Source organism: uncultured Tateyamaria sp., from assembly GCF_947494755.1.
In the GTDB taxonomy this organism is placed as follows: Bacteria; Pseudomonadota; Alphaproteobacteria; order Rhodobacterales; family Rhodobacteraceae; genus Tateyamaria.
Map to the genome: position 1 here is coordinate 1 of NZ_CANLVZ010000002.1, position 56,751 is coordinate 56,751.

The 56,751-nt window shown below is 63.3% G+C and carries 53 protein-coding genes and 1 riboswitch (1 of these 54 only partly in view); of the genes, 31 read left to right on the top strand and 22 right to left on the bottom strand.

Translation table 11 applies throughout. The features are described 5' to 3' along the window. Positions 1-291: 291 nt before the first annotated feature. Complete coding sequence (locus Q0908_RS02635) at positions 292-1,467, top strand: NAD(P)/FAD-dependent oxidoreductase (protein ID WP_299280888.1); 1,176 nt, start codon at positions 292-294, stop codon at positions 1,465-1,467. Here Q0908_RS02635 and Q0908_RS02640 read toward each other — a convergent pair. The 5 genes from Q0908_RS02640 to Q0908_RS02660 all read right to left on the bottom strand — a co-directional run bounded on the left by Q0908_RS02640 (position 1,464) and on the right by Q0908_RS02660 (position 8,809). Continuing rightward, positions 1,464-4,175: a DUF2339 domain-containing protein gene (locus tag Q0908_RS02640; protein ID WP_299280889.1), complete on the bottom strand. Its 2,712-nt coding sequence runs from the start codon at positions 4,173-4,175 to the stop codon at positions 1,464-1,466. The genes Q0908_RS02635 and Q0908_RS02640 overlap by 4 nt on opposite strands. A 126-nt stretch (positions 4,176-4,301) precedes the next feature. Continuing rightward, positions 4,302-5,918: an FAD-dependent oxidoreductase gene (locus Q0908_RS02645; protein WP_299280890.1), complete on the bottom strand. Its 1,617-nt coding sequence runs from the start codon at positions 5,916-5,918 to the stop codon at positions 4,302-4,304. Between the two features lie 28 nt (positions 5,919-5,946). Beyond that, the gene (locus Q0908_RS02650; protein ID WP_299280891.1) at positions 5,947-6,954 is read right to left on the bottom strand and encodes a YcjF family protein; all 1,008 of its coding nucleotides are present in this window, start codon (positions 6,952-6,954) and stop codon (positions 5,947-5,949) included. Next, positions 6,951-7,400: a GNAT family N-acetyltransferase gene (locus Q0908_RS02655; RefSeq protein WP_299280892.1), complete on the bottom strand. Its 450-nt coding sequence runs from the start codon at positions 7,398-7,400 to the stop codon at positions 6,951-6,953. Before Q0908_RS02655 ends, Q0908_RS02650 begins: the two co-directional genes overlap by 4 nt. Next, complete coding sequence (locus Q0908_RS02660) at positions 7,397-8,809, bottom strand: YcjX family protein (protein ID WP_299280893.1); 1,413 nt, start codon at positions 8,807-8,809, stop codon at positions 7,397-7,399. The genes Q0908_RS02655 and Q0908_RS02660 overlap by 4 nt, the downstream gene beginning before the upstream one ends. 182 nt (positions 8,810-8,991) lie before the next feature. Between Q0908_RS02660 and truA the strand changes: the two genes are divergently transcribed. Continuing rightward, positions 8,992-9,765, top strand: a complete 774-nt coding sequence (gene truA, locus Q0908_RS02665; protein ID WP_299280894.1) for a tRNA pseudouridine(38-40) synthase TruA — start codon at positions 8,992-8,994, stop codon at positions 9,763-9,765. Here the strand turns inward: truA and Q0908_RS02670 are convergent. The 4 genes from Q0908_RS02670 to Q0908_RS02685 form a co-directional block, all read right to left on the bottom strand. Continuing rightward, positions 9,762-10,262, bottom strand: a complete 501-nt coding sequence (locus tag Q0908_RS02670) for a hypothetical protein (RefSeq protein WP_299280895.1) — start codon at positions 10,260-10,262, stop codon at positions 9,762-9,764. The two genes, truA and Q0908_RS02670, sit on opposite strands and share 4 nt — an antisense overlap. After that, positions 10,262-11,893, bottom strand: a complete 1,632-nt coding sequence (locus tag Q0908_RS02675) for a hypothetical protein (RefSeq protein ID WP_299280896.1) — start codon at positions 11,891-11,893, stop codon at positions 10,262-10,264. The genes Q0908_RS02670 and Q0908_RS02675 overlap by 1 nt, the downstream gene beginning before the upstream one ends. 87 nt (positions 11,894-11,980) lie before the next feature. After that, positions 11,981-13,216: an acyl-CoA dehydrogenase family protein gene (locus tag Q0908_RS02680; RefSeq protein ID WP_299280897.1), complete on the bottom strand. Its 1,236-nt coding sequence runs from the start codon at positions 13,214-13,216 to the stop codon at positions 11,981-11,983. Between the two features lie 72 nt (positions 13,217-13,288). Continuing rightward, positions 13,289-14,119 carry a 3-keto-5-aminohexanoate cleavage protein gene (locus tag Q0908_RS02685; RefSeq protein WP_299281286.1) on the bottom strand — a complete coding sequence of 277 codons (831 nt, stop codon included), beginning with the start codon at positions 14,117-14,119 and terminating at the stop codon, positions 13,289-13,291. 220 nt (positions 14,120-14,339) lie between these two features. On the opposite strand from Q0908_RS02685, the gene Q0908_RS02690 reads away from it, so the two are divergent. From Q0908_RS02690 to Q0908_RS02705, 4 genes are read left to right on the top strand one after another with little or no spacing between them, the layout of a single operon-like run. Next, positions 14,340-15,767, top strand: coding sequence for a circularly permuted type 2 ATP-grasp protein (locus Q0908_RS02690; protein ID WP_299280898.1), 1,428 nt, complete (start codon positions 14,340-14,342; stop codon positions 15,765-15,767). Positions 15,768-15,771: 4 nt separating this feature from the next. Then, a complete protein-coding gene (locus Q0908_RS02695) occupies positions 15,772-16,713 on the top strand; it encodes an alpha-E domain-containing protein (RefSeq protein ID WP_299280899.1) in 942 nt (313 codons plus the stop codon). A gap of 5 nt (positions 16,714-16,718) precedes the next feature. Further along, entirely contained in the window at positions 16,719-17,519 is an 801-nt protein-coding gene (locus Q0908_RS02700; protein ID WP_299280900.1) for a transglutaminase family protein, read from the top strand. 60 nt (positions 17,520-17,579) lie between these two features. After that, positions 17,580-18,329, top strand: a complete 750-nt coding sequence (locus Q0908_RS02705) for a proteasome-type protease (protein WP_299280901.1) — start codon at positions 17,580-17,582, stop codon at positions 18,327-18,329. 76 nt (positions 18,330-18,405) lie between these two features. On the opposite strand, the gene Q0908_RS02710 is transcribed toward Q0908_RS02705, so the two are convergent. From Q0908_RS02710 to cobO, 4 genes are read right to left on the bottom strand one after another with little or no spacing between them, the layout of a single operon-like run. Beyond that, positions 18,406-18,798 (bottom strand): 5-carboxymethyl-2-hydroxymuconate Delta-isomerase, encoded by a 393-nt coding sequence (locus Q0908_RS02710; protein ID WP_299280902.1) that lies wholly within the window; start codon positions 18,796-18,798, stop codon positions 18,406-18,408. Between the two features lie 23 nt (positions 18,799-18,821). Beyond that, positions 18,822-20,267 (bottom strand): cobyric acid synthase, encoded by a 1,446-nt coding sequence (locus Q0908_RS02715; protein ID WP_299280903.1) that lies wholly within the window; start codon positions 20,265-20,267, stop codon positions 18,822-18,824. Beyond that, entirely contained in the window at positions 20,264-20,872 is a 609-nt protein-coding gene (locus Q0908_RS02720; RefSeq protein WP_299280904.1) for an HAD-IA family hydrolase, read from the bottom strand. Before Q0908_RS02720 ends, Q0908_RS02715 begins: the two co-directional genes overlap by 4 nt. After that, positions 20,873-21,481 carry a cob(I)yrinic acid a,c-diamide adenosyltransferase gene (gene cobO, locus Q0908_RS02725; protein WP_299280905.1) on the bottom strand — a complete coding sequence of 203 codons (609 nt, stop codon included), beginning with the start codon at positions 21,479-21,481 and terminating at the stop codon, positions 20,873-20,875. 94 nt (positions 21,482-21,575) lie between these two features. Further along, positions 21,576-21,794, top strand: a riboswitch (cobalamin riboswitch). Between the two features lie 87 nt (positions 21,795-21,881). Between cobO and Q0908_RS02730 the strand changes: the two genes are divergently transcribed. Genes Q0908_RS02730 through cobJ form a run of 7 tightly spaced genes read left to right on the top strand, consistent with a single transcriptional unit; the run spans position 21,882 to position 29,812 of the window. Next, the gene (locus Q0908_RS02730; RefSeq protein WP_299280906.1) at positions 21,882-22,256 is read left to right on the top strand and encodes a DUF1636 domain-containing protein; all 375 of its coding nucleotides are present in this window, start codon (positions 21,882-21,884) and stop codon (positions 22,254-22,256) included. A gap of 4 nt (positions 22,257-22,260) precedes the next feature. Beyond that, positions 22,261-23,316, top strand: a complete 1,056-nt coding sequence (cobW, locus tag Q0908_RS02735; protein ID WP_299280907.1) for a cobalamin biosynthesis protein CobW — start codon at positions 22,261-22,263, stop codon at positions 23,314-23,316. A 12-nt stretch (positions 23,317-23,328) separates the two neighbouring features. Continuing rightward, complete coding sequence (cobN, locus tag Q0908_RS02740; RefSeq protein ID WP_299280908.1) at positions 23,329-26,598, top strand: cobaltochelatase subunit CobN; 3,270 nt, start codon at positions 23,329-23,331, stop codon at positions 26,596-26,598. Then, complete coding sequence (locus tag Q0908_RS02745) at positions 26,595-27,719, top strand: cobalamin biosynthesis protein CobG (protein ID WP_299280909.1); 1,125 nt, start codon at positions 26,595-26,597, stop codon at positions 27,717-27,719. Before cobN ends, Q0908_RS02745 begins: the two co-directional genes overlap by 4 nt. Continuing rightward, positions 27,709-28,338 carry a precorrin-8X methylmutase gene (locus Q0908_RS02750; RefSeq protein WP_299280910.1) on the top strand — a complete coding sequence of 210 codons (630 nt, stop codon included), beginning with the start codon at positions 27,709-27,711 and terminating at the stop codon, positions 28,336-28,338. The genes Q0908_RS02745 and Q0908_RS02750 overlap by 11 nt, the downstream gene beginning before the upstream one ends. Further along, on the top strand, positions 28,335-29,063 hold the full coding sequence (locus Q0908_RS02755; protein WP_299280911.1) for a precorrin-2 C(20)-methyltransferase: 729 nt from the start codon (positions 28,335-28,337) through the stop codon (positions 29,061-29,063). The genes Q0908_RS02750 and Q0908_RS02755 overlap by 4 nt, the downstream gene beginning before the upstream one ends. Continuing rightward, entirely contained in the window at positions 29,060-29,812 is a 753-nt protein-coding gene (cobJ, locus tag Q0908_RS02760; RefSeq protein WP_299280912.1) for a precorrin-3B C(17)-methyltransferase, read from the top strand. Before Q0908_RS02755 ends, cobJ begins: the two co-directional genes overlap by 4 nt. Here cobJ and Q0908_RS02765 read toward each other — a convergent pair. Continuing rightward, positions 29,785-30,537: a cobalt-precorrin-6A reductase gene (locus tag Q0908_RS02765; protein WP_299280913.1), complete on the bottom strand. Its 753-nt coding sequence runs from the start codon at positions 30,535-30,537 to the stop codon at positions 29,785-29,787. The two genes, cobJ and Q0908_RS02765, sit on opposite strands and share 28 nt — an antisense overlap. Between Q0908_RS02765 and cbiE the strand changes: the two genes are divergently transcribed. The 12 genes from cbiE (at position 30,536) to ureC (ending at position 40,556) form a co-directional block, all read left to right on the top strand. Further along, the gene (gene cbiE, locus Q0908_RS02770) at positions 30,536-31,726 is read left to right on the top strand and encodes a precorrin-6y C5,15-methyltransferase (decarboxylating) subunit CbiE (RefSeq protein ID WP_299280914.1); all 1,191 of its coding nucleotides are present in this window, start codon (positions 30,536-30,538) and stop codon (positions 31,724-31,726) included. The genes Q0908_RS02765 and cbiE overlap by 2 nt on opposite strands. Continuing rightward, positions 31,723-32,091: a cobalamin biosynthesis protein gene (locus Q0908_RS02775; protein WP_299280915.1), complete on the top strand. Its 369-nt coding sequence runs from the start codon at positions 31,723-31,725 to the stop codon at positions 32,089-32,091. Before cbiE ends, Q0908_RS02775 begins: the two co-directional genes overlap by 4 nt. Further along, positions 32,088-32,882 carry a precorrin-4 C(11)-methyltransferase gene (cobM, locus tag Q0908_RS02780; protein ID WP_299280916.1) on the top strand — a complete coding sequence of 265 codons (795 nt, stop codon included), beginning with the start codon at positions 32,088-32,090 and terminating at the stop codon, positions 32,880-32,882. The genes Q0908_RS02775 and cobM overlap by 4 nt, the downstream gene beginning before the upstream one ends. Beyond that, positions 32,875-34,188 (top strand): cobyrinate a,c-diamide synthase, encoded by a 1,314-nt coding sequence (locus tag Q0908_RS02785; RefSeq protein ID WP_299280917.1) that lies wholly within the window; start codon positions 32,875-32,877, stop codon positions 34,186-34,188. The genes cobM and Q0908_RS02785 overlap by 8 nt, the downstream gene beginning before the upstream one ends. After that, on the top strand, positions 34,185-34,904 hold the full coding sequence (cobA, locus tag Q0908_RS02790; protein WP_299280918.1) for a uroporphyrinogen-III C-methyltransferase: 720 nt from the start codon (positions 34,185-34,187) through the stop codon (positions 34,902-34,904). Before Q0908_RS02785 ends, cobA begins: the two co-directional genes overlap by 4 nt. Before the next feature lie 39 nt (positions 34,905-34,943). Then, positions 34,944-35,681, top strand: a complete 738-nt coding sequence (cobF, locus tag Q0908_RS02795; RefSeq protein WP_299280919.1) for a precorrin-6A synthase (deacetylating) — start codon at positions 34,944-34,946, stop codon at positions 35,679-35,681. Between the two features lie 103 nt (positions 35,682-35,784). Next, the gene (locus Q0908_RS02800; RefSeq protein ID WP_299280920.1) at positions 35,785-36,636 is read left to right on the top strand and encodes an urease accessory protein UreD; all 852 of its coding nucleotides are present in this window, start codon (positions 35,785-35,787) and stop codon (positions 36,634-36,636) included. A 3-nt stretch (positions 36,637-36,639) separates the two neighbouring features. Beyond that, the gene (locus tag Q0908_RS02805; RefSeq protein WP_299280921.1) at positions 36,640-36,942 is read left to right on the top strand and encodes an urease subunit gamma; all 303 of its coding nucleotides are present in this window, start codon (positions 36,640-36,642) and stop codon (positions 36,940-36,942) included. A gap of 63 nt (positions 36,943-37,005) precedes the next feature. Beyond that, positions 37,006-37,311 (top strand): urease subunit beta, encoded by a 306-nt coding sequence (locus tag Q0908_RS02810; RefSeq protein ID WP_299280922.1) that lies wholly within the window; start codon positions 37,006-37,008, stop codon positions 37,309-37,311. Positions 37,312-37,344: 33 nt separating this feature from the next. After that, positions 37,345-38,166, top strand: a complete 822-nt coding sequence (locus tag Q0908_RS02815) for a cyclase family protein (protein WP_299280923.1) — start codon at positions 37,345-37,347, stop codon at positions 38,164-38,166. A 305-nt stretch (positions 38,167-38,471) separates the two neighbouring features. Further along, positions 38,472-38,792, top strand: a complete 321-nt coding sequence (locus tag Q0908_RS02820) for an antifreeze protein (RefSeq protein ID WP_299280924.1) — start codon at positions 38,472-38,474, stop codon at positions 38,790-38,792. A 3-nt stretch (positions 38,793-38,795) separates the two neighbouring features. Further along, positions 38,796-40,556, top strand: coding sequence for an urease subunit alpha (ureC, locus tag Q0908_RS02825; RefSeq protein WP_299280925.1), 1,761 nt, complete (start codon positions 38,796-38,798; stop codon positions 40,554-40,556). Between the two features lie 30 nt (positions 40,557-40,586). On the opposite strand, the gene Q0908_RS02830 is transcribed toward ureC, so the two are convergent. Next, a complete protein-coding gene (locus Q0908_RS02830; RefSeq protein WP_299280926.1) occupies positions 40,587-40,940 on the bottom strand; it encodes a hypothetical protein in 354 nt (117 codons plus the stop codon). Positions 40,941-41,009: 69 nt separating this feature from the next. On the opposite strand from Q0908_RS02830, the gene Q0908_RS02835 reads away from it, so the two are divergent. Genes Q0908_RS02835 through ureG form a run of 3 tightly spaced genes read left to right on the top strand, consistent with a single transcriptional unit; the run spans position 41,010 to position 42,714 of the window. Then, positions 41,010-41,465, top strand: coding sequence for an urease accessory protein UreE (locus tag Q0908_RS02835; RefSeq protein ID WP_299280927.1), 456 nt, complete (start codon positions 41,010-41,012; stop codon positions 41,463-41,465). After that, on the top strand, positions 41,462-42,091 hold the full coding sequence (locus tag Q0908_RS02840; protein ID WP_299280928.1) for an urease accessory protein UreF: 630 nt from the start codon (positions 41,462-41,464) through the stop codon (positions 42,089-42,091). The genes Q0908_RS02835 and Q0908_RS02840 overlap by 4 nt, the downstream gene beginning before the upstream one ends. Next, positions 42,088-42,714 (top strand): urease accessory protein UreG, encoded by a 627-nt coding sequence (gene ureG / locus Q0908_RS02845; protein ID WP_299280929.1) that lies wholly within the window; start codon positions 42,088-42,090, stop codon positions 42,712-42,714. The genes Q0908_RS02840 and ureG overlap by 4 nt, the downstream gene beginning before the upstream one ends. Positions 42,715-42,824: 110 nt before the next feature. Here the strand turns inward: ureG and Q0908_RS02850 are convergent, their stop codons facing one another. From Q0908_RS02850 to Q0908_RS02875, 6 genes are all read right to left on the bottom strand, one after another. Continuing rightward, positions 42,825-45,065, bottom strand: coding sequence for a molybdopterin cofactor-binding domain-containing protein (locus Q0908_RS02850; protein ID WP_299280930.1), 2,241 nt, complete (start codon positions 45,063-45,065; stop codon positions 42,825-42,827). 4 nt (positions 45,066-45,069) lie between these two features. Then, positions 45,070-45,528 (bottom strand): (2Fe-2S)-binding protein, encoded by a 459-nt coding sequence (locus Q0908_RS02855; protein WP_299280931.1) that lies wholly within the window; start codon positions 45,526-45,528, stop codon positions 45,070-45,072. A 183-nt stretch (positions 45,529-45,711) separates the two neighbouring features. Further along, complete coding sequence (locus Q0908_RS02860; RefSeq protein ID WP_299281288.1) at positions 45,712-46,824, bottom strand: S-(hydroxymethyl)glutathione dehydrogenase/class III alcohol dehydrogenase; 1,113 nt, start codon at positions 46,822-46,824, stop codon at positions 45,712-45,714. A gap of 151 nt (positions 46,825-46,975) precedes the next feature. Beyond that, the gene (locus tag Q0908_RS02865) at positions 46,976-47,848 is read right to left on the bottom strand and encodes an intradiol ring-cleavage dioxygenase (protein WP_299280932.1); all 873 of its coding nucleotides are present in this window, start codon (positions 47,846-47,848) and stop codon (positions 46,976-46,978) included. A gap of 3 nt (positions 47,849-47,851) precedes the next feature. Continuing rightward, positions 47,852-49,609 (bottom strand): FAD-dependent monooxygenase, encoded by a 1,758-nt coding sequence (locus Q0908_RS02870; protein ID WP_299280933.1) that lies wholly within the window; start codon positions 49,607-49,609, stop codon positions 47,852-47,854. Between the two features lie 27 nt (positions 49,610-49,636). Further along, a complete protein-coding gene (locus Q0908_RS02875) occupies positions 49,637-50,698 on the bottom strand; it encodes a maleylacetate reductase (protein ID WP_299280934.1) in 1,062 nt (353 codons plus the stop codon). Positions 50,699-50,769: 71 nt separating this feature from the next. On the opposite strand from Q0908_RS02875, the gene Q0908_RS02880 reads away from it, so the two are divergent. Then, entirely contained in the window at positions 50,770-51,720 is a 951-nt protein-coding gene (locus Q0908_RS02880) for a LysR family transcriptional regulator (RefSeq protein WP_299280935.1), read from the top strand. Here the strand turns inward: Q0908_RS02880 and Q0908_RS02885 are convergent. Continuing rightward, entirely contained in the window at positions 51,717-52,097 is a 381-nt protein-coding gene (locus Q0908_RS02885; RefSeq protein ID WP_299280936.1) for a DUF3307 domain-containing protein, read from the bottom strand. The two genes, Q0908_RS02880 and Q0908_RS02885, sit on opposite strands and share 4 nt — an antisense overlap. Positions 52,098-52,328: 231 nt before the next feature. Here Q0908_RS02885 and Q0908_RS02890 point away from each other — a divergent pair, with 231 nt between their 5' ends. After that, a complete protein-coding gene (locus Q0908_RS02890; RefSeq protein ID WP_299280937.1) occupies positions 52,329-55,274 on the top strand; it encodes an ABC transporter transmembrane domain-containing protein in 2,946 nt (981 codons plus the stop codon). Between the two features lie 120 nt (positions 55,275-55,394). Further along, positions 55,395-56,751 carry the 5' portion of an autotransporter assembly complex family protein gene (locus Q0908_RS02895; RefSeq protein WP_299280938.1) on the top strand. The gene runs 434 nt beyond the window's last position, so the window shows 1,357 of its 1,791 coding nt (coding positions 1-1,357); it begins with the start codon at positions 55,395-55,397; its stop codon lies beyond the right edge, outside the window.

Here is a 56,751-nt window from a genome sequence, read left to right on the forward strand (position 1 = left end):
GAGCCCCCTCAACGATACTTCCCCGCCTCTGGCGGAAGGGCGGAGCCCCCTCAACGATACTTCCCCGCCTCTGGCGGAAGGGCGGAGCCCCCTCAACGATACTTCCCCGCCTCTGGCGGGAGGGCGGAGCCCTTTCAACGATAACACCCCGCCTGCGGCGGGAGGGCGGAGCCCCAAACAAATAGCGTCGCGCAAGCGCCCTTTGGATCAGGTGTCGCGCCAAGATGCCTCATATCGGCCACAAACCCATGGCCTAAGGTGATGCAAACACCACCTGAGGCAAACCAGACGATGAAGATAGCAATTGCAGGGGCGGGGATCGGCGGATTGGCCCTCACGATCCTGTTGCGGCAGGCGGGGCGGGACGTCACCCTGTTTGATCAATTCGCAGCACCAGCCCCCGTTGGATCAGGCTTGGTCATCCAACCCGTGGGCCAGGCCGTGTTGGGCGCTTGCGGAGTGCTTGAACAGGTCCGCGCAACCGGCAATGCGGTGACCCGGATGCTGGGGCACGAGGTCGACAATGGGCGGCGCGTGCTGGATGTCTGGTATGACCGGGTGCAGGGCCAACGGGTCGGGCTTGCGCTGCACCGCAACGCCCTGTTTCAGGCGCTCTGGGACGGGGCGACACAAGCAGGGGTGACGCGGGCCCTCGGCGCACAGGTGACCGCAGCCAGCCAGACCACGCTAACGCTCAGCGACGGAACCGCAGTTGGCCCGTTTGATCTGATTGTTGACGCCCTCGGCGCGCAGTCTCCGCTCACCCCCATGCAGGCCGCTGATCTGCCCTACGGTGCGCTGTGGGCCAATGTGGACTGGCCGGACGACACGGACCTGCCCAAACACGAATTGCGCCAGACCTATCGCAAAGCCAGCAACATGCTCGGGGTCCTGCCCATCGGCACGCCCCCCGGCGCAAACAGGCCCCAGGCCGCGATCTTCTGGTCGCTGCCGCGCGCAGCCTATGACACGTGGCGCACAGCCGGATTGGAACGGTGGCGCACACAAGCCAGTGCGCTTTGGCCGGACTTCGACGCGTTTTGCGCCCAGATCACCCACCCGGATCAGATGACGATGGCGCGCTATGCCCATGGCACCCTGCGCACGCCTTATGCCAACGGCATCGTTCACATCGGGGATGCGGCCCATCGGGCGAGCCCGCAACTGGGTCAGGGCGCGAACATGGCGCTGCTGGATGCCTATGCGTTGGCGCGCGCGCTCGACACGCACCCCGTTGCAGAGGCCCTGCCCGCCTACGCCGCCGCGCGCCGCTGGCACGTGCGGACCTATCAGGCGATGAGTTGGGCCTTTACCCCGCAGTACCAGTCCGACAGCCAATGGCTGCCTGTCCTACGGGATCGCGCCCTCTTTCCCTTGTCGATGATCCCGCCTGTCCCACGCATTTTGTCCCACCTGGTCTGCGGCACATTGCTGCCCGCCTTTCCGCGCGGGGATCCGTTGCGCTAGGCGCTTTCATATCGGCTTTGCGCCCACCGGTTCAGCCAGGCAAGGGCGGCCAGCGACAGGCCCAGCACCACAAGGGACAGCACACGGGTCAGCCCCTCAAGGCCGGAAATATCGATCAGGAACACCTTGGCCACCGCCAAGCCGATCACCACCAGCCCGGCCCGGCGCAACAGAGGCGAGCGGCGCGCGAGCGACTGATAGAACAGCGCCGCCCCGGTCACCAGGATCGCCACGGTATAGCTGTATAACTCGGGCTGCGTGAAACCGCTGTCGAGCGGCATGTCGCGTGCGCCCTGCCAGACATGGCGCAGCGCCGTAAAGGCCCAGTAAATCAGCAGTGCAACAGCAGCAACGCCAAAGCCGATGCGCAGCCAGTGGGTGCGCAGCCGAAGCGCGCCCAGCCCCAGCACAAGCGCCGGAAGCAGGTAGGCCACCGCCAGCGTGTTGACAATCGGCGGCCCCGCCACATCGCCAAGCCAGTCAAACACCAAAGGCGATGCAATGGTCAGCGCAACTCCGAGCGCGCAAAACCCAATGACGCCGAACACCACCGCCAGCGCGCGGCGCACCCAGACCAGCAGCCCGCCCAACCGCTCGGCCCGGATCAGCTGTGCCATCATCAGCCCCAGCCAGATCACCGCAAACAGCCCCAGCCCCCAATGCGTGAACATTCCGTCCTGCCCCAATGCCGCTTCGAGCGCGCGGAACAGCAACAAGGAGGCAAGCATGCCGCCCGTCGCCCACGCGCCGGTGTCCAGCATCAGTTGCGCCGTGACCCGCAGCTTGTCGCGCAGCATCCACAAACCAACACAAAACGCCGACAATGCGCCGCCATAGGCCAGCACGATCTCCCACACCGGTGCCTCCACAGCCCAGACCAGACCGGGCGTGCCCACCAGCCGCACCCCGACAGCCGCAACGCCAACCGTGACAAAGAGCTGCATCAACGGCAGATCGAACCGTCGATCAAGCGTTGCCGCAACAGCCACCGTCACCGCCAGCGCGACCGTCAATGCCGCCAGCGAAAAGATCAGGACCAGGGCAAAGGCGATCGACGCCAAAGCCGACAGCACAAACAACGAGGCCCGCGTCTTGTCCGGCCCGTCGCGCCGCCCGAACCGCACGGCGAGGCTGACCATGATCGCGCCCATCGTGATCGCATGCAGCGCCCATGGGTAGGCCCCGAGAACGGATGCAGGTTGCCACGTCACCTCGATCGCCACCGCGATGGTGGGCGCAATCAAGGCGGCCGCAATCGCCCACAATACATGAAAGCCGGGCCGCGTGCTGCGCGCAGCGGCCAACAGGCTCAGGCCCAGACCAAGCCCCCACAGCAGGGTGACGGTCAGCGGAAACCGCGCTTCGGTCGTTTCAGCGTAGGTTGCCGCAAAGGTTGCATAGATCGCCCCCTGTTCGGTCCCCTCAAGCGCGATCATGGCGATCAGCGCGGCGATCGGCAAAACGCAAACATCCTGAAGCGCTTGGGCCTTGACCGACCACACCGTCAGCACTGCCGCCATCAGCCCAAGGGCGCATACAGCACACCAAAAGGCCTCCGGTCCCATCACGCTGGTCCAGCCCAGACCTGCTGATGTCACAGCCACCGCCGCAGCCGCCAAAAGCGTTGGAAACCATGGTCGTGGCCCGGCCACATTGATCAGCCAGCCGGTCAGCAACGGCCCGTCATGATCCGGCGTCAACCCGCGCGCGGGGATCAGGATCGCCAGCGCCACAACCACGGTGACATAAAGCTGAAACCCAAGCGTCATATCAAGGCCGGAGGCTTGCACCAGCAGCCATCCCATACCGAATCCAAGCGCCACGCTGAGTGCGGACACCCACGCCCATCGCCGGACCGTATCAATGGTCAGCCCAACGGCGGTGACGACCCCAAAGTATACGAACAACCACGGCGTTACAGGTGCTGTGCTGCCCACCAGCATCGGTGCGGTAAAAGCCCCGATCACCCCCACGGCGGCCAATAGCGGCCCGTGCAGCCACCCCAGCACCACGCCCAGAAGTCCAACGCTTGCCAGACCGACAAAGGCAACCTCTACCCCGATCAACTCGTAAAGCAGCCGCGCAGCGGCCACCCCGCCAAACAGCGTGACAAGTCCCGCCCCGGAAAAGACCGAGGGTAAATAGGCTGTCGTGGTATCCGGGCTATCGCCGAACCGCCGGCGGATCACTTCACCTCCCGCGATCAACGCCCCGCCAAAGACCAGCGCGGCCAGGACCCGGGCCGTGGGCGGCAGCAATCCGTTTTCAACCCCGTATTGAACCAGAAACAGGCCCGCTAGCGCCAGAGACAGCGCGGAAACCGCATAAAACCAGTTGGCGATGAGCCATGTTGCCAATTTCGAAACCGGGCTTGGCGGCCGCGGCTCTGCCGCTTCGGTGGCGACAATGGCTTCGGTGCGGGCGCGGCGGGCCGCGATCACGCGGGCGGCGGCGACCTCGCTTTCGGGGGCCGCGTCCGTCTTTTCGGGTTCCGGCACTTTGGCGGGGGTTGAGGCGGCGGCCTTGGGGTCGGGGCGCGCGGCAGGCGCGGCCTGGGCGGCCGGTGCGGTCCCTGCCATCAGACGCGCAACCTGCGTCTCCAACTCCGTGATCCTGCGCCTCAGACCCGAGGACGCCACCAGCAGATAGACAACCGCCACGGGGATGGCGAGGACCACGCTCCCCAACAGCACCAACATCGCTTCCATGATCTGTCCCTTACTGCCCGCTGGCAGCTTAGCGATATTGCGCAGCATGCTAAAGGCAAGGATTTACTGACCTTTTCAGCCAGCTCATCGCAAGGAACCCGGTGATCGGGCCATATCCACAGCCAATCAGCCGTTGATGTGATCCCACACGGCGGACATGACCACTGACCCTTCGCCTACGGCACTTGCAACCCGCTTGACCGATCCTGCCCGCACATCGCCCACGGCAAAGACACCGGGGCGCGAGGTTTGATAAGCATTGGCCCCGCCCGCCTCTGCACCGGTTTTGACAAAGCCGCGCTCGTCCAGATCGACAAGGCCGGACAGCCAGCCGGTATTGGGGGCCGCGCCCACCATCACGAACAGCGCCTTGGTGTTGATCTGCCAATCCTGTCCGGTGCCGCGGTCATGCACGGTGATGCCATCCAGCGCATGACCGCCACGCAGTTCCTTGACGGCCGTGCAGAGATGGATCGTGATTTTGGGATGACTTTCAAGGCGTTGCAGCAGATAGTCCGACATCGAGGCCGCCAAACCATCACCGCGCACCAATAGGTGAACGTGCTTGGCGGTGCGGGTCAGGAACATGGCCGCCTGCCCGGCCGAGTTGCCACCGCCGATGACGGCAACCTCGGTGTCCCGGCAATAGCGCGCCTCGACATCGGTGGCCGCATAGTAGACGCCGTTGCTTTCGAACTCTTCCAGCTTCTCAAGCGGCAAGCGGCGGTATTGCACGCCTGTTGCTACAATCAGCGCCTTGGCCGATACCCATTCATCGGAATCTAGCTGGATGTGGAACAGATGCTTTTCGCATTGCTCAAGATGACGCGCGCGGACCGGGACGGCAAAACGCGTGCCAAACTTCATCGCCTGAATTTCACCGCGCCCCACAAGGTCGCCGCCCGAGATGCCGGTGGGAAAACCCATGTAGTTTTCGATGCGCGAGGATGTGCCCGCCTGACCGCCGATGGCCAGATCTTCGAGCACCACAGCGCATAGCCCTTCTGCCCCCGCGTAGACACCCGCGGCGACACCCGCAGGCCCGCCGCCAACGATGGCCACGTCATAGACGTCCTCTTTGCGCAACGCCACGTCGAGGCCCAGTTTCTGGGCTACACCGCGCGGGGTGGGTGGGTCGATCACCTGATGTTTGGCAAAGACCACAGCCGGATGGGCACGGTTGATGCTGCACATCCGGGCCAGATCATTGCCTTCGGAGCTGTCGATTTCGACTTCGACATAGGGGATGCGGTTGCGCGCGGCAAAGCTGGCGATGCGGCGCACGTCGCGGTCCACCTCGCCCCCGATCAGGGTCAGCCCGCCTTCAGAATTGTCCAGCATCCGGCGGCGCCGCGCGGCAAAGACGGTGATGATGATATCGGACATTTCAGGCATGTCGGACATCAGTTTCAGCATGTCATCGCGGCGCACGCACAGCAGTTGCGTGTCCACCACTGCCCGTGCGCCTATGAAGGCCCGCCCGCCGTTCAGGAATGCCAACTCGCCAAAAAACTGCCCCGGCCCAAGTGTCGCCCCGCCATAGCGTTTGCCGGTTGCTGCGTTCACCGCTTCGGTTTCGCCGGACAGGAGATAGTGAAACGTGTCGATCCGCTCACCCGCTTTCTGGAACCATTCGCCCGCCTTGACGTCGACGAGCGTGCCCACGCGGCGCATCGCGGCCACATGGTCAGGGGTCAACGGGGTGCGCACCATCGTGCTGAGATCGGCGGCAAATGTTTCCATGAAGGTCAGGTCCAATCCGTGGGATATATCAGGTCTTGCTTTGAAATAGGCCGCCGAGCGCCTGTTTCACCAGCCCGCGGGCTTTGGGCCTTTGTCCCGGTAGATATGCAAGCGGGCGGCAGACTTCCATAGCCGCCACCCCCACACGCGCGGTCAACGCGCCGTTCACCAGCCCTTCGCCAAAGCGGCGCGAGAGTTTGCCAAGGATCGACCCTCCCAGCACGGGCTCCAGCAGGTCATCCCCGACCGCCACGGCACCGGTGGCTACAAGATGCGTCATCACGGCCCGTGTCAGCCGCCAACTGCCGAGCAGACCGCCGCGCCCACCATAGATCTCGGCGATGCGGCGGATCATGCGCAGGTTGGCGGTCAGCGCGGCAGCCACATCCGCAAGTGCCAGGGGGACAAGAGCCGTGACGGTTGCGACCTGCCGCGCTGCCGCCTCGACCTCGCGCTCGGCCGCACGGTCCAGCGGGCGCACAAGCGTGTTCTCGGCCAAGGCCAGAAGGCCTGCCGCGTCCATCTGATCCCCGCGCAACTCGGCCAGCCGGGTCCGTCCCCATTCCGTGTCGGGGCGCGCGCGGTAGAGCGTATCAAGCCGATCTACCACGGCCCGCGCGCTTTTGAGGTCATGCGTTTCCAGCGCGGTTGCCGCCGCGTGGCGCAACCCGTCAATGCGGGTGAGCCTACGCAGGGCGGCTAACTCGCGCAGCGCCATGATCAGCAAAAGCGTCACAAACGTGATGCTCAGCGCCGCAAAGATCCACCCGATGACAGGCGCGCGTGCGATCCATGCGTTCACAAAATCCCACGCTGCCACGCTGATCATTGCCGTCAGCAACGCCATGGTCACGCCCCAGAACAGCCGCGTCAGTCGGGCCGGTCTGCGCGTCGCAACCCGTGCGGCCATTTGCATCGCGGCACCCGTAGGTGCTGGCAGGTCTGTGTCGGGCACCGGTGCCGCCTCGGTCACCGGAGGGGCAGGCGCGTCCTCAAGATCGAACAGGACGGGGCCGGTTTTGGGGGTTTTCGTCATGGCGCGGCGTCCTTGGTCCATGTAAGGTGAATGTCGGGCAGTCCTTCGTCATTGCGGGTGCCGTCCGTGCGCGTCACTTCGCGAAAGCCATGGGCGGCATAAAATGCCTGCGCGTCCAGATTGGCCTGAAAGGTCCACAAATCCAGCCTGTCCGTCTGATCCTGCATCTTGTGCAACAAGGCACTGCCCAACCCGGTCCGCCGCGCTTTGGCCGCGATGTATAACGCATGAACGTCGGACCCATCGCGCGCAGCGAAACCCATCACATGCCCACCTTGTTCGGCGACCTCTACCCAACCCTGATCAATCATATGCCCGGCAAAGCCGATATCTTCGGCCCGGCTGTGCAGGCGCGGCATCCACGACGTTGTGTCGATGAACTCGGACAGGATACCGCCGACGGCCCCTGCATCCGTGCTGCGCGCGGGTCGGATATGGACGCTCACAACCGGTCCCCGATCAGGAATTGCGCGGCGCGGTCCATCCGCATGTGCGGCGGCCCGTCGCCGGGGCGCAGCGTCATCGGCGCAGGCGCAAACCGCATGATCTGATAGTCTGCATCAAGCCACGTTTCGGCCTCGGCCTGTGCGGGGTTCAGGATTTGGGCCGGGTCCTCGGGCAGCGCACCGGGATAGAACGCCGCCTGTTTGCCGGTCTCAAGCAGCGTGCCGCGTACCACGTCCAGCGGCTTGCCCTCGTGGGTCATCGTGTCTTCGGTCGTGGCGCGCAGGGCGGCGATGGCAAGGGCCTGCGTGTCCGCCCCTGCAAAGCGCGCGCGATCGCGGGCGTCACGGGTCAGCGCCTCCATGATGGCGGTCAATTTACCATGCTGGGAATGGTGCAGATGGTCGGCCTTGGTCGCCCCAAAGAGGATCTTTTCGACCCGCTTGCCCCGGAAAATCTGGGTCAGAAACGCGTTGCGCCCCGGCTTGAAGGCCGACAGGATATCGGTCATCGCACCGCGCATGTCATTGAGCGCGGCAGGGCCTGCATTGATCGCCCCAAGCGCGTCCACAAGCACCACCTGCCGGTCAATACGCGCAAAATGATCGCGAAAGAAGGGGCGCACGACCTGAGCCTTGTAGGCCTCGAACCGGCGCGCCATTTCTCGGCGCAGGGACTTGCGCGGGGCATCGCCCGCAGGCAGCGGCGCGAAGGTCAGTACAGGGCTGCCCGCAAGGTCCCCCGGCAGCAAAAAGCGGCCCGGCGTGCAGTCATAAAATCCCTCTGCCCGGACGGTATGCAGATAGTCGGTGAAGGTTGCGGCGAGGGTTTTGGCCTCGACTTCATCCAGTCGCGCGGTGCCGTCGGTCCTGGCGGCCACCTGCGCATAAGCCGCGCCGCTGTCGCGCTTTTGCAGGCGGGTCAGGGTCGCGGCACTCCACGCATCATAGTCTTGGTCGAGCAGCCCCAGATCCAGCAGCCATTCGCCGGGATAGTCGATAATATCGAGATGGATGGTGCGCGGCCCCTGCAAACCCGCCAGCAGCCCGTTCGGTTTCACCCGAAGCGAGACGCGCAATTCGCTGACCGCGCGCGTGCTGTCGGGCCACGTCGGGGGCGTGCCCGTAAGGGCACCCATATGCGCCTCGTAGTCAAAGCGCGGCACCGTATCGTCCGGTTGGGGTTGCAGATATGCGGCGGCAATACGCCCCTCGGCAGCCGCCAAAAGATGCGGCATCCGCCCCCGATCCAGCAGGTTGGCCACAAGCGACGTGATGAACACCGTCTTGCCCGAGCGCGCCAGTCCCGTGACCCCAAGTCGGATCGTCGGTTCCCCCAGCAGGTCCGCGCCTGTGTCATAGATGCCTTGGGTGAGGTTCAGCACCCCGTCGGCAAGTGTCGTCAGAACCACGCGTTTTCCTTTATTGGTCTTTGGGATGGTACATAAGGCGCGGTTGGGCACTGTGCCAGAGCATTGCTCGGTATGGCATCGTCGGAGCCTCCGGCGGGCGTTCTCCTGGCACGATGAAATTGGATCGCTGGTTTTCATCTTGCACATTGCTCGGCCGGGCCGCAGGGGTTAGATGCACGCCCATGCCGCGCTATGCCCTGAAAATCGAATATCACGGTGCCCCCTTCGTGGGCTGGCAGCGGCAGCGTGCGCAGCATTCGGTGCAGGGCGCGATCGAAGCGGCGCTCGCGAAACTTGAACCGCGCGATCACACTATTGCGGCGGCGGGTCGGACCGATGCGGGTGTGCATGGGCTTGCCCAGGTGGCGCATTGCGATATGGAGCGGGATTGGTCCCCCTTTCGGCTGTCCGAGGCGCTGAACTATCATCTGCGCCCGGACCCCGTGGCGATTTTAGATTGTGTCGAGGTCGCAGAGGATTGGCACGCCCGCTTTTCGGCCCGCGAACGCCGCTATCTGTTTCGCATCCTCATGCGACGCGCGCCCGCCACGCATCTTGAGGGGCTGGTCTGGCAGGTCAAACCGCAGCTTGATATTGCCGCGATGCAGGCCGCCGCCGCGCAGCTGGTGGGCAAGCATGATTTCACCACCTTTCGGTCGACCATTTGTCAGGCTGAAAGCCCGGTCAAGACGTTGGATCGGCTGGATGTCACCCTCGTGGAAGGGACGCACGGCCCGGAGGCGCAGTTTGATGTGCGCGCCCGGTCGTTCCTGCACAATCAGGTGCGCAGCTTTGTCGGGACGCTTGAGCGCGTAGGCGCACAATCGATGACGGTAGATGGCGTGCGGGACGCGCTTGAGGCGCGCGACCGTGCCGCCTGTGGTCCGGTCAGCCCGCCCCAGGGTCTCTATCTGGCAGGCGTGGGCTATCCTGACGACCCGTTTGCCACCACTTAGTCGAGGTCCATCAACCCGGCCCCAGCCCCCACATTGCGTGAGGCATCGCTGTCGGGCACATAGGTTCGTTCGGCCAAATTGCGCAGTTGCGCAGCCAGCACCTCACTGACCGCAATGCGTTTGGGACGCACCCGCGTGCTCGGGGCTGCAAGGGACAATGCGGCACGGACTTCGGTGCCTGACACGGACACTTCCGACTGACAAGGCAGTCCGGCCAGCCAACTGATCATCAGCGCGCGCTGGCCCGCATCAGATTGGTGCATGCGCACAGGTTTGGGAGTGATCGAGGCCCGCTCGACCATCTCTTCGATCTGGTGGGCGAGGGTCACGATACAATCGGGTGCCTCAAGCGCACGGATCAACGGCTCTTCGCCCCCACCATCGGCCAGATGCCGCGGCAACATCGCACCAAAGGCCAACGCCTGTGCGGCGGGCACCCCGGCACCACTTGCGGCCTTGACCCCAAGTGCCTGCAATTCCGTCCATGACCAGTCCATCATTCCCCTGTCGGCAACCACCAATCATCGCGCGACGGCCCCAGTTCATCCCCAAGCGGTGCGCCCTGTGCCAGAGTGATCCGGGTCCACAGGTCGGACTTGGGGTCGAACTTCGTCGCTCCAAAGAAACTGAGCTTGCAGCGCAGCATATCAATGGGGCGACACGTCGCAGCAATCAGGTTGTCGCGGATTTCAGCGTAGGGATAGCGGTGGAGGATCGCGACGCGGCTTGCCGCATGGGCGTGCCCCGGATGTCTGGCCAGAAAGGCGGACACCGGGGTCGCGATGTCCTTGAGCGCTGCATACAACGCTGCCACCCGGCGCGCGATGTCCAGCGGTGTTTCCAGATCGGCCCCCGGTTCGGCGTGCCGATCCCCGAGGCGCGGTTCCAGCTTGGCCGCGCTCACATACCAGAACCGGCGGCATTCATCGGCCTGCTCATAGTCCAGCTGCAAGGCCCAGGCCCAATCCCGTTCAATCGCGGATTTGAGCGATTGCGTGTCGGCGAATGGCACAGTGAGGGGACCGTGCGGGTCGCCCATCTCGGCCACCAGGTCATCGACCAGGTCGGGAAAGGCCTCGATCAGCAGGGCGGCCAGCAATTCCTGAAGCGGTTCGGACTCGCTTTGCCCCATTTGCCAGAGGGTTTCTACGGTATCGGGTGCCTCGAAACAGGTGCTGAAACGGATCCAGTCGCGGTGCAGGTCGCGCAGTGCCGCGTCGTGATCAGGTGCGGGCACATGCCACTCCGACAGATGCCGCGCCGCGCGTTCCGCCAGCGTTTTCAGCCGCTTGGACTGATCGGGCGTAACATCCTGCACCCCGCGCACCCGCGCCAGCGCCGTTTCCCGCGCCACCATCCAGTTGTTGAACAGCACCGGATGCGTCACCAGAAACGGGGCCATCCCCAAACCGGTTGCGTTGCCGATCCCGAGGTGGCGCGCAAGGCTGCGATCAAGGGTGCCGCGCCCCACATGCTGCACCAGTTCCAGCGTGAAATGGCGGATCATGTAGACGGCCAGCATCTCGACCGCGAAGGGGCCACCAAGGCCCGGGCGATCTGCGATCAAATGCCGGTCTGCGATGCCAAATTTGCCGTTGCCGTAAACGGCAGTCGTGCGCATCAGATAGCCGATATCGCGGATCATGGCCGGGTCCGGTTGTGTGCCCGATTGCAGCGCGCTAACGCAAGCGTTCCACATCCGCACCGATTTGTTGGCCCGGCTCAGCACCAGATCGTGCGGACCAAAGCGGCCCGCCTCTTGCAAGGGGGCTTGGGCAGCGATGCGATCCACATCTGCCGCATCAGGCACGCCATCGTACAGTACGAATGCTGCGTCCCATGCGGTTGCAATCACGCGGTCACTGCGTTGATCAGGGGGCAGGTCGTTTGAGACCGCCACCAGCGAATATGTATGTCCGGAAAGGGTGATCGAGAACACGGCGCGACCATGACCTTCGGGCGTCATGTCCCATGTCCGCCGTGTGATCTGTGCCCGTTCGGCACAAAGCTGGCGCACCAGAACCCGAAGGAAACTCAGCCGCGTGGGCATCATCGCACCCATGCGCGCCAGCCGCATCACCTCGCTTGGCGGGCGAAGGGGGGCAGTGTCGGGGACGAAGTCCTTCATGGCTGGATCACGGTGGCGCACATGCGCTCTATTTGCGGCGCGAAGGGTGCACCGCGCAAGGTTTTTGTCGCCGCACGCGCGGGGGTTTTACATTTTCTGCTGCGTGTACTTTTTCAACTCGGCGCGGGCGACCTGTCGGCGGTGGACCGCGTCCGGACCATCTGCAAGGCGCAGGGTGCGCTGATGCGTCCAGGCATGGGCCAGCGGCGTGTCCTGACTGATGCCCTGCCCGCCGTGCATCTGCACCGCCTCGTCAATCACCTTGAGCGAGACGCGCGGGGCCACGACCTTGATCTGGCTGATCCAGGGGGCGGCGGCACGGGCATCGCCCTGATCCATCATCCATGCGGCCTTGAGGCACAACAGGCGCGCCATTTCGATGTCCATCCGCGCCTCAGCGATGATGTCGTAGTTTGCACCCAGTTGGGCGAGCGGCTTGCCAAAGGCCTCTTTCGACAGCGAGCGTTTGCACATGAGTTCCAGCGCCGCTTCCGCCTGCCCGATGGCGCGCATGCAATGGTGGATGCGACCGGGGCCAAGGCGCCCCTGAGAAATCTCGAACCCGCGCCCTTCGCCAAGCAGGATATTCTCGGCTGGCACGCGCACGTTGGTAAAGCGAATGTGCATGTGGCCGTGCGGCGCATCATCGTGGCCATAGACCAGCATGGGGCGCAGGATTTCGATGCCTTCGGTCCCCGCAGGCACCACAATCATCGATTGGCGCTTGTGTTTGGGGTTCTCGTCGCCGCCGGTTTTGACCATTACGATATAGACTTTGCAGCGCGGGTCCCCTGCCCCGCTGGCCCAGTATTTTTCACCGTTCAGAACGTACTCATCGCCGTCGCGCACACAGGACATCGAAATATTGGTCGCATCGGACGAGGCCACATCCGGTTCGGTCATCAGATAGGCCGAGCGGATCTTGCCCTCGAGCAAGGGGGCCAGCCAGTCCGCTTTCATCTGGTCGGTGCCGTAGCGCTCGAACACCTCCATATTGCCGGTATCGGGGGCCGAGCAGTTAAAGACTTCGGCACCCAACGGTGTTTTGCCCATCTCTTCGGCGAAATGAGCGTATTCGACGGTGGACAAGCCAAAGCCCTTGTCGCTGTCGGTCAGCCAGAAGTTCCACAGGCCCGCCGACTTGGCCTTGGATTTCAACCCTTCGAGGATTTCGGTCTGCCGGTCGGTATATTGCCAGCGATCGCCTTTGGCGACTTCGGCGGCGTATTCCTCCTCCATCGGCATGATTTCATCCCGGATCATCGCTGACACACGGTTCAGCAAATCACGGTTTTCGGGGCGCAGGGTGAATGACATGTCCATGGGGCTGATCCTTTTCGCGTTGGGATCAGGGTGGGGGCAAATGGCGGCCATGTCCACCGATTTGAGCGGCGGTCAGGCGGCGCGCAAACCCAGGATTGCGCGGGCTTGGGCCGGGGTGGCCACGGGGCGCTCATGTTTGGCACAAATCTCGGTCAGGCGCGTGACAAGGGCGGCATTGGAAGGCGCAAGCGTTGCCTTGTCCCACCGCACGTTGTCTTCAAGCCCGGTGCGGGCATGGCCGCCCGCAGCCACGGCCCATTCATTCAACACGAGCTGATTGGCCCCGATTCCGGCGGCACACCAAGGCGCACCCGGAAACAGGCGGTTGACCGTTTGCACATAAAAATCAAAGACATCGCGATCCGCAGGCATCGCGTTTTTCACACCCATCACGAACTGCACATAAGGGGTGTCGGCGATCTGGCCCCGCTTGTGCATCAGGGCGGCGTGAAAGATGTGGCTGAGGTCAAAGGCTTCGATCTCGGGCTTGACGTCATGGGCCACCATCTCGGCTGCCAGCCAGTCCACAAGGTCCGGCGGGTTCTCATAAACGCGGGTGGGAAAGTTGTTCGAGCCCACCGAAAGTGACGCCATGTCAGGGCGCAGCGGCAGCATGCCGCCCCGCGCCTTGCCCGCCCCGGACCGACCGCCAGTCGAAAGCTGCACGATCATGCCGGGGCAGTGTTTTTCCACCCCTTCCTTGAGGGCCGCAAACTTGTCGGGGTCCGAACTGGGCGTCTCGTCGTCATTGCGCACGTGGGCATGGCAAATGCTGGCCCCCGCCTCGAAGGCGGCATGGGTGCTTTCGATCTGTTCGGATATGGTGACGGGCACCGCCGGATTGTCGGATTTGCGCGGAACCGAGCCTGTGATGGCAATGCAGATGATGCAGGGATCAGACATGGGGGACCTCGTGTCGAAGATGGTTCGGAGCATGGTCGCGAAATTGCGCGCGCCCGTCCAGTGCCCGAGCGCACGGCGGCTGTGATAACCACGCGCGTCCTCCGCGCATTGCCCACAGGCCGACCCCGCAACCGCCCGTTTTTTGGTCATAATTACGCCATTGCGCACCGTTCCCACGTAAGTCGGTTGCGGGACGGGCCAGAATGTGCAGGCTTAAGAAATGGTGAATAAACCCCAGTACTTTGACGAGATGTTCGGCCACGGTGCTGACCCGCGCCCGCCTTACGAGGCCTACTGCAAATGGTTCAACGGCGAAAATAACGCGCGGCTGTTGGAAAAATCCGAAGAAGCCGAGGCGTTGTTTCGCCTGGTTGGCGTGACCTTCAATGTCTATGGCGACCCGGACGCGACCGAACGGCTGATCCCCTTTGATCTGGTCCCGCGCATCATTGCGGCGCGCGAATGGGCCAAGGTCGCAAAGGGGATCGAACAGCGGGTGCGGGCGCTGAACGCGTTTTTGCACGACATTTATCACCGTCAGGAAATCGTGCGCGCAGGTCGCCTTCCGGCTGAGATGCTGGCACGCAACGAAGCGTTTTTGGCCCAAATGATCGGGGTGGCCCCACCTGGCGACATCTACACCCATATTGTCGGCACCGATCTGGTACGCACAGGCGACGATGAATTTTTTGTGCTTGAGGACAATGCGCGCACGCCCTCGGGTGTCAGCTACATGCTCGAAAATCGCGAGACGATGCTGCACATGTTCCCCGAGCTGTTTTCCAAGAACCGGGTGCAATCGGTCAACCAATACCCCAACAGCCTGCGCAAGTCCCTGTCGGCCTGCGCGCCGCCCGCTTGTGATGGCAAACCGACACTGGCGGTGCTGACGCCGGGTATTCACAACTCGGCCTATTACGAACATGCCTTCCTGGCGGACCAGATGGGGGCCGAACTGGTCGAGGGGCACGATTTGCGCGTGGTCGACGGGCGCGTGGCGATGCGTACCACGCGAGGCTACAAACCGATCGATGTGCTGTATCGCCGGGTCGATGACGACTATCTGGACCCGCTGACCTTTAATCCCGACAGCATGTTGGGCGTGCCGGGGATCATGGATGTTTATCGCGCTGGCGGGATTACCATCGCCAACGCACCGGGAACGGGCATCGCGGATGACAAGGCGATCTACAGCTACATGCCTGATATCGTTGAGTTCTATACTGGCGAAAAGGCGATCTTGCAGAACGTACCAACGCATCGCTGCTCTGAGCCGGATGCGTTGAAATACGTGCTCGACAACCTCGCCGAACTGGTTGTGAAAGAGGTCCATGGCTCGGGCGGCTATGGCATGTTGGTCGGCCCTGCCGCCTCCCAAAAGGAGATTGCGGCCTTCCGCGCCAAGCTGGAGGCGAACCCCGGCAACTACATTGCCCAGCCCACGTTGGCGCTGTCGACCGTGCCGATCCTGACGGAGGCGGGCCTTGCGCCGCGCCATGTGGATTTGCGCCCCTTCGTGCTCGTCTCCCCCGACAAGATCGACATCACGCCCGGGGGGTTGACCCGCGTGGCACTGACCGCCGGATCACTTGTGGTCAATTCGTCCCAAGGCGGAGGCACCAAGGACACTTGGGTGCTGGAGGAGTAGCGCGATGCTGGGCAAAACCGCAGGCGGATTGTTCTGGATGTTCCGCTATCTCGAAAGGGCCGAAAACACCGCACGGATGATTGATGCGGGTTTGCGCATCTCGTTAACCCGGTCGAGTGCGGCCGAAAGTGAATGGACCTCGATCCTGCAATCCACGGGGCTGCACGGTTCCTATACGGCGATGCACGGTGCGCCTGATGGGCCCAAGATCATCGATTTTCTTCTGCGCGATCCGAACAATCCGGGCTCGATCATGGCCGGTATCGAGGCCGCCCGTGAAAATGCGCGCGTGGTGCGCACCGCCCTGACCCGCGAGGTCTGGGAAGCGGTCAATGAATGCTACATGGTCCTGAAAAAGGCGCTGGCCGAGCCCGTGGCCGACCGCGATCTGCCCCGCGCGCTGCAAGTGATCCGACAGCGCAGCGCCTTCGTGCGCGGGGCCTCGCACGGGACAATGGTGCGCAACGACATGTACAACTTTGCGCGCATCGGAACGTTCTTTGAACGGGCGGACAACACCGCACGGATCCTTGATCAGAAATACTATATCCTGCTGCCCTCCGTGCGCCTTGTGGGCAGCCCGTCTGACAATGTGCAGTGGGAAACGATTCTGAGGGCGACATCCACCACCCGCGCCTATCAGACGCTGCATGGGGGCGATATCGACCCCCGCGTGATCGCGCATTTCCTGATCCTGGATGGACGTCTGCCCCGCAGTCTGGCCTTTTGTTACGGCAAGATCGGCGAAAATCTGGGCTATATCGCCAAGGAGTACGGCGAGTCCAAACCCTGCGATGCCCTGGCGGAGGCGATCTGTTCCCGGTTTGAGGGGCAGGATATGAACGCCATCTTTGATTATGGTCTGCATGAGTTCATCGGTGACTTTTTGCGCGACAGCACCGCTTTGGGCCGTCAGATCGAAATCGACTACCGGTTTAGCGAGTAGAGATCATGCGCCTGACCGTTCAACACAAAACCCACTACACCTATGACGCCCCCGTGCCCTACGGGTTGCAGCAAATCCGCCTGCGCCCCAAATCGCGCCCCGGCCAGCAGGTCGTGGATTGGCAGATCGAAGTCAAAGGCGGGCAGGTTGAGGTTTCGTTCGAGGATGAACATGCCAATTCCGTTGACCTTGTGAGTTTCGATCCCGGCGAGACGCGGATCGAAATCACCTGCCGTGGCACGGTTGACGCCGAAGATCGTGCGGGCGTTGTCGGCCCTCAGGGCGGGTTTGTCCCGCTGTGGTTGTTTCAGCGCTCGACCGCGCTGACGCATCCGGGCCCGCAGATCAAGGCACTTGTCGATGCCATGCCCGAGGGCGGCGCGGCGGTTGAGCGGCTGCACATGTTGTCGGCTCATATCCTTGAGGCTGTGCCCTATTCGACCGATCAGGCCGCTTCGGATTTGAAGGCCGAAGAGGTTCTGAGCGCGGGGCACGGGGTCTGTCAGGACCACGCCCATGTGTTTATCACCGCAGCGCGGCTGATGGGGTATCCCGCGCGCTATGTGTCGGGCTATCTCAAGATGGACGATCGGGTGGAGCAGGCTGCAAGCCACGCCTGGGCCGAGGCGCATGTGCCCGATTTGGGCTGGGTCGGCTTTGATGTTTCAAACGGATATTCGCCCGATGCGCGCTATGTGCGGGTCGCCACCGGCCTTGATTATCGCGGTGCCGCCCCGATTTCGGGGTTACGTTACGGTCAGGCGGCGGAAGAAATGTCAGTGTCCTTGCAGGTTCAGCAACAATAGCGCAGGTATAGTGCGACTCGGGGCATATCTGCCTATGAGTCGTTTGAGGGACACCAGATCATGACATATTGCGTTGGAATGCGCTTGGACGCGGGCCTGATTTTCATGTCGGACACACGCACGAATGCCGGTGTCGACAACATTTCGACCGTAAAAAAGATGCACAGTTGGGAGGTGCCGGGCGAGCGCACGATCCTGATCATGACGGCCGGCAATCTGGCCACGACCCAATCGGTGATTTCTTTGCTCGACGAACGCACCAAGGCCCCGGAGGATCGCAAACCCTCGATCCTTGAAGCGCCGTCGATGTTTCAGATCGCGCGCGAAGTCGGCCGGACCCTGCGCGAAGTGATTGCCGTGAATGCCACCACCGGTCAGGAAGCCGACGGCGCGTTCGGGGCAACGATGATCGTGGGCGGGCAGATCGCCGGATCCGAGCCGCGCCTGTTTCTGATCTATCCCGAAGGCAATTTCATCGAGGCCTCGGAAGACAGTCCGTTCTTTCAGATTGGCGAGGCGAAATACGGCAAGCCGATCCTCGTGCGCGCCCAGCATTCCGACATGTCGTTCGAAGAGGCGATCAAGCTGTTGATGGTCAGCTTTGATTCCACCATCAAATCGAACCTGTCTGTCGGCCTGCCGCTGGACTATGTGACCTATGCCGCTGACAGTCTCTGTGTGGGGCACGCCGCCCGGGTTGAAGCGGACGACCCCTATTTTCTGGCGGTATCGAATGGGTGGGGTGAGGCGTTGAAGCTGGCCTTTGACCAACTGCCCGAGTTCAAGTTCGACGGGTCCAAAGGCCGCTGACGCGACACGATATTTCAGGGGGCTTTGCCCCCGTCCTGACGGCCTCCCCCAAGGTATTTCTGGCGAAAGGAAGCTGTCAGTGCATCTCTGGCGGCAGGTAGTCGCGGATCGAACTGGTCTTGCGGCTGAAGGTGGCGTCGATCTCGCGCAACTCGAGTGAGAGCATGAAGGGCTGGCGGCGCATCAGGTCGTCGGTGAAGGATCGTGCGGCCTCGAACACGGCCTCAGTCGCTTTGGTTTTGGCCGCATCATCGCGCCCTGCCGCAAGCCTGAGCGTGATATCGATAAAGCTGTGATCTGGGTCGCCATCCGCGATGACCGCATGGTCTGCCGCATGCGCCCTGACCCTGATGCCCGCGGGTGGGAACACACCTGTGGCAGCAGCTGCGTCTTTGAGCGCAACGCACAAGCCGGGCATGTCGATTTGCGCATCGAGGTTGGCGGAATAGTCGAGGATGATATGGGGCATGCCCTGCAGTCTGTGCTTTGGGTTCAGCGCGCGCAACCCAGAATGCGGTCGATATCCAGATGGGTTTCCATATGGTCGGCAAGGGCATCGAGCGTCGCGTTTACGGCCTGGTCATAGGATTGATCACTTGCGGCCACGTCAAATTGCGCGAGCCAGGCGGTGCGAAACCCGTCATCGCGGAACATCCCGTGCAGGTAGCTGCCGTTGATGCGCCCATCGGGGCTGCGTGCCCCTTCGTTCGCCCCGCCGACCGTTGCAAAGGGACGCATACAGTCAGGGCCGTCGCTGTGCCCCTTGTGGATCTCGTATCCCGAAAAGGTTCGCCCGCTTGCCACATGGCAGGCTGTGACCGTGGTCAGCCGTTTATCGTCCGTCATTTGGGTTTCGATGTCGAGCAGGCCAAGCCCCGGTGCCGTTCCTGCCGGTCCTTCGATCCCGCCCGGGTCCGTAACACTGTGTCCAAGCATCTGATACCCCCCGCAAATGCCCAGCACGTGCCCGCCCCGCCGGACATGGGCGCGCAGGTCTTCGTCCCAGCCTTGCTGTTTGAGAAACTCCAGATCGCCGCGCGTCGACTTGCTGCCGGGGATAATGACCACATCCGTGTCCGCTGGCAGCGGTTGGCCCGCGTGCAGCATCGTGAGCCGCACGCCGGGGTCCTGTGCCAGCGGGTCGAGATCGTCAAAGTTGGCGATCCGGGAGAGTTTGAGGCACACGATGTGCAGACCTGTCGCGCGCTTGGGTGTGGCGATGTCGAGCGCGTCCTCGGCGGGCAGTTTCCACGCATCCGCGAACCACGGCAGCACGCCGAAACCGGGCCAGCCCGTGTGCCGCGCGATCAGTGCGTACCCGTCATCGAACAGGGTCGGATCGCCCCGGAACCGGTTGATCAGGAACCCCTGGATCATGGCCGCATCCCGTTGATCGATCACGGCCTGCGTGCCGACGATCTGCGCGATCACGCCGCCGCGGTCGATGTCACCTGCCAGGATCACCGGCGTGTCACTGGCCCGCGCAAAGCCCATGTTGGCGATGTCGCCGTCGCGCAGATTAACCTCGGCCGGGCTGCCCGCCCCTTCGACAATCACCAGATCGCACTGTGATTTCAGCCGGTTGAAGCTGTCGAGCACCGCGTCGAGCAGTTGCGGCTTGAGCGCCGCATATGCGCGCGCCTTGACCGTGGCGAGCCGCTTGCCCTGCACCACGACCTGACTGCCCACATCGCTTTCGGGTTTGAGCAGGATGGGGTTCATATCCGTGTGAGGCTCGAGGCCGCAGGCCAGCGCCTGCAACGCTTGCGCCCGTCCGATTTCGCCACCATTGGCTGTCACGGCAGCATTGTTGGACATGTTCTGCGGCTTGAACGGGGCGACGGAGAGGCCGCGTTTGACGGCGGCGCGGCACAGTCCGGCGACGAGCATGGATTTGCCCACATTTGAGCCTGTGCCCTGGATCATCAGGGCGGTCATGCTGTGGCCTCCAGAAAGGCGGGCAAGCCCGCGCGGGTGTCGGCGATAAAGTGAAAGGCGCGCCACCCCCGTGCGTGCGCAGCGGCTACATTTGCTGCGGTGTCATCGATCAGTGCGTGTTGATCTGGCGGCAGACTGCTCCATGCCTCGATCTGGGCGAAATAATCCGCGTCGGGTTTGGCGCAGCCCATGCGGCCGGATGAAAAGACATGTTCGACCAGCGATCCGAACCCCATCTCGGCCTCAATATAGGCGGCGCGACGCGCTTCGTTGTTCGTGCCGATGACATGGCGCAGATGGGGGGCGCGAAGGTGCTGCATAATCTGCGCATCAGGGCGCGCATCATGTTTGAACCAATAGGCCAGAAACGCATCCGCATCTATGTCGCGACCGGTCTGCGCGAACCACTCGACCAGCACGTCACGCAGATCGCGCGCGCCGCGCAACACCGCGTGGATCAGTCCGGACTCGAAAATATGCGCAGACAGATCAGCGGGCAGGATGCCCCAATCGGCATAAAGCCGGTCGGTCCACACAAACCGCCCCTCCACGATATTGGCGTTGAGGACGCCATCGAAATCCCAGACGATCAGGGGCCGTGTCACTCAGAACTCCACACCCTTTTGCGCCTTCACCCCTTCCTTGAACGGGTGCTTGACCAGCGCCATCTCGGTCACCAGATCCGCTGCCTCGATCAGCTCGGGCTTGGCGTTGCGCCCGGTCAGCACCACGTGGGTCATCGCAGGTTTTTTTGTCAGCAGGAAATCGACCACCTCGTCGATGTCGAGGTAGTCGTAGCGCAGCGCGATGTTGATCTCGTCCAGCAGCACGAACTGGATTTCGGGGTCGAGGATTTGTTCCTGTGCGATTTTCCAACCGTTTTGAGCAGCGGCAATATCGCGTTCGCGGTCTTGCGTTTCCCATGTGAACCCTTCGCCGGAGACGAAAAACCGGCACTCATCCGCGAAACGGTCGCGCAAAAACGTCTTTTCGCCCGTATCCCAATTGCCCTTGATGAACTGGACAACGGCGCAGGGGATCCCGTGCGAAATGCAGCGCATGATCATCCCGAACCCGGACGAGGACTTTCCTTTGCCGGGGCCGGTATGAACCATGATCAGACCTTTTTCCTCGGTCTTGGTTTCCATCATCTTGTCGCGCGCGGCCTTGATCTTTTTCATCTTGGCGGTGTGGCGGTCGTTGACGTCGTCCATGGGGATCCCTTTCGCGGCTTTGCCCGTTCGTGCCACTAAATCGCGTGAACCGCCAGAGCCGTTGATGTGTGCCCTTGACTCGGTTCGACCCCGCGCGCACTAGGGATGTGCTGGTGCCCCGGGTGAATGCGCGGGGTGAAAAGGGAATGCGATAGGTCCGGGCAACCTGATCGAAACGCAGCCGCCCCCGCGACCGTGACCGGAGAAGGGTGCCCCCGCACCACTGGCCAACAGGCCGGGAAGGTGGGGCAGCCGACGGGCAAACGCCTGATATCCGCAAGCCGGGAGACCTGCCAGCGCGAAGGACGTGACGAAACCGGACGGGGTGTTCCGGGTGTCGGGACAGTTGGCCCTGTGGCCGCCCGCCATCCCTTTCCCCGCCCCAGATTTGGGATTGAGAATGAGCGATTTGCCCCCTGTTGAGCTGCTGGTTTGCGTCAAGTGCCGCCGTGAATTGGAGATGCCCGAAGGCGGCACTCGCCCCGGTGAAGTTCTACACGCCGAACTCGCATCGCGCGCCATGCCCGAAGGTGTCACATTGAAGGCGGTCGAGTGTCTGTCGAACTGCTCTTCCGGCTGCTCGGTCGCGGTCCGCGGTGGGTCCAGTCGCTGGACCTACGTCTACGGCAACCTGATGGAGGACCGCGACGCCGACATGGTTGTCGAGGGCATCACCAAATACGCCGCCACCGCCGACGGCATCGTGCCATGGCGCGAACGCCCCGAACATTTCCGCAAAAATTGCATCGCCCGCATCCCCCCGCAAGAGGTCTAAGCTCATGGCAAATCTAAACAAAATCCCCGTCACCGTAATCACCGGCTTTCTCGGGTCTGGCAAGACGACCCTTGTGCGCCACCTGATGCAGAACCCCCAGGGCAAGCGTCTGGCGGTGATCGTGAACGAATTCGGTGACGTGGGTGTGGACGGCGAGATCCTGAAATCCTGCGCCATTCCCGACTGCCCCGCCGAGAACATCATGGAACTGGCCAATGGCTGTATCTGCTGCACCGTGGCAGATGATTTCATACCCACGATCGAGGCGCTGATGGCCCTTGATCCGCAGCCCGAGCACATCCTGATCGAAACGTCTGGCTTGGCCCTGCCCAAGCCCCTTCTCAAGGCGTTTGACTGGCCCGATATCCGCTCGCGCATCACCGTAGACGGCGTGATCGCGCTGGCCGATGCCGAAGCGGTCGCCGCAGGTCGCTTTGCCCCGGATGTGGCGGCGGTCGATGCCCAACGCGCCGCCGATGACAGTCTGGACCACGAAACGCCGCTGTCCGAAGTGTTCGAGGATCAGATCGCTTGCGCTGACATCATCCTGCTGACCAAACCCGATCTCGCTGGCCCCGAAGGTGTGGCCAAAGCCAAAGAGATCATCGCCGCCGAAACTCCTCGCCCCCTGCCCGTTGTCGAGGTGGCCGAAGGTGTTGTGGACCCGCGGGTTTTGCTCGGGCTTGAGGCGGCGGCCGAGGATGACATGGATGCGCGCCCCTCCCATCACGACGGCCATGAAGATCACGAACACGACGACTTTGAGTCCGTGATCATCGACATCCCCGAAGTCACCGACCCCGCCGACCTCGTCGCACGGATCGAGGCGATGGCCAAGGCGCAGAACATCCTGCGCGTCAAAGGGTATGCGGCGGTGACGGGCAAACCCATGCGCCTGCTCGTTCAGGCCGTGGGCGCGCGGGTGCGGCACCAATATGACCGCCCGTGGGGTCCGAACGAAACCCGTCAGGGCCGTTTGGTCGTGATTGCCGAACATGACGACGTGAACGGCACAGCCATTCGCAACGCGCTCGTTCAACCTCTGGCAGCCGCCGAGTAATCAGGACCCGCCATGCACGTCGTCTTCCGCGAAAGCCATGGGCTCGAAGAGACCGAGACGCCGACCGATCTGGGGCAGACGCCCGCGGATCTGGTGGTGCTGTCCTTCTCCGACAGTGATCTGGGCGCGTTCGGGGCGGCGTGGCATCGGGGCGGCGGCAAGGAGGGCAAATTACCCACGCTGCGGCTGGCAAACCTTGTGGGGCTCAAGCACCCGCTGTCGGTCGATACATACGTGGAACAAACGCTGGCGGGGGCCAAGGGCATCCTGATCCGGCTGATCGGCGGCGTGCCTTACTGGACTTACGGGCTGCAACAGGTGTTGAGCCTCGCGCAGACCAAGGGGATCGCGCTCGCCGTCCTGCCTGCCGATGGGCGCGTCGATACCCGACTGGACGAGATGTCGACCTTGCCCGTCTCGACCCTGCGCCGTCTGGCGCATCTGTGTGACACCGGCGGCACCGTCGCCGCGCAAGCGGCACTGGCGCAGATGGCGCTGGCCTCGGGGCTGTATGCTGGGCCGGTACGGGGGGCAAAGGCTCTGCCGATGGTCGGCGCGTGGACCCTGGAGCATGGGGTAAGTTGCCCGCTGGTCTTGCCCGAAAGCGACGCGCCGCTGGTCATCGTAACCTTTTATCGCGCCTATCTTGCCGCTGCCGATCTGTCCCCGATTGAGGCCCTGTTTGATGCCCTGCGCGCCGAAGGCTTTCAGGTCCTTGGCCTTTTCGCCCCCTCGCTCAAGGCCCCGGATGCCGCCGGATGGATGGCCCGCCAGATCGCGCATCTGCGCCCTGCGGCTATCGTGAACGCCACGGCGTTTTCAGGAAAAGGCAGCACCGGGACATCACCGCTCGACTCAGGCGATGTGCCCGTGTTCCAGGTCGCCCTTGCCACGTCGACCCGCGACATGTGGGCCGAGGCGGAACGCGGGCTGTCCCCCACCGATCTGGCCATGCACGTGGTTCTGCCCGAAGTGGACGGGCGGCTGTTCGGCGGCGTCACCTCGTTCAAGACCCCCCAGACCCGCGACCCGGACCTGCAATTTTCGCGCTATGCGCACAGCGCCGATATCGAGCGCACCAATGCCGTGGCCGACCGGGTGCGGGCCTGGGTCGATCTGGCTGCGACCCCTGCACCTGAGCGCAAACTGGCCCTCGTCCTCAGCACCTATCCGGGCAAGGACTGGAATATGGCCCATGCGGTCGGGCTCGACGCGCTGGCCTCAGGCGAGGCGATCCTGAGCGATTTGACGGCGGCGGACCACACGGTCGCGCCTGCCGACACGCCGCTTGAAACGGCGCTGGCCACCGAAACGATTACGTGGTCGCTTGACGACTATCTCGCTGCCCTAAGAACCCTGCCCCAATCCTTGCAGGACGACCTATTCAAAAGCTGGGACGCGCCCGACGGTCCGTTTCACTTCGCAGCAACCCGCCGAGGCAATGCACTGATCGCGCTGCAACCCGAGCGGGGGCATTTCGCGGCGCGCGATGACGACTATCACGACCTGTCACGCACACCCTGCCACGCCTACGTCGCCTTCTACCTCTGGCTCCAAACCCAGACACAGGCCCTGATCCATATCGGCGCGCATGGCACGCTCGAATGGCTGCCCGGGAAGTCGGTGGCCTTGTCGCAAGGCTGCTGGCCCGCGGCGCTGACGGGCGCGCTGCCGGTGATCTATCCTTTCATCGTGAATGATCCGGGCGAAGCGGCGCAGGCAAAACGGCGTATCGGGGCCGTAACGCTCGGGCACCTGCCGCCCCCAAATAAAGCCTCCGAGACGCCCGACCGATTGGTGCGACTGGAAACGCTGCTGGACGAATTTTCAAACGCGGACGGGCTTGATCCGCGCCGCCGGGATCGGTTGCAGGATGATATCCGGGCCGAGGCGCAGGCCCTTGGGGTCGAGGAAGATCTAGGGCTCGAGCGCGCCACTTGCAGCGCCGAGGCAATCACCCGCATCGACCGTTTTGTCTGTGATATCAAGGAAAGCCAGTTCGGGGACGGGTTGCACATCTGGGGCCGTGCGCCCGCGGTTAAGGCCCCTCACGATACGAGTGCGTCTGTTACGTCAGAGCAGAACAGCCTGATTGCCGCACTGAATGGGCGGCGGATCGAGGCCGGCCCCTCCGGCTCACCCTATCGCGGGCGGCGCGATGTGCTGCCCACCGGGCGCAATCTGTTCACCACCGACCCCCGGTCTGTCCCGACCCGTGCCGCCTATGCCCAAGGGGTCAAACTGGGCGAAGAACTGGTGCGCCGTCACCTCCAAGATCACGGTAACTGGCCGCGCGGGTTGATCGTCGATCTGTGGGGCTCGGCAACGATGCGCACAGCGGGCGAGGAATTCGCGATGGCGCTGCACCTGCTTGGCGTGCGCCCGGTCTGGGACAAAGGATCAGAGCGCGTGTCGGGCATCGAAGTCCTGCCGATCACCGATCTCGACCGGCCCCGGATCGACGTGACTCTGCGCGTTTCGGGCCTGTTCCGCGATGTTTTTCCGACGCTTTCGGCGCTATTTTCCCAAGCTGTGCGCGCCCTTGCTGCGCGGGACGAAGCGCCCGACTGGAACCCCTATGCCGGTCACACAGCGAGTGCACGCGTCTACGGGCCGGCACCAGGCAGCTTTGGGCTTGGCATGGGCGCGGACCTTGAAACATACACCGATGAAAGCCGCGCCGCCGCCGGGCGCGCATGGCTGAGCGCAAGCGCCTATGCACTGGACGGTGTCAGTGCCACGAAAGATGAGGAAGGTATACGCACTCGTCTGGAACGCGCGGACAGCTTTGTGCACCTTCAGGACCTGCCCGAAACAGACGTGCTGCTGGCCTCGGACTATGCCGCGCACGAGGCTGGATTTGCCGCTGCCCAGGCCCTCACCGGGGGCAGCGCGGCCCTCTATCACATGGATGCGACCCAGCCAGACCGCCCCCGCGCGCGCTCCCTGCCCGAAGAAATCGCGCGCGTCGTTCAGGCACGCGCAACGCAGCCCGCATGGCTTGCGGGCATGATGCGCCACGGGTTCCGGGGCGGGGCCGAGATTGCCGCAACGCTTGATCACATGGCGGCTTTTGCGCATCTCGCAGGCGTGGTGCAGCCGCATCTGTTCGACCTCTATCATGACGTGACCCTGGGTGATCCGCAGGTCACGGCGTTCCTGGCGGACGCCAATCCCGGTGCGCTCCAGTCGATGCAGGACCAGTTTGCCGCTTTGGATGCGGCGGGCCTGTGGCAAACCCGGCGCAACTCCATCCGCGCCAGCCTTGAGGCCGCGCAATGACGGTCAAAGGCTGGTGCCCCGGCGCGTATAAGCCGATGATGTCTGGCGACGGGCTGATCCTGCGCGTGCGCCCTCGGATGGGGCGGCTGACGCGCGAACAGATCCTCGGGCTGTGCGCAGTATCCGCAGACAACGGCAACGGGATCATTGATCTGACGAGCCGCGCCAATCTTCAATTGCGTGGCATCACGGACCACGCCGCAGCGCTTGACGCTTTGCTGGCGCTTGACCTGCTCGACCCCACGCCAGCAGCCGAAACCAGGCGCAATATCGTGGTCGCCCCCCTTTGGTCCGACGGCGACTTAACGCATCGGCTGCACGACGCGATCTGCGCACGACTGCACGAGTTGCCTGCCTTGCCCGTCAAGATCGGGATCGCCATCGACACCGGAGCGCAGCCGATCCTGCAAGACACCTCCGCCGATTTCAGGTTTGAACGCGGCGCAGAGGATACGCTGATCCTGCGCGCAGACGGGGCGTCAGGCGGGCGAGCGATTACCAAGGCCACCGCCATGGACGCTTTGATCGAACTGGCCACATGGTGCGCCAAGCACATCAACCCGCAAGCCCGTCGCGTCGCCAGAATTGTCCACAACACCCCCCTGCCCGCCGCATGGACCGAGGCACGGGCGCAAACCAACGGCGACAGCCTCGCCCCCGGTCCAACGCCCGTCGGAGCGGCATTTGGCGCGCCCTTCGGCAGCACGGACTCCCACGCCCTCGCAGCTCTCGTCACCGATAGCGGTGCCAAAGGGCTGCGGGTCACGCCCTGGCGCGTGTTCGTGCTGGAAGGTGCCGAGGCGCGCGATGCCCACGGCTTTGTCACCACCTCGGGCGACCCTTTGCTGCGCACCCATGCCTGCCCCGGCGCACCCGCCTGCGCGGCCGCCAGCGTCGGCACACGGACCCTGGCGCGCGCATTGGCGGGCACATATACGGACCTGCACGTCTCTGGCTGCACCAAAGGCTGTGCGCATCCCAAAGCTGCCGCCATGACCCTTGTGGGCCGGGACGGTGCCTATGACCTTGTCGCGCAGGGAAATCCGTGGGATCAGCCCTGCAAACGCGGCCTGTCCGCAACCGACCTCTTGACCCTCAAGGCCACCCCAGATGCCCTATGAATATCAAACCGATGGCGCGGCCATTTACCTGAAATCCTTTGCCACGATCCGGGCCGAGGCGGATCTGGCCCGCTTTGATGCGAACGAGGAGCAGGTGGCCGTGCGCATGATTCACGCCGCAGGCATGGTCGGGCTAGAGCAGCATTGCCGTTTTTCCCCCGGTTTCGTTCCCTCCGCCCGCACCGCGTTGGAACGGGGCGCGCCGATCCTGTGCGATGCGCGCATGGTCTCTGAAGGGATCACGCGTGCCCGGATGCCTGCAGACAACGCGGTGATCTGCACTTTGCATGATGAAGGGGTGCGCGAATTGGCCGCCAAGATGGGCAACACGCGCTCGGCGGCCGCGCTCGAACTGTGGCGGCCACATCTTGCAGGGGCTGTGGTGGCCATCGGAAACGCGCCCACGGCCCTGTTCCATTTGCTCAACATGCTCGAAGACCCCGACTGCCCCCGCCCCGCCGCCATCATCGGCTGCCCCGTGGGCTTTGTCGGCGCGGTGGAGTCCAAGGACGCCCTATGGGCCGACCAGCCTGTGCCATGTTGCATCGTGCAGGGCCGTTTGGGGGGCAGCGCCATCACCGTCGCCGCCGTCAACGCCATCGCGAGCCGCAAGGAATGAGTGGCGGAACTGTCTTTGGCGTGGGCCTCGGCCCCGGTGATCAGGACCTGATGAGCGTGCGCGCCGACCGGCTGATCCGCAATGCCCGCCATGTGGCGTTCTTTCGCAAGGCGGGTCGTCCCGGCCAGGCCCGTCAGATCGTGAACGGGATGATGCCCGAAACGGCCATCGAGTTCCCGATGGAGTACCCCGTCACCACCGAAATCTCCCTGACGGACCCACGCTACAACGAAATCCTCAGTCAGTTTTACACCGACTGCACAGCGCATCTGCGCAGCCTCACGGATGCAGGCGAGGATGTGGTTGTGCTCTGCGAGGGCGATCCGTTTTTCTATGGGTCTTTCATGCATCTTTATACCCGGCTGTCGGGTGATATCGACGTGCAGGTCGTGCCCGCCATCACCGGCATGTCGGGCGCATGGACGGCGACAGGCGCGCCGATCACGTGGGGCGACGACATTCTCACCGTGTTGATGGGGACTCTCGACGAGGACACGTTGGCGTCCAACATGGCCAATGCCGACGCGCTGGTGGTGATGAAGATCGGGCGCAACATCGACAAGGTGCGCCGCGCGTTGAAGACCGCCGGAAAATACGATGACGCCTATCTGATCGAATACGCCACAATGCCGAACCAGACCGTGCAGAAGCTGGCCGATGCGGAGGAGAAGGTCACCCCCTACTTTTCGATCATCGTGGTGCATGGGCAAGGGCGGCGTCCATGACAGGATCGGTCATCATCGCAGGGCTTGGACCGGGCAATGACGCGCTGATCACGCCCGAGGTGTCCGCCGCACTTACGCAAGCCACTGATATCGTAGGTTATATCCCTTACGTCGCCCGCATCGCGCCCCGCGAGGGCCTGACCCTCCACGCCTCGGACAACCGGGTTGAGCTGGATCGCTCGCGCCATGCGCTGGACATGGCCGCAGACGGGCACAAGGTCGTGGTGGTGTCTTCGGGTGATCCGGGCGTCTTTGCCATGGCGGCGGCGGTGTTTGAGGCCGTCGAGGCCGGTCCCTCCCTCTACCGCAGCCTGGATATTCGTGTCCTTCCGGGCATTACCGCAATGCTTGCGGCGGCGGCCCGCGCAGGTGCGCCCTTGGGCCATGATTTCTGCGCCATCAACCTCAGCGACAACCTCAAACCCTGGGCTCTGATCGAAAAACGGCTGCGCCTCGCGGCAGAGGCGGATTTTGCCATGGCGTTCTACAACCCCCGCTCGAAATCGCGTCCCGAGGGATTTGTGCGCACGCTGGAGATCCTCAAGGACGCCTGTGGCGACAACCGCCCCGTAATCTTTGCGCGCAACGTCTCGCATGTCGATGAGCAGATCAAAGTGGTCCCTTTGATGGAAACGACGCCCGATATGGCCGATATGCGCACGATGGTCATTGTTGGCTCGTCCCGGACCCGCATCATCGAAATGGACGGCGCGCCGATCGTCTACACGCCCCGGTCGGCCCCCGCATGACCCAGCCACGCCATCACCTCGGCCACTGTGGTCACTTCGGTACGGGCCGCGATGGCGGGCCTGTCGATCATCAGCACGGGCAATCCCAACGCGCGGGCCGCGACAATCTTGGCATAGGCCCCGGTGCCGCCCGCGTTCTTGGACACAACAAGATCAATGTCATGGGCCTGCATCAGCGCGCCGTCATCCTCCGCTGTGAACGGCCCGCGCGACACGAGTACATGGTGGTTCGGCAAGGGCGGCGGGTCCTTCGGCGCATCGACCAGCCGCAGCAGATAGAAATGCTGCGGATTGGGCGCAAACTCAGCCAAGTGCATCCGGCCTACGGCCAGCATCACGCGGCGGGCGGGTTGCTCAAGGGCAGCCACGGCGCCAGAAATGTCGGGCACAGCGGCCCAGCGGTCCTCCGGCTGCGCAACCCAAGCTGCGCGGGTCAGCGCGACCAGCGGCACCCCCGCTTGAGCGCAGGCGACAACCGCGTTGCCACTCATCTGCGAGGCAAACGGATGTGTCGCATCGATCACATGGGTGATCTGATGCGCCACCAGATAGTTCACAAGGCCCTGCACCCCGCCAAACCCGCCAATCCGCTGCGGCAAGGGCTGACGTTTGGGTCGCTCGACACGGCCAGCGAAACTAACAGTCCCCGCAATCCCGGCCTCGGCAGCGGCATTGGCAAAGGCGGTCGCCTCGGTCGTGCCGCCAAGGATCAGGAGGTTGTGCATGTCTGACGCCCCTTGGTTGACCATCATCGGCATAGGCGAGGACGGAGTTGCCGGGCTGAGCGGCGCAAGTCAAGCCGCCCTGGCCCGCGCCGAGGTGGTGATGGGGCCACCGCGTCACCTCGATCTGATCCCGGACGGTGCAGCGCGGCGGATCGCGTGGCCCGTGCCATTTGCGGATGGGTTGGCGATGCTTGATGGGTTGAGCGGGCAGTGCGTTGTGGTGCTTGCCTCGGGTGATCCGTTCTGGTTCGGGGCCGGATCGGTGATTGCGCGCCGCTATGCCGCTTCGGAGTGGGTCGCGCACCCTGGCCCCTCCTGTTTTGCACTGGCCGCGGCACAGTTGGGCTGGGCGCTTGAAAATACCACCTGCCTTGGATTGCACGCCGCGCCAATCGCCCGGATGCGTCGCCACCTAGCGCAAAAGGACCACTTGATCGTGACGCTGCGGGATGGGGAGGCGGTGGCCGAGTTGACTGGCTACTTGTCCGACACCGGGTTTGGCGACAGCACTGTGACCGTGTTTGAACATCTCGGCGGACCTGCCGAGCGGGTGACGTCCGGACAAGCCGCCACGCTCAAGGGCAGCTTCGGCCACCCGGTCTGCGCCGCAATCGAGATCGCAGGCAATGGCGCATCCCTGACAATCGCCACCGGGCAATCCGACGATACCTTTGCAAGTGACGGGCAGATGACCAAGCGGCCCATCCGCGCCATCACTCTGTCAACGCTCGCGCCCAAGCCGCACGAACATCTCTGGGATATTGGCGGCGGGTCTGGCTCCATCGCGTTGGAATGGCTGCTGAGCCATCCCACCACCCACGCCACTTGTATTGAGCCGCGCAGCGACCGCGCCGCACGGATACGCCAGAACAGCGTCGATCTGGGCGTCGATGGCCGTCTTACCGTCATCAAAGGGGTCGCACCGGACGCCTTGGGCGATCTCGACACCCCCGACGCACTCTTTATCGGCGGTGGACTGAGCCAACCCACGCTTGACGCCGCAATCGCACAAGGCGTGCGGCTGGTCGTCAATGCTGTCACACTCGAAGGAGAGGTGCTGCTAACCGCCGCACACGCGACCCATGGCGGTGATCTGCTGCGCATCGCGCTATCGAACGCAACGCCGTTGGGCTCCAAACGCGGGTGGACATCGGCCTATCCCGTCGTGCAATGGAGCCGCGTGCCATGATCGTCGCCGGTTTTGGGTTCACGACTTCGGCCAGCGCCGACAGCCTGCGCCAAGCGTTGCAGGCCACGGGCTGTGTCGGAGTGCCAGACCGCGTCGCAACGGCGCAGGACAAAGCCGACGCGCGCGCCTTTCAACAGTTCGCCGAAACTCTGCCCTGCCACATCATAGCCGTGCCAGCGCCGACACTCACCGCCATGACAACACAGACCCAATCCGCTCAAAGCCAAGCCGCCCGGGGCACAGGATCAGTCGCCGAAGCCGCCGCGCTCGCCGCCGCTGGCCCCGGTGCCACACTGATCCACACCCGCGCCATTTCGCAGGACCGCAGGGCCACCTGCGCCATCGCCAAAGGACAAGACACATGACCGTTCACTTCATTGGCGCAGGCCCCGGCGCGCCTGATCTGCTGACCCTGCGCGGGCGCGACCTGATCGCGGCCAGCCCTGTCTGCCTTTACGCCGGATCGCTGGTGCCCGAGGCGATCCTGGGCCATTGCGCGCCGAATGCGCGAGTGATGAACACGGCCGCCATGGACCTCGACGACATCATGGCCGAAATCACCGCAGCCCATGCCAAAGGCCACGATGTTGCGCGGCTCCATTCGGGCGATCTGTCGGTCTGGTCAGCCATGGGCGAGCAGTTGCGCCGCCTCAAGGCCGCTGACATCCCCTTTACCGTTACACCCGGCGTACCGTCGTTCAGCGCCGCCGCTGCCGCCCTCGGGGCCGAACTCACGCTGCCGGGGATCGCTCAATCGGTGGTGTTGACACGCACGCCCGGTCGCGCCTCGTCCATGCCGGCGGGCGAGAGCCTGACCAATTTTGCGGCCACCGGCGCGACACTAGCGATCCATCTGTCGATTGGAAATCTTGACCAAGTCGTCACTGACCTGACCCCTGCCTATGGCGCGGACTGCCCGGTCGCGGTGGTTTACCGCGCAAGCTGGCCGGACCAGCAAGTGATCATGGCCACGCTTGAGACGCTGCATGCTGCCATGGACGAAACCATCAGCCGCACCGCACTGATCCTCGTGGGCCGGGTGATCGGAGCCGACGGGTTCGACGAAAGCTGCCTTTATGCCCCCGACTACGACCGCCGATACCGCCCGATGAGCGCTGAAAGCCCATGGGCCAGCTGGAGCCACGGCGATGACTAGTCCCCCCGGACTGATGATCTCGGCCCCTGCGTCGGGCACGGGCAAAACAACGGTGATGCTGGGGCTTTTGCGGGCCTTGCGCGATGACGGGCTGACGGTGCAACCCTATAAAAGCGGGCCGGATTATATCGACCCGGCCTTTCATCTGGCCGCAGCCGGACGGCCCTCGTTCAACTTTGATACATGGGCGATGGATGCGGAACTGCTCGGCGGGATCGCAGCGCAGCAGGACGGGGCCGACATCTGCATCGCCGAGGGGTCCATGGGCCTGTTTGACGGCGTGGCGACACGGGGGCAAAGCGGGTTTGGATCGAGCGCCGAAACCGCGCTCAAGATGGGTTGGCCGGTTGTGCTGGTGATCGACGTGGGCGGCCAAGCACAGTCTGCCGCCGCGACCGCCCTTGGGTTTAAACTCTACAACCCCGACCTGCCCTTTGCGGGCGTGATCCTCAACCGGGTCGCAAGCCCGCGCCACGAACGGCTCACGCGCGTGGGCATGGATCAGGTGGGCGTCAAAGTGTTGGGCTGCCTGCCCCGGCGAGGCGATCTGAAACTGCCCGAACGGCACCTGGGGCTGATCCAGGCAGTCGAACATCCCGATCTTGAGGCCGCGATTGCGGGCTACGCGGAGTTCCTGCGCGAGAATGTCGATCTGGCCGCGATCAAGGCGGCGGCGCGGGGCGGCGCGGCCATGCCCCCCCATCCCCTGCCAACCCCTCCAGCACAACGGATCGCCTTGGCGCGCGATGCTGCGTTTTCCTTTACCTACCCCCACCTGCTCAGCGGATGGCGGGCGGCGGGGGCTGAAATCCTGCCGTTTTCCCCCCTCGCGGATGAGGCCCCGGCGCAGGACGCGGACCTTGTCTGGCTGCCCGGCGGCTATCCCGAGCTGCACGCGGGCACGCTTGCGGCGGCCCAGACCTTCAAGGCCGGGCTGCGCAAACATGCCGAACAAAAGCAGGTGCATGGGGAATGCGGCGGCTACATGGCGCTTGGGGCCAGCCTGACGGACAAGGAGGGTGTCGCGCACGAAATGGTCGGCCTGCTCGGGCTGGCGACCAGCTATGAAAAGCGCAAGTTCAACCTCGGCTACCGACGCGCCGTGCTGGATCATGCGATGCCGGGGTTCCAGGTCGGGGCGGCCTTGCGCGGGCATGAATTCCACTACTCCTCAATCCTAGACCAACCCGACGCGCCGCTCGCGCAGGTCTTTGACGCAGATGGCAACCCGGCGGCCCAAAGCGGGTCGTGGCGCGGGAACGTCACCGGCACGTTCTTTCACCTCATCACCGGAGAGCGGGCATGACAGGCTTTGTCAGCTTTGTCGGCTCGGGTCCCGGCGATCCCGAGCTGCTGACGCTCAAGGCGGTGGATCGGCTGAAACGGGCGGATGCGGTGCTGTTTGACGATCTGAGCGCGGGGCCAATCCTGAGCCATGCGCGCAGTGGTGCGGACCTTGTGGGCGTGGGCAAACGGGCCGGTCGGCCCTCGCCCAAGCAGCACCATGTCAGCCAGTTGCTGGTGGAATATGCGCAGGAAAACCAAAGGATCGTGCGCCTGAAATCCGGCGATGGGGGCACGTTCGGACGGCTCGAGGAAGAGACCGACGCGCTGAAAGCGGCCGGTATCGCATATGAGATCATCCCCGGCGTGCCCTCGGCCTGTGCGGCAGCCGCCGCTGCCGGTATCCCGCTCACACGCCGCCTCACGGCGCGCCGGGTGCAGTTTGTCACCGGCCACGACGTGCGCGGTGCCTTGCCCGAAGACCTCAACATGGCCGCCCTTGCCGATGCGCACGCGACCACGGTGGTGTTCATGGGCCAGCGCACCTTTCCGGCGTTCGCCGAGATGTTGATGGAGGCCGGATTGCCGGGCAATACCCCTGCGCTGCTGGCCGAAGGCGTATCGACGCCGCAACAGGCGCTGCACCGCTCAACCGTCTCTGAACTGGCCAAAAAACTGGAGGCGGGGGTCAGTGATGCGCCTGCGCTGATCCTTTATGGCGCATTGGCAGAGGGTTAGACGCATGAGCTACAGCACCCTCGCCAAGTTGTTGATGCCATGATCGAACTGGTCCTCATCGGTATCGGCACGGGCAACCCGGACCACCTGACCGGCGAGGCCCGGCGCGCGATGGCGCAGGCCGATCTGTTTCTGGTGCCCAACAAGGGGGCGGGGAAATCCGATCTGGCCGATCTGCGCACGCAGATCATTGACACGGTGCGGAGTGACGCCACGGTCGCGATGTTTGACATGCCGGTGCGGGACGACACCATGCCTTACCTCGCGCGGGTCGATGCGTGGCATGACGAAATCGCCGTGATCTGGGCGGACACGATGGCGCAACACCCGAGTGCCCGCCGCATTGCGCTGTTGGTGTGGGGCGACCCCTCGCTTTATGACAGCACGTTGCGGATTGCTGCGCGGCTGGACCCGGCACCGCAGATCAAGGTGATCGCGGGCATCACATCGATTCAGGCGCTGACGGCGGCGCATGCCATCCCACTCAACACGCTGAACGGGCCGGTCACGATTTCAACCGGGCGTCGGCTGCGCGATCACGGCTGGCCGGACGGGTGCGAAACCTTGGTTGTGATGCTGGATGGCGCTTGTGCATTTCAGGACCTTGAAGGTGCGTATGACATCTGGTGGGGGGCCTATCTGGGGATGGAGGCGCAGGTGCTGGCAGCTGGCCGTCTGCCCGACATCGCAGAACAGATCATCTCCAAGAGGGCGGCTGCTCGGGCGGCACATGGCTGGATCATGGACACCTACCTGCTGCGCAAGGCCCAAGGCTGAGCATTCCATCCGCCTGAAAAATAGGCAGAAAATCACGTAAATGTGCCTATGTTGATGCCAGGGCTGGCGCTGCGGGCCGCGGAATGCTCATATCGGGCGGTAAATGCTGCCCAAGTTGTCCATGACCGCCCTGACACCCATCACTGCTCATCCCGCACAGACCCAACCCCGCGCCATCGGGACGTTGCGCCTGTCGACCAAGGCGGACGGCGCGCGCACCGTGCTGGACGACCTTTATCAACAAGGGGCATCCAAGGCAGTCTTTCCACGCGCAACGCGGGGCATGACGGGCGTATTGCTGAACACCTCCGGCGGGGTGACGGGCGGGGATCGGTTTGACACCACCGCAAAGGCTCAGACCGGCACGCACCTGACGCTGACGACGCAGGCCTGCGAACGGGCTTATCGCGCGCAGCCCGGTCTTGTGGGCCGGATACGCACCCGTTTGTCGGTCGAGGCCGAAGCGAGCCTGTGGTGGTTGCCGCAGGAAACCCTGATTTTTGACAGATGCGCGCTGGACCGCCGCCTGACCTGCGAGGTGGCCCGCACCGGGCGCGCCCTGATCGTTGAACCGCTTTGTCTGGGGCGGATCGCTATGGGCGAAACGACCGTGCGCGGGCACATGCGCGATCAAATCCTGATCACGCGCAACGGCAAACCGCTGGTGCAGGACGCATGGCACATGCGCGGCAACATGAGCGCGCAGATGGCGGGTGCGGCCACCGGCAACGGCGCAAGCGCAATGGTCACCCTGACGCTTGTGTCCCCCGATGCCTGCGCCCAGATCGACACGATCCGCACGCTGTTGCCCGCTACCGGCGGGGCCAGCCTGCTGGCCGATGATGTGCTGGTGATGCGCTGTCTTGCTCCGACCGGCTATGAACTGCGCCGCCATCTGCTGCCTGTTCTTGACCATCTGACGGGCGGCACGCTGCCCCTGTGCTGGAGACTTTGACCCATGCAACTCACCCCTCGTGAAAAAGACAAACTGCTTATCGCCATGGCCGCCGAAGTGGCGCGCAAACGGCTCGCACGCGGGGTCAAGCTGAACTATCCTGAGGCCATCGCGCTGATCACGGACGCTGTGGTCGAAGGGGCCCGTGACGGCCACTCGGTCGCGCATATGATGGAGGCAGGGGCCAAGATCGTTACCCGTGACCAGTGTATGGATGGTATTCCCGAAATGATTCACGATGTGCAGGTCGAGGCGACATTCCCCGATGGCACAAAGCTGGTGACCGTCCACAACCCCATCCGATAGGAGCGTGCGGCAGATGTTGGAATTTGAGTGTATCTGGAACAATGAAGTTGAAGGACAGCGCGCATGATCCCCGGTGAGATCATGGTGGCCGAGGGCAACATCACCCTGAATGCAGGGGCCGAGGCCATCACACTGCATGTGGCCAACACAGGTGACCGGCCTGTGCAGGTGGGCAGTCACTATCACTTTGGCGAGGCCAACAGCGCGCTTGATTTTGATCGGGATGCGGCCCGTGGCATGCGCCTGAATATAGCGGCGGGCACTGCTGTCCGGTTCGAACCCGGCCAGGCCCGCGACGTGTCGTTGATCCCGATCAGCGGGGCGCGACGGATTTTTGGGTTCAACCAGAAAATCATGGGGCCGCTTTGAGCAGCAAACCACCCCAACGAGGAGGATCAGACGATGTGTGATGTTTGTGTGATGAATGCGGTGAAGGATCGGATGCTGTCGCGCCGTGACTTTTTCAAAACCAGCGCGGCGGTCGGTGCCGCGGCAACTGTCGGGATGACGGCGGCCCCTGCTGCGATGGCCGCCGGACATGGGGGTGTGTTTGACATGTCCCACCCGCTTAGCCCCGACTTTCCGACCTTTTTCGGCGTGCCGGGCATTTCGATGGAGCAGCAGTTCAACTTTGCCGAACACGGCTTCAACCTGATGAACCTGAGCGTCAACGAACATACCGCCACCCATATCGACGCGCCGTTGCACTTTTCAGCAGACGGGGCGTCGGTTGACGAGATCCCCGTTTCTGATCTGGTGATCCCGTTATGCGTTATCGATATCGCGGCCAGGGCGGCAGAAGATCGGGATGCGCAGGTGACGCCGGACGATCTGAAGGCCTGGATCGCGGAGCATGGCGCGATCCCGGACAAGGCGTGCATCGCGATGCATTCGGGTTGGGCGGCAAAGTCTGGCGATGCGGCGGATTATGTCGGCAACGATGATGCGGACGTGAAACACTTTCCCGGCTTCCACGTGGAAGCAACGCAGATGCTGCTCGAGGAAACGACCGCAGTGGCCATGGCGGTCGACACGTTGTCGCTTGATCATGGGCCGTCGGGAGATTTTGCGACCCACTACGCCTGGTTGCCCGCCGGACGGTACGGAATCGAAAACCTTGCCGGTCTCGACCAAGTGCCTGCTGCCGGTGCCACATTGGTCGTCGGTGCGCCCAACCATGTGGGTGGCACGGGCGGTCCGGCCCGCATCTTTGCGATGGTCTAGTGCGCCACGCGATGCCCATGACATACGGGCTGAGCAGCGCATTCGCGTTGGTCAGTCCGGCACGCTTACGTGATGGGCATCGCTTGAATGCTGCACTGCGGCATAACGTCCAAACGGCCACTTCCGGTCACACTTTGACCGTCTCACAGCGTAAGCTGGCGAAGCGGCGGTGCATCCAGCACAGCCGCGCCGTCGGACGCATGGGCAAAACGCCAAATGTCCGGTGGCACAGGGAGGGTGAAGAACACCCGTGTGCAGGGGCTCTCTTTGCAGGCGGCAAAGCTGTGCATGGACGGAGAACACCTGTGACCAATCTGACAAAAACGACAACTGAAGCCACCGCCAATCTGCGGTCGATGGCCCTGATCGCCGCGGAATCCCAAGCCGTCATGGCGATGCGCCTGATGGGCATGGTCGGGGCCTACCCCGTTGGTCCCACGGAAAAGCAGCGCATGGTTGACGAAAAACTGACCGCCATGACCGAGGCTCAAGTGGCCATGTGGCACACGCTGATGTCCTTTGGCCCGCCCCACGCAGTGATGGCGGCAGGACTCAAACCGATCCGTCAAAAGACCCGTGCCAACGCGCGCCGTCTGTCCAAACGCGCCTTAATGACCAAGAGGTAACCGATGCCCCCAGCCATCCCCCGCGCCGATTATGCCGCCATGTTCGGCCCCACCGTGGGCGACAAGGTGCGCCTTGCCGATACCGATCTGATCATTGAGGTCGAGCGGGATCTGGGTGCTGAACGGGTGGGCGCGGCGGTGACGGGGGACAGCGGCGACAACGTCCTGCACTACGGTGAAGAGGTGAAGTTCGGCGGCGGCAAGGTGATCCGCGACGGGATGGGCCAGGCGCAGACGACCCGCGCAGACGGCGCGGTCGACACGGTGATCACCAACGCGCTGATCGTGGATCATACCGGCATCTACAAGGCGGATGTGGGCCTGCGCGACGGGCGCATCGCGGCGATCGGCAAGGCGGGCAACCCCGACACGCAACCCGGTGTCGATATCATCGTCGGCCCCGGCACCGAAGCTATCGCGGGTGAGGGGCGCATCCTGACCGCAGGCGGGTTCGATTCACATATCCATTTCATCTGCCCCCAACAGATCGAAGACGCGCTGCATTCCGGCCTCACCACGATGTTGGGTGGCGGCACCGGCCCGGCCCATGGTACACTGGCGACCACCTGCACGCCGGGGCCGTGGCATCTGGGCCGCATGTTGCAGGCAGCAGATGCGTTTCCGATGAACCTCGCCTTTGCGGGCAAGGGCAACGCCTCCCTTCCCGCCGCGCTTGAGGAACAGGTGCGCGCGGGGGCCTGCGCGCTGAAACTGCACGAAGATTGGGGCACCACGCCGGGTGCCATCGATTGCTGCCTTTCGGTCGCGGACGACATGGATGTGCAGGTGATGATCCACACCGACACGCTGAATGAATCGGGCTTTGTCGAGGACACCGTCGCGGCCATGAAAGGGCGCACCATCCACGCTTTTCACACCGAAGGGGCCGGGGGCGGGCACGCGCCTGACATCATCAAGATCTGCGGCGATCCCAACGTCTTGCCGTCCTCCACCAACCCCACCCGCCCCTTCACCGTGAACACGATCGAAGAGCATCTGGACATGCTCATGGTCTGCCATCACCTCGACAAGTCGATCCCCGAAGACGTCGCCTTTGCCGAAAGCCGCATCCGGCGCGAGACCATCGCCGCAGAAGACATTCTGCATGATATGGGCGCGTTTTCGATCATCGCCTCTGACAGTCAGGCCATGGGCCGCGTGGGCGAGGTGCTGATCCGCACTTGGCAAACGGCGGACAAGATGAAGAAACAGCGCGGGCGATTGGCCGAGGAAACCGGTGACAACGACAACATGCGCGTGCGTCGCTATATCGCGAAATACACCATCAACCCGGCCATTGCGCATGGTATTGCCCATGAGATCGGCAGCATCGAGGTGGGCAAACGGGCCGATCTATGCCTGTGGAACCCGGCTTTTTTCGGGGTCAAACCCGAGATGGTCCTGCTTGGCGGCACCATTGCCTGTGCGCAAATGGGCGATCCCAACGCTTCGATCCCGACGCCGCAGCCAGTCTATACCCGGCCCATGTTCGGGGCCTTTGGGCGCTCGGTCGAACGCTCGGCCGTGACGTTTGTATCTGCCGCAGCACAGGACGCGGGCATCGGCGCGAGTCTTGGCCTGCGCAAGGACACCGTCGCGGTGACGCACACCCGGGGCATTGGCAAGGCCGATCTGATGCTGAACACCGCCCTGCCCGAGATCGAAGTACATCCCGAAACCTATGAGGTCCGCGCGGACGGCGAACTACTCACCTGTAATCCGGCCGAGGTGTTGCCGATGGCGCAGCGGTATTTCATGTTTTGAAGACCTATCCGACATTACGCGCCAGCGCGACTATGTACCCCGCAACGCGACATCAAGCAGGTTCGTCACATCGAAATCGGTGGTGTCTGAAGGCCCGGACGTGTCGAGCAGCCGCACATCCGTCATTGTTTGGCACCGCACGAAACGCGGATTGTCGCGAATATCGGGCGGCAATCTCTTGGCATCGAACCGGCGCACGGCCTTGCGTTCAATCCGCACGACGGTGTCACCCACCGGAATATCGTGCTGATCCACATGTGCCGAGATCTGATGCAGCAGCGCAAGGCGCACATGGGTTTCGCGATCTTTCAGCGCGGCCAGTTCGGTGCGCAGCGCAACCAGTTCACGCGCAAGCGTCACTTCTAGGGGAATCTGATCAGTCATGCGGCCACCCTACCCATCAAACCCTTGCCGCTTCGTTACCGCTCACCCGCTAAATCCGGATATCGTCCCATGATGACCGCCCAAACCTATCATCCCCACATCCATGCGACGCCCGCAGATCACCTGTCGCTCACCTACGAAGATCGGTTCCTGCGGCGCAAAGTGCTGACCCTCGCCTCCGGCATGCCGCTGCTCGTAGATCTGGCCCAAACGACCTCGCTCGATCATGGTGGCGCGCTCATCACCACCCAAGGTGAGGAAATCCGCATCGAGGCCGCACCCGAACCGCTGCTGGCCGTCACCGGCGACAGCCTGCACCGGATCGCCTGGCATATCGGCAACCGCCACACCCCCTGCCAGATCGAGGACACCCGGCTTTTGATCCTGCGCGACCATGTGATGGCGGACATGCTTGCCAAAATCGGCGCGCAAACCGCCGAAGTGGTCGAACCGTTCACCCCCGAGGGCGGGGCCTATGGCCATGGGCGCACCCACGGGCACGATCACACACACAGTCACACATGACGCCTGCGCTGACCCTCATGCAATGGCTGTCCCCGGCCTTTCCGGTGGGGGCATTCGCCTATTCGCACGGGCTGGAGCAGGCCATCAAGGACGGGGCGATCACCGGGGCGGACAGCCTGTTGGACTGGCTGACGGCCCTGCTTGAGCATGGGTCGGGCCGGGCGGACGCGGTCCTGTTGGCGGTCGCCTACCGCGCCGAGGACCCTGTCGATGTGGACGCCACAGCGCGCGCCTTTGCGGCCAGCGCTGAACGCCTGCTCGAAACGACCCAACAGGGCACCGCATTCTGCAACACGGCGCAGGCGGTGTGGGGGTTGAAGCTGGGGGCGCTGACCTATCCCGTCGCCGTCGGGGCGGCGGCCAAGGCGATGAACATCACCCTCGCCGACACGTTACCACTGTACCTGCACGCCTTTGCCTCCAACCTCGTGTCCGCCACGCAACGGGGGCTGCCACTGGGTCAGACGGACGGACAAAGGGTGCTGGCCAAGCTCGCGGGCACGATCACAGCCGTGGCGCAGGAGGCGGCGACAAGCACGCTCGACGACCTCACATCCGCCACCTTTGCGGCAGACATCGCCGCAATGCGCCACGAAACACTGGAACCAAGGATCTTTCGCTCATGACCCAACTCAACGGCCCCCTGCGGATTGGGATCGGCGGCCCCGTCGGCGCAGGCAAAACCACCCTCACAGCCGCACTGGCAAGCGCCCTCAAGGGCGACCACTCCATCGGCGTGATCACGAACGACATCTACACCCAGGAGGACGCCGAAGAGCTGATGCGCCGCCAAATCCTGCCGCAGGACCGGATCATTGGGGTCGAAACGGGGGGGTGTCCGCACACGGCCATCCGCGAAGATGCCTCGATCAACCTTGCCGCCGTGGCCGAAATGCGCACCCGCCATCCAGAGATCGAAGCCATCCTGATCGAGTCCGGTGGCGACAACCTCTCGGCCACGTTCTCGCCCGAGTTGGCGGACATCACCCTTTATGTGATCGATGTGGCCGCGGGCGAGGAAATCCCGCGCAAGGGTGGTCCGGCCATTACAAAGTCGGACTTGCTGGTGATCAACAAGACCGACCTCGCCCCCCATGTCGGGGCCTCGCTAGAGGTGATGGAGCGAGACGCCACGCGGATGCGCGCAGGCAAGCCCTTTGTCTTCGCAGCTTTGCGACACGGGACAGGTGTGACCGACATCATCACCCATATCCGCGCCCTGTCGGGCCTTGGGCTCACCAGCGCCTGACCACATCTTTCCTTTCGCCAAAAATACCTCGGGGGGCGGCCGCAGGCCGCGGGGCAGAGCCCCCTTTCTTTCGCAAAAGGCTAAAGCGCCAAAATTTGGCGACACCCACCTTAGACGAAATCAATGAACTTGTTCATGGGCATCTCGCGAATACGCTGACCTGTCGCTGCAAAGATCGCATTGGACAGCGCTGCCGCCGCAGGGGGCACCATCGGCTCCCCCATCCCGCGCACGTGGTCGCCATTCTCAAGGCCACGCACCATGATCTCGGGCGCCTGATACATGCGCATCCCCTCGTAATCATAGTAGTTCATCTGATCGACCATGCCGTCAGAATAGGTCACCTCGGCGTTCATCGCATGGCCCAAAGCCCAGACAATCCCACCCTGCACTATGTTTTCAAAGTTCACGGGGTCCACGACCGTGCCCACCTCGGCTGCGACCCAAACCTTGTCGATGCGAATACCGCTGTCCGTGTTTGTTACCTCGACAACCTCCGCCACAGGCACGCCAAAGGACATGCAGAACGCAACACCGCGTCCTTTGCCTGCGGGCAAAGGCGCACCCCAGCCCGACATCTCGGCCACGGCCTCTAGGGTCTTGCGGGACGGATCGTGCCAGCACAACCGCATCCGTTCCTCCATCGGGTCGGCACCGGCGGCGTGGATCAATTCATCCAGAAATACGTCATGGAAGAAGCCGTTGGTCGAGGCACCGACCGCGCGCCACGAGGTGATTGGCGCGAGTTCCGGCGCGCGGTAACCCGACACGCGGTAGTTGGGGATCGACATGGGCTGTTCCCAAGCTCCGGCTACGATCTGCAAGTCCGGGCCGGGCACGGGCAGGCCCTGACGGCCCATCTGGCTCGCCACAACCGAGGGCATGGCGATGCCCAGATCATAGGCCTCGACCTTGCCATCGCGCACCGCACCACGCCCCCTTGCCATGGCGATCTGGCGGGTGTCGTTATGGGTCATGTCCTCTTCGCGCGAATAGGTCAGCTTGACCGGTGTTCCGCGCAGTTCCATCGCGATTTCCGCAGCTTCCTTGACCACCCGATCTTCAAGGCGGTGCCCAAAGCTGCCCCCCATAACCTGCACATGCACATGCACATCATCCGCGTCATAGCCGGTGATCTTGGCCACGTTCGTCTGCACAAAGCGGGGAATTTGGGTGCCGGTCCACACATCCACACGGGCGTCGGTGACGCGCACGGTCGCGCTGATCGGCTCCAGCGGGGCATGGGCCAGATAGGGCGCGCGGTATTCGGCCTCAATCACGTCCGCGCCCTCAAGCGCGGCCTCAACGTCCCCCTCATCCCGCTTGCGGGTATCAAGGGCGTCTTGGGTGAAACTGTCGGACAAGGCGGCCCAATGGCCGTCCATCTCCGACGGATAAGGGGCATCGCCCCACTCAATCTCAATCGCATTCACGGCCTGAATGGCGCGCCATGTGTTGTCGGCCACCACAGCGACGCCCCCTGTGATCGGCACCACCTTCTGCACACCACGCATGGCCTCAGCGGCGCTCGCATCATAGCTGACCATGTTACCGCCGCGCCGTGGATTGGTGCGCACGCTGGCATGGACCATCCCGTCGATCTCAAAGTCGATACCATAGCCTTGCGTACCAGTGGATTTCGCCACGATATCAATGCGCTCCATCTCTTTCCCGACCAAGCGCCACGTCGCGGGATCGCGCAAGGTGACGTCATTGACCGGGTCAAGGGTCGCCGCAATCGGTGCCAGCGAGACGTAGCTGAGCGTCGTTCCATCGGGCAGTTCGACGGCTCCATTGGCCGTCTTGAGGTCCGCCACCGACACACCGCTTTGCTGTGCAGCGGCCGCCTTGAGCGTCTCGCGCGCCACCGCCCCGGCAAGGCGGAGTTTCTCGAAACTGTCCGGCACGGTGGTCGAGCCGCCCGTGATCTGAAGCCCCATGAACTTAAGCATCGCATCCATCACACCGCGCGCCGAACTGGCCACGAAACTCTCATCGGTCGATCGGAACGGGGCGGCCTCTGCACTTAGCGCCGTGTTGTAATAGGCAGGGCTCGGCATGCCGGGATCAACGCGGATCTGCTCAAGGGTCACGTCCAACTCTTCGGCGATCAGGGCGGCCTGCACCGAATAGGCCCCCTGCCCGCTATCGGCGCGCGGCGTGATCAGGGTGATGCCGCTGGCGTCAATCTTGACGTAAGGGGTGAGGGCGGCGGCATCCTCGGCCAGGTCATCCAACAGCGGATTGGCCACCGGACGCTTGTACATGAAATAGCCAAAGGCGACCCCACCCACAAGCGTGGCCGACCCGACCAGAAACGTGCGACGTGCGATTTTTCCAATACGGCTCATCGGCTTAGACCTCCTGCAACTTGGTGGCGGCGGTTTTGACGGCAGCGCGGATGCGGGTGTAAGTGCCGCAGCGGCACAGGTTCCCGCTCATCGCTTCGTCAATATCCGCGTCTGAAGGATTGGGAATGTCCGACAAAAGCGAGGCCGCCTGCATGATCTGGCCCGACTGGCAGTAACCGCATTGCGCAACCTGATGCGCGATCCACGCCTCCTGCACCGCGTGCAGGGTCTCCGGCGTCCCAAGCCCCTCGATGGTTGTGACCTCGCCGTCGACATCGCCTGCAAAGGTCTGGCACGAGCGCACCGCAACACCGTCGATATGCACCGTGCAGGCCCCGCATTGCGCCACACCGCAGCCGTACTTTACCCCCTTGATGCCCAATTCATCGCGCAATACCCACAACAAGGGCATGTCGTCTTCGACATCAATGTCGTGGGATGTGCCGTTCACTGTCAGTTTCATCTGTGCCTCCGATGGATTGCGCCTGTGCGGTCAACATAGACCATCCGGCCCACAGCAAAACCTGCCGATCGCGCCAAAACGATGGAAGATCGCGCCAACGCGCCCAAGGTCCCGCAACGTCACCTGCATGAAACGCAAAAAAGGCCCCGCGCGGGGGCCTTTCGTCGCGCGATATCACGGGGGTCAGAACTCGACCACTGCCCGGATCGACTTGCCCTCGTGCATCAGATCAAAGCCGTGATTGATCTCGTCCAATGTCAGCTTGTGGGTGATCATCGGGTCAATTTCGATCTTGCCGTCCATGTACCAGTCCACGATCTTGGGCACGTCGGTGCGCCCCTTCGCGCCGCCAAAGGCGGTGCCGCGCCAGACCCGGCCCGTGACCAGTTGGAACGGGCGGGTGGAGATTTCCGCGCCCGCCGGGGCCACCCCGATGATGATGCTTTCGCCCCAACCCTTGTGGGCCGCCTCGAGCGCGGTGCGCATGACCTCGACATTGCCGGTCGCATCAAAGGTGTAATCCGCCCCGCCGCCCGTCAATTCCACCAGATGGGCCACCATGTCACCCTCGACCTTGGAGGGGTTCACGAAATCGGTCATCCCGAAATGTTCGCCCATTTCGACCTTGTCATCATTCAGATCCACGCCGACGATCTGATCACATCCGGCCATCTTGAGACCTTGAATGACATTAAGGCCAATACCACCCAGACCAAAGACAATGGCCCGGCTGCCAATCTCGACCTTGGCGGTGTTGATGACAGCGCCGATGCCCGTGGTCACGCCGCAGCCGATGTAGCAGATCTTGTCGAATGGCGCGTCCTTGCGGACCTTGGCCAGCGCAATCTCGGGCACCACCGTGTGATTGGCAAATGTAGAGCAGCCCATGTAATGGTGGATCGGCGTCCCATCGAGCATCGAAAAGCGCGTTGATCCATCGGGCAACAGACCCGCGCCCTGGGTCGCGCGGACCTTTTGGCACAGGTTGGTCTTTGGGTTGAGGCAATATTCGCATTCGCGGCATTCCGGCGTGTAGAGCGGGATCACGTGATCGCCCACCTCCAGCGTCGTCACCCCCTCGCCCACTTCAATCACGACGCCCGCGCCCTCATGGCCAAGAATGGCGGGAAAGATACCCTCGGGATCCGCGCCCGACCGGGTGAAATCATCCGTGTGGCACAGGCCGGTCGCCTTGATCTCGACCAAAACTTCACCCTTGCGGGGGCCGTCCAGATTGACCTCCATGATCTCAAGAGGTTTGCCAGCTTCAACAGCAACGGCGGCGCGGGTTCTCATCATGGTCATATCTCCCTCGATTTTGGCGGCCATCAAGGCCAGCCAAGCGCGCCCCTGTCAATCAAAAGGGGCGGTGCGCCGGAATTAAATCAGGGCTCGGGGATCGACGGGCGGGCGACGTAGCGACCCGTGACAAGGGAACGTCGTGATGTCAGGACCGCGCCAGAACGAAATCATGCACCACTTCGAAATAGGGGCCATCCATCCCGGCCTCGGCAATCTTGTCCGCATCCTCGATCAGATCGAACTTGGCCATCAGGCTTTCCTTCACCCCAAAGACCGCATCCGAATGGATATATTCGTCATCCGGGTCAAAGATGTGGGTGGTCAGGGTGTCAAAGCCGTCGGCCTCAAGAATGTAGTGGAGATGGGCTGGCCGCCACGCATGGCGCCCCAACGCTTTCATCAGCTGGCCTACGGGTCCATCTTCGGGGATCGCGTAGTTTCGAGGCTTCACCCCTTCGAACCAATAGGCCCCGTCCGCCCCGGTGCGGAACACGCCGCGCAGGTTGAAGTCTGGCTGGATGCCCTTTTGCTGAACATCATAAAAGCCCTCATCATTGGCCTGCCAGACGTCGATCTTGACGCCGTCGATAGGGTTGCCCTCGGTGTCCAGAATGCGCCCGCGGATCAGCATTTTGTCGCCCTTGCCATCAAGGCAGATGTTGGATCCCATCGGCAGCTCGGGTACGTCGGGCAGGTGGAACGGCCCCAGTACGGTGGATTCCGATGCTCCTTGCGGTTTGCGGTTGTTGATCGCATCGACCAGCATCGAAACGCCCAGCACGTCGCTCAGCAGGATGAACTCCTGCCGCCAGTCGGTGCAGGTGTGGCCGGTCTTGGTCAGGAACTGGATCGCCTCGAACCATTCGGCCTGCGTCGGCTCGATCTCTTTGATGCAGGCGTGCATGTGGCGCACGATCGCCTCCATGCAGGTGGCAAGCCGTTCATTGTCCGTATTCGTGCGCGCCGCCACAACCTCGGCAGAGTTTTCTTCGGTGAAATATCCATCTGGAGCGGTCATGGTTCAGTTGTCCTTTGCGAGGATTGAGGAAAAGACGCGGGTGAGTTCGGCCACGGGATCATCCGCCATCGCCTCACTGCGCCATGCAACGTGGTGGTCCGGGCGCACAAGGACGCAACCCGCCTCGCCCACCTCGCGCGCGCGGGCCCAATCGCCAGCATGATCAACGAGCGGCTGGCGTGGCCCGATCACATGCGCCGACAGGGTAAGCCCCATTTCGGCTGCCACCTTGGTGGCCGCATCGGCCCAGGCCTGCCCGTTCAGACCGGTCAGAAGGGCAAAGCCCCCCTTGGTCAGATCCAGCGTCGAGTGCTTTTTGCCCGCCGCGTCAAACAGCCAGACATGGGGCAGGCGCGCACCCGGCCATGTGGTCGGCTGATAATGCAATTCGTGATCGAGATCGAAGGCCGGTTCCATCTGTCCATCCGTCACCACCGCTCCCGATTGATAGCGCTGGTTCATCTCGACCCCATGCGCGTCAAATTCGTATTTTTTGAACGCAATCGCTTCACGCAAGGCGGTGCGCTGTGCCTCGGCCTCTGCTGTGCTGTCGCAGCGCTTGTCCATATTCGCCTGCATGACATCCGGGTCCGTATGCCCGATCAGACCCAGTGCTTCAAAAATCGGACCAAACTCCCCGATGGACTGGTTCGCGCGGGTCACGATCTGTTTGGCAACCGGTGCGCGTTCGGCGTTGTAGCTCTCAAGCAGCCCCTCGCCCGCCTGCCCTTTCAGCACGGCCGCCAATTTCCAGGACAGGTTAAAGGCGTCCTGAATGGAAGTGTTGGACCCCAGCCCGTTCGAGGGCGGGTGGCGGTGCGCCGCATCCCCCATAATGAACACGCGATCCTTGGACAGCTGCGTCGCATAGGCGTCGTTCACCGTCCAATAACTGATCGCCTGCATGTCGATCTCAAGCTCGGGATCGCCCACAAGATCGCGGATGATCTTCTTGGCCTCGTCATCGTTCAACTCGGGGCGTTCACCGTCAATGTCATAGCCCCAGATCGCCATCCATTCGTTCCACGGGCGGATCATGCGGATCACGCCCATGCCGATGCCGCCCACGTTCGATCCGGGCTGCATCACCCAGTAAAGAACCGACGGGCGGTGCGCGACATGTTGGCTGAGGTCCGCCTTGAACAGCAGGTTGATGGAGCCTGCGACACCCATCTTGCCCTCAATCGGCAGGCCAGTGTTTTCGGTGACAGCCGAGTTGCCGCCATCCGCCCCGATCAAGTATTTCGAACGCACGGTAAAGGTCTGGTTGGTGAGCCGGTCCAGGATCGTTGTGGTCACACCATCCGCATCGGCCACGTGGCTTTTGTACTCACAGGACATGCGGGCCTGAGTGCCGCGCGCGCAGGCGGTTTTGAACAGCAGCGGCTCCATATATGTCTGGGGCAGATCGTTCATCTTGCTTGGCGAACTCAACGCGTGCTCCGCCCGGCTGAGCGGATGCGTGCCCCATGTCTGGATACGCCCCAACTCTTCGCCCGTCAGGCTTTCGCAGAACACGTTCGAGCCCATGAGATCCTGTTCTGTGGCGTGCATGTATGCTTCGCCTTCGACCTCTTCGCCCAAGTCCCGCAGCACCTCCATCGTGCGTTGGTTGGTGATATGCGCGCGGGGGCTGTTGGCCAGCCAGCGATAGCGGTTCACGGCCATGTTCTCGATCCCGTAGGTCGACAGCAGGGCCGCAGCCGCCGATCCCGCCGGGCCGGTACCGATGATCAGAACGTCGGTGGTGATATCTGCCATTTTTTGGGTCCTCCTCCAAGGATCGGGTCAAGGGTGCGGGCGCGCGCCCTCCCAGGCGGCCTGCAACAGGGTGCGGATGCCGTCCCGTGTGATCGGGGCGGGATTGGGATAGGGTTTGCGGGTCGCCAGATCTGCGGCCTGGTCCAATTGCGCCTCGGTCACGCCAAGGTCGCGCAAGGCGGACGGGGCATTCAGGCGCGCGGCATAGTCATAAAGCGTGGCACCCGCTGAGACGCCGCGAAAGATCTCGCAGATCGGGGCCAGCAGGTCGGGTACGACCAGCGCGTTGTAGGCAATTGCGTGGGGCAGGATAATCGCGTGCGTTTCTGCATGTGGCAGGCCTAGCGATCCGCCAAGCGTGTGGCACAGCTTGTGATGCAGTGACATGCCCACGAGGCCCAAAACCGCACCACAGGCATAGGCCCCGCGCAACGTATCTTCGCGCGCGGCAAGGTCGTGCGGCGCAGCCACCACCGCCTCAAGGCTGCGGGCAAAGGCGCGCAGGCCGTCGAGCGCCAGTTCATCTGATGCAGCGGTGCGGTTGGGCGCATAAAGCGCCTCAGCCGCGTGCGCGATGGCGTTCAGCGCCGACGTCACCGTCATCCCGACCGGCAGCGACGTGACGAGTTCGGGGTCGTACAGTATTACCTCGGGCTGTACTCGTGGATCGCTGAGCGTGGTTTTTACGCCGTCCTCGGTTTGACCCAGGATTGGGGTCGCCTCGGACCCAGCATAAGTTGTCGGGATCACGATCTGGGGCACGTCGGTGCGATAGGCGATGGCCTTGCCAAGGCCCGTGGTCGAGCCACCGCCAATGGCGATGACGCAATCGGCGTCCACGCTGCGCAGATGTTCAACGGCCCGCGCGCTGACTTCGACAGGCGTGTGCATGACCGCCCCCGAAAACACGCCAGCGGCCCACTCGCCGATGGTTTCGGCAAGCGCCAGTGCGCTTTTCGATTGTGGCGGTGTGGACAGGATCAGGGCACGCGCACAGCCCAGGCGGCGCATCTCCTCGCGCGCTTGGTGGCGCAAACCAGCGCCGAAACGGACATGGACGTCAGGTGGGGCGAAAGAGGTGTCGGCCATCATGGCCTCACGCTAACTCACAAGAAATCGCAAGTTGATAAGATGTTCGACGCTCAATATAACTCAAGGTTATGCAAATTGATCCCAATCACCTGATTATCCTCGCCGCTGTCGTGGACGAAGGCGGGCTGACCCAAGGGGCGGCGGCTTTGGGCCGATCACAACCCTCGCTCAGCCGATCCTTGTCGGCCCTCGAGGCGCGGCTTGGCCTGCCGCTGTTCGAAAAAGGCCGCCGCCCCCTGATCGCGACCGAGCTTGGGGCCGCACTGGCCGCGCAGGGCCGCATGATCCGCGCAGCGGCGGCGGAGGCGAGTATGCAGGCGGGCCTTTATGCAGGCGGCAAGACCGGCGCGGTGCGCGTGGCGGGCACACCGGTGTTCATGGATGCGGTGATCGCCTCGATGATCGCCGGGTTCCAGCAGGCCAATCCGAATGTGCGGATCGATCAGTCCTATGGTTATGCCGATACGCTGATCCGGGATCTGCAGTCGGGCGCGCTGGATGTGGCGCTCTGCCCGTTGCCGCCCGATGCGGTGCCCGAGGGGCTCGCCTTTGACGAGATCCTGCAGGGGCGTAACGTCATCGCCTGCAGGATCGGGCATCCGCTGGCGCGCAAGAAAACCCTGCGACTGAGCGATATCGCCCCCTACCCCTGGATCGCACCGCCCACGGCCAGCCCGCTCTATCAGGACCTCAAGGCGATCCTTGCCGAAATCGAAGTCGACGATTTCCGGGTCAGCTTTTCCGGTGGATCAATCAGCGCGGTGCGCACGGTGCTGGAAGGGTCCGACAGCCTGACGATCCTGCCCTATTCGGTGCTGTTCATGATGCGCCACCACAAGTCCCTGACCGCGCTTGATATCCGCATCCGGCACGCGCCCCGGCATCTGGGCATCCTCAGCGCAAAATCCAGCAGCGACCGCCCCGTGGTACGGCGGTTTCAGCGGCATCTGGCACATGAATTCAAATCTCTGGCGCGCACGATCACGCATCAACAGCAAGCCTCGGTCTGGGGGGTCTAGGGCAGCACCGCCCAGACCATCACCAGATAGGTCCACTGGTGCAGCGCCTGATCCACCCCGAAAGCGCGCCAGTATCCGGCCTGTGCGGGGCCGTGACCGGTGTGATCTGACCACCGGCCCTTGGCCCAATCGATGTGGAAATGCACAACCCATTCGATCAGCGCGACCGTCAGAGCCAAGGCCACCGGCACCCCAAGCAGGACCATCGCGATCAAAGACCCGACCGCATGCAGCCCCGCATGCTGCAACCGCCCTACATGGACATACCGGCTGCGGTCGCGCAGCATCCGTGGGGTCTGGAGGTAAAAATCCGCAAACAAATGCTTGGTCTGCAGCAAAAACAGCAGCGCCAGCGCAAAAAGGATAGGATCGGCCAAGGCGGGTCCTTTGGTTAACGTTTCACCCCATCCTAGGGGTGCAAATCAAATGCTGCAATGTTGCAGCCACCCCGATACGCTTTAAGCCAACCCCGCAAGGCATTGATTTGTGGTCAAACCCCTTGATAGGTTGAGGCCAAAGGGCACCCCGCCTGTGCAGACGTCTGGACCAGTCTTATCGAACGCTCCCTCTTTGCCTTCATCTGGAAGTATTCGAAGCGCGACCAGCTTGTGCTTCTGGTGGTCACGCTGTCGCTGTTTCCGCTGCTCTATCTGACACTTGAGCTGCCCAAGCGGATTATCAACGACGCCATCGGATCGGGCACATCAACGATTGATTTTCTGGGGCGCGAAGTCACCCAGATCACCTATCTGCTCCTGCTTTGCGGCGGGTTCCTGTTGGCCGTGCTGTGCCACGGGCTGTTGAAAATGCGCATCAACACGATGAAGGGCGTGCTGGCGGAACGCCTGTTGCGCCGCTTTCGCTATACCCTGATTGCGCGCATCCTGCGCTTTCCCCAACCCTATTTCGAACGCACCAGCCAAGGCGAGCTGGTCAGCATGGTCACCGCTGAAAGCGAACCCATGGGCGGGTTGATGGGGGATGCGGTCGCCCAACCTGTGCTGCAAGCCGGCCAGATGCTGACGATCCTTGGCTTCCTGTTTTTCCAGTCGATCGCGTTTGGTCTGGCGGCGGTTGCGCTGATCCCGTTGCAGGCCTGGCTGATCCCCAAACTGCAACGCCAGATCAATCTGCTGAACAAGAAGCGGGTCATACAGGTCCGCGCCTTGGCGGCCGAGATTGGCGAGGGCGCGGCGGGTGCGGGCACGCTGCGGGTCAACGGCGGCTGGCGCTACCGCATGGCGATGATCGGAGACCGGTTGGGTCAGCTTTTCGCGATCCGTTTCCAAATCTACCAAAAGAAATTCTTCATGAAGTTCATTAACAACTTCATCACCCAGCTTACCCCGTTTTTCTTCTTTTCCATCGGCGGCTACCTCGTCATTCAGGGCGAGGTTACGATTGGTGCGCTCGTCGCCGCACTGGCCGCCTACAAGGACCTCTCAAGCCCGTGGAAAGAGCTGCTGGCCTATTACAATCAAAGCGCCGACATGTCGTTGCGGTGGGACACCATCACTGAACGGTTTGCGCCCGAGGGCATGATCGACGAGGATCTGTTTTACGCCCCTGCAGGCGAGGCCCCGCGCCTGACCGGCGAGATCGAGCTTGATCAGGTCACGGTGCGCGACGGCGACGGCAATGCGGTGCTCGAGGATATCTCGTTCACCTTACCTGCCGGATCAGTTGTGGGCATCACCGCCCCCAATGATGAAGACCGCCGGGCACTGGCCGAGGTGCTGACCCGCGAAACCTTGCCCACCAGCGGCGCGGTCACTTTGTCGGGCTTCAGCATCAAGGACCTGCATCAGGCCACCATCGCCACCCGGATCGGCCACGCCAATTCGCGCCCTGTCATGTTCAAGGGCAGCTACGGACAGAACGTGTTGATGCCCCTGCGCATGGCCCCCATCGCACCGGGCGAGGAAAACGACTTTTTCCACGAAGCGGTGCGGGCGGGAAACAGTCACGACATGCTCAAGGCGCATTGGCTGAACCCCGGCTTGGCGGGGGTGTCGGACCGCGACGCGCTGCGGGCGTGGTGGTACACGCTGATCGAGGGAACGGGCAGCGGCGAGGCGCTGACCCGGCGCACGATGGATCAGCATTATGACGTAGAAAAGCACCCCAAATTGACCGAGGCCCTGATCGCCCTGCGCCCCAAGATCGCACAGGCAGTCCAAGAGGCGGGCCTGTCGCGTTATGTCTACCGCTTTGATCCCGAAGGATATAACCCCGCCCTTCCCGTTGCCGAGAACCTTCTGTTTGCGACCCCGCGCGAGCGGATCACGCCCGAGATCATTGCCTCCAAACTCGAATTCCTGCGGGTGCTGCACGATCTGAAACTGGCTGGCGATCTGGAAACGCTGGCGCGCAACATCATCGAGATGCTGCGCCAGATCTTTGGGGCTACTGGCACTGACCACCCGCTATTCCGGAAGGTCGGGCTTGAGGTGGACGTTTACGAGGCCGCGCTTGATCTGGTCACGCGCAAACCGGCGGGGTCCGAGATTACCGACGATGACCTTGCCCTGTTGTTAAGCGTTCCCTCAGTGGTGACCGCCGAACAGGTCGGCCCATCCTTTCCGGACGAGGTGCGCGCGCGCGTTCTCGATATGCGCCGCCAGCATGCCGCCACCCTGGGTGAGCAGATGTCGGACCTGTTCTCACCCATCCGACCGGACGCGTATGTCTTTGGGCTGACCGTCCTTGAAAACGCCCTTTATGGCAAAGTGTCGGACGGCGCAGGCACACGCGGCGAAGAACTGCGGCGCATCGTGGGGCATGTGCTGGCCGAAGAGGGGATCAGCCCGCAAGTGCTTGCACTCGTTTTTGACGTGCCCATCGCGCTTGGCGGGGCCAACCTGCCTGCACTCTTTGCCGAACCGCTTTCGATCAGCAGGGCCACGATCAAACGGCCTGATATCCTGATCTTGGACAAGGTCATGGCAAGCTATGACCCCGATATCCAGACCGCCTTGTTCAAATCCCTGCGCGCCTTGCTGCCCGAGGCGACGCTGATTTTCCTCAACGACGGATTCGAGGACGAAGATGCCTTTGATCTGCATTTCGAGGTGCAACAGGGCCGTCTTGTCGGGGCCGAAGGGGCGCGGGCCGAAGCCGACAGCGACGTGGGTGCGGATCTCGCGCGCAAGGTCGAGGCGCTCAGCCGGACGCCGCTGTTTTCCGGGCTCAAGCGCAAGCAGATGCGGCTGCTGGCCTTTGGTGCGCGCTGGTACAAGGCTGCCCCCGGCGAATACGTATTTCACAAAAATGACGACTCGACCGACGGGGCCTACATGATCATCGACGGCGAGGCGGACCTGCTGCTGCCGGTGGACGGGGCCGAGGACACCTTGATTGCGACAGTGGGCACGGGGGCGCTGGTGGGTGAATTGGGCCTCATCCGAAGCGAGCCACGCGCGCTTGATATGCGCGCCAAATCCGAGTTGTCCTGCCTGCGCATCGGCGAAGAAGAATTCATGGCCGTCGTCGAAAATGACGCCGCAACGGCCTTCCGGTTGCTGCAAGTGGTCGCCGGTTACGTGAAAACCTGACCAAAATCCGCCGAACTCCATCAGTTTGTCCACAAGATGTGCTTATGCACTGGAACCTGACCACAGCTTTTGGCATTCCTTTGAGGGACCCGTGCGCTGCGCACGGCGGAGTTGTGCCAGATGTTTCGAATATATTGCCGGGTTTTGGCGACGGGGATTGCCATGCTGACCGGGTCGGGGGCGGCCTATGCCTTTGACGTCACCGTGTCCGCGCCAGAACCGCTGGTCGAAGACATCCGCGCCGCCTCGCTGACGGCCACGCTTGCCGACACCCAACAAGACGAAGCCCCCCGCCCCATCGACATTATCAGCGCGGCACAGGCCGATTACGGACGGATCATCGCGCTGCTCTATGATCAGGGCTATTTCGGCCCGACGATCAATATTCTGGTGGATGGACGTGAGGCCGCGACGCTCACCCCTCTGGGCGCGTCACAGGCCGTGCGCATGGTGACGCTGCGCATTGATCCGGGGTCCGTGTTCACCTTCGGCAACCTTGCCATTACGCCCAAGGCCAACCAGACCGAACCCACCCCCGGCTTTGCGCCGGGCGAAACCGCACGGGTGTCGGTGCTGCGTCAGGCCACCGCTGCCGAAATCGAAGGCTGGCGTCAGGACGGCCATGCCAAGGCAGAGGTCGCCGATCAGCAGATCACCGCCCGCCATCCCGACAAGACCCTGAACGCGACCGTCACACTCGATCCCGGGCCACGGCTGCGTCTGGGTAAATTGACGATCACAGGCGACAGTGCCGTGCGCGAAAAACGCATCCGCGAGATCGCAGGCTGGCCAAGTGGCGAGGTGTTTGATCCCGACACCATCGACAAGGTGCAAAAGCGGCTGCGCCGCACCGGCACCTTTGCAAGCGGCACTCTGACCGAAGCCGAAACGCCCAACGCGGACGGAACGCTGGATGTGACAGCCCTTGTCACCGACCAGCCGCCCCGCCGCTACAGCTTTGGGGCCGAGTTCGGCACGCTGGACGGTCTGGCGCTGAGCGCGCTGTGGCTGCACCGCAATATCTTCGGCGGGGCTGAACGGCTTCAGATCGAAGGGTCGGTCAAGGGCCTTGGTGGCGACACCGGCGGTATCGACTATCGCCTGAGCGCCCGCCTGTCGCGCCCCGCCACCTTCCGCACCGATCTTGAGGCCTTTGTGCTGGCCGAGGCCGAACAGCGCGACGACCAAAACCTGTTTTCGCAATCTGTCACGCTGGAAGTGGGCGGGGTCTATTTAGCCCGCGAAGACCGCGAATACAGCTACAGCGCCCGCCTGCGCCGCTCCAAAACGCGCGATGATCTGGGCGAGCGGGACTATACCATCCTCGCCTTTCCCTACGTGGCCACGTTTGACCGGCGCAATGACAAGCTGAACGCGACAAGCGGCTATTATGCTCAGGCCTCCATCGCGCCGTTCTTTGCCATCGACGGCACGGACAACGGAGTGGTGTCGAGCCTTGATCTGCGCACCTACCGCC

Excerpts from the sequence above, each read along its gene's own strand:
- Q0908_RS02635 (WP_299280888.1), top strand. The coding sequence starts at position 292 with ATGAAGATAGCAATTGCAGGGGCGGGGATCGGCGGATTGGCCCTCACG.
- Q0908_RS02640 (WP_299280889.1), bottom strand. The coding sequence starts at position 4,175 with ATGGAAGCGATGTTGGTGCTGTTGGGGAGCGTGGTCCTCGCCATCCCC.
- Q0908_RS02645 (WP_299280890.1), bottom strand. The coding sequence starts at position 5,918 with ATGGAAACATTTGCCGCCGATCTCAGCACGATGGTGCGCACCCCGTTG.
- Q0908_RS02650 (WP_299280891.1), bottom strand. The coding sequence starts at position 6,954 with ATGACGAAAACCCCCAAAACCGGCCCCGTCCTGTTCGATCTTGAGGAC.
- truA (WP_299280894.1), top strand. The coding sequence starts at position 8,992 with ATGCCGCGCTATGCCCTGAAAATCGAATATCACGGTGCCCCCTTCGTG.
- Q0908_RS02670 (WP_299280895.1), bottom strand. The coding sequence starts at position 10,262 with ATGGACTGGTCATGGACGGAATTGCAGGCACTTGGGGTCAAGGCCGCA.
- Q0908_RS02675 (WP_299280896.1), bottom strand. The coding sequence starts at position 11,893 with ATGAAGGACTTCGTCCCCGACACTGCCCCCCTTCGCCCGCCAAGCGAG.
- Q0908_RS02680 (WP_299280897.1), bottom strand. The coding sequence starts at position 13,216 with ATGGACATGTCATTCACCCTGCGCCCCGAAAACCGTGATTTGCTGAAC.
- Q0908_RS02685 (WP_299281286.1), bottom strand. The coding sequence starts at position 14,119 with ATGTCTGATCCCTGCATCATCTGCATTGCCATCACAGGCTCGGTTCCG.
- Q0908_RS02690 (WP_299280898.1), top strand. The coding sequence starts at position 14,340 with ATGGTGAATAAACCCCAGTACTTTGACGAGATGTTCGGCCACGGTGCT.
- Q0908_RS02695 (WP_299280899.1), top strand. The coding sequence starts at position 15,772 with ATGCTGGGCAAAACCGCAGGCGGATTGTTCTGGATGTTCCGCTATCTC.
- Q0908_RS02700 (WP_299280900.1), top strand. The coding sequence starts at position 16,719 with ATGCGCCTGACCGTTCAACACAAAACCCACTACACCTATGACGCCCCC.
- Q0908_RS02705 (WP_299280901.1), top strand. The coding sequence starts at position 17,580 with ATGACATATTGCGTTGGAATGCGCTTGGACGCGGGCCTGATTTTCATG.
- Q0908_RS02710 (WP_299280902.1), bottom strand. The coding sequence starts at position 18,798 with ATGCCCCATATCATCCTCGACTATTCCGCCAACCTCGATGCGCAAATC.
- Q0908_RS02715 (WP_299280903.1), bottom strand. The coding sequence starts at position 20,267 with ATGACCGCCCTGATGATCCAGGGCACAGGCTCAAATGTGGGCAAATCC.
- cobO (WP_299280905.1), bottom strand. The coding sequence starts at position 21,481 with ATGGACGACGTCAACGACCGCCACACCGCCAAGATGAAAAAGATCAAG.
- Q0908_RS02730 (WP_299280906.1), top strand. The coding sequence starts at position 21,882 with ATGAGCGATTTGCCCCCTGTTGAGCTGCTGGTTTGCGTCAAGTGCCGC.
- cobW (WP_299280907.1), top strand. The coding sequence starts at position 22,261 with ATGGCAAATCTAAACAAAATCCCCGTCACCGTAATCACCGGCTTTCTC.
- cobN (WP_299280908.1), top strand. The coding sequence starts at position 23,329 with ATGCACGTCGTCTTCCGCGAAAGCCATGGGCTCGAAGAGACCGAGACG.
- Q0908_RS02745 (WP_299280909.1), top strand. The coding sequence starts at position 26,595 with ATGACGGTCAAAGGCTGGTGCCCCGGCGCGTATAAGCCGATGATGTCT.
- Q0908_RS02750 (WP_299280910.1), top strand. The coding sequence starts at position 27,709 with ATGCCCTATGAATATCAAACCGATGGCGCGGCCATTTACCTGAAATCC.
- Q0908_RS02755 (WP_299280911.1), top strand. The coding sequence starts at position 28,335 with ATGAGTGGCGGAACTGTCTTTGGCGTGGGCCTCGGCCCCGGTGATCAG.
- cobJ (WP_299280912.1), top strand. The coding sequence starts at position 29,060 with ATGACAGGATCGGTCATCATCGCAGGGCTTGGACCGGGCAATGACGCG.
- cbiE (WP_299280914.1), top strand. The coding sequence starts at position 30,536 with ATGTCTGACGCCCCTTGGTTGACCATCATCGGCATAGGCGAGGACGGA.
- Q0908_RS02765 (WP_299280913.1), bottom strand. The coding sequence starts at position 30,537 with ATGCACAACCTCCTGATCCTTGGCGGCACGACCGAGGCGACCGCCTTT.
- Q0908_RS02775 (WP_299280915.1), top strand. The coding sequence starts at position 31,723 with ATGATCGTCGCCGGTTTTGGGTTCACGACTTCGGCCAGCGCCGACAGC.
- cobM (WP_299280916.1), top strand. The coding sequence starts at position 32,088 with ATGACCGTTCACTTCATTGGCGCAGGCCCCGGCGCGCCTGATCTGCTG.
- Q0908_RS02785 (WP_299280917.1), top strand. The coding sequence starts at position 32,875 with ATGACTAGTCCCCCCGGACTGATGATCTCGGCCCCTGCGTCGGGCACG.
- cobA (WP_299280918.1), top strand. The coding sequence starts at position 34,185 with ATGACAGGCTTTGTCAGCTTTGTCGGCTCGGGTCCCGGCGATCCCGAG.
- cobF (WP_299280919.1), top strand. The coding sequence starts at position 34,944 with ATGATCGAACTGGTCCTCATCGGTATCGGCACGGGCAACCCGGACCAC.
- Q0908_RS02800 (WP_299280920.1), top strand. The coding sequence starts at position 35,785 with ATGCTGCCCAAGTTGTCCATGACCGCCCTGACACCCATCACTGCTCAT.
- Q0908_RS02805 (WP_299280921.1), top strand. The coding sequence starts at position 36,640 with ATGCAACTCACCCCTCGTGAAAAAGACAAACTGCTTATCGCCATGGCC.
- Q0908_RS02810 (WP_299280922.1), top strand. The coding sequence starts at position 37,006 with ATGATCCCCGGTGAGATCATGGTGGCCGAGGGCAACATCACCCTGAAT.
- Q0908_RS02815 (WP_299280923.1), top strand. The coding sequence starts at position 37,345 with ATGTGTGATGTTTGTGTGATGAATGCGGTGAAGGATCGGATGCTGTCG.
- ureC (WP_299280925.1), top strand. The coding sequence starts at position 38,796 with ATGCCCCCAGCCATCCCCCGCGCCGATTATGCCGCCATGTTCGGCCCC.
- Q0908_RS02830 (WP_299280926.1), bottom strand. The coding sequence starts at position 40,940 with ATGACTGATCAGATTCCCCTAGAAGTGACGCTTGCGCGTGAACTGGTT.
- Q0908_RS02835 (WP_299280927.1), top strand. The coding sequence starts at position 41,010 with ATGATGACCGCCCAAACCTATCATCCCCACATCCATGCGACGCCCGCA.
- Q0908_RS02840 (WP_299280928.1), top strand. The coding sequence starts at position 41,462 with ATGACGCCTGCGCTGACCCTCATGCAATGGCTGTCCCCGGCCTTTCCG.
- ureG (WP_299280929.1), top strand. The coding sequence starts at position 42,088 with ATGACCCAACTCAACGGCCCCCTGCGGATTGGGATCGGCGGCCCCGTC.
- Q0908_RS02850 (WP_299280930.1), bottom strand. The coding sequence starts at position 45,065 with ATGAGCCGTATTGGAAAAATCGCACGTCGCACGTTTCTGGTCGGGTCG.
- Q0908_RS02855 (WP_299280931.1), bottom strand. The coding sequence starts at position 45,528 with ATGAAACTGACAGTGAACGGCACATCCCACGACATTGATGTCGAAGAC.
- Q0908_RS02860 (WP_299281288.1), bottom strand. The coding sequence starts at position 46,824 with ATGAGAACCCGCGCCGCCGTTGCTGTTGAAGCTGGCAAACCTCTTGAG.
- Q0908_RS02865 (WP_299280932.1), bottom strand. The coding sequence starts at position 47,848 with ATGACCGCTCCAGATGGATATTTCACCGAAGAAAACTCTGCCGAGGTT.
- Q0908_RS02870 (WP_299280933.1), bottom strand. The coding sequence starts at position 49,609 with ATGGCAGATATCACCACCGACGTTCTGATCATCGGTACCGGCCCGGCG.
- Q0908_RS02875 (WP_299280934.1), bottom strand. The coding sequence starts at position 50,698 with ATGGCCGACACCTCTTTCGCCCCACCTGACGTCCATGTCCGTTTCGGC.
- Q0908_RS02880 (WP_299280935.1), top strand. The coding sequence starts at position 50,770 with ATGCAAATTGATCCCAATCACCTGATTATCCTCGCCGCTGTCGTGGAC.